This is a genomic window from Paenibacillus contaminans (genome assembly GCF_003285015.1).
GTDB lineage: Bacteria > Bacillota > Bacilli > Paenibacillales > NBRC-103111 > Paenibacillus_V > Paenibacillus_V contaminans.
This window is the reverse complement of sequence record NZ_QMFB01000034.1, coordinates 1-57,671: the sequence shown is the minus strand read 5'-3', so window position 1 is coordinate 57,671 and position 57,671 is coordinate 1. Positions and strand designations below refer to the sequence as shown.

Sequence of the window (57,671 nt, the reverse complement as noted above, 5' to 3'; positions counted from 1 at the left end):
GGTCGTCGGGGTGCTGGGCGTGTTCGCTAAACTGAAGGCCAACCAGATCGTAATCGGCGACAGCGGGGAAAAGATCGGCGACGGGCTCATCCAATCATCGGCGAACTGGAACAACAAGGTAAGCCAAGGCACCGTGTATAACGGCGTGAAGATTGACGCCGCTTCGGGGTTAGTCGTGACGCGGGACGATAACGCGGTCAAAAGCACGTTTAACGCATCGCAGGGCATCCGCATCCAAAAAAACGTCGCCGGCACCTGGACGGACAAGTTTTTCTATAATGCCAATACCGGGAACTTGTCCTTGAACGGCGACATAAGCGTAGAAGGCTCGTTTAAGGTAAACGGCGAAGAAGTGCTCACCGGCGATAAAAAAAAGCTGCTTGGGGCGTTTATTGATAAGATCACGACAAATCAATTAGTAGCAGGAACTGCGAAAATAAACTCGGCTCTAATCGATAATATTCAAGCCAATCAAATTGTAATTGGATCGCAAGGACAGACGCTCGGCGATAACTTGATTGGATCTGCTGCAACCTGGCACAGTAAAGAGACGCCTTCGGGTGCACAATCAAAAGCTGACAGTGCGTATAGTAGTGCTGTAGGTGTGGTCAATTCAAGAGACTCAACATTAAGGAGTGATTTAAGACTTGGTTCTTCATTGCCAAATACGATAACACTTGATAGTAATGGAATTACATCGAGGGTAACAAACAATCCAGATAAATTTGCTAGACTTGATGGCAATGGCTTATATGTTAAAAATGGCGGAATACTGATTGAAGCGCCAAATGGAGAGACATTCATAAGCGGAAATCAAATTGTAGGCTCTACTATTAAAACAAACATGTCAGGAGCAAGATTACAAATTGATACTGGCGGTGTTAGAGCATATGACGAAAATGAACGATTACATGGAGTCAACATTACTCAAGGGAATTTTTCCTATATTGATTTTTACTATCTTGGTGTTGATAGGGGCGGACTAAGACAAACGGCTAATTTTATGTATCTTGAAACAAGGAATACGGCGGATTTAGTGATTCAGTCAACACATGACAATGGAAAAATAACTATTAGAGCTGGCTCAAGTCAAAGAACATTTGCTGAAGGTGCTTGGGATTTCAGTAGGGCAACAGTTTATGGTTTGACAGCTAAATTTGGATAAAAAAGTGCCACCTCAATAAAAGGTGGCTACTGTAAAAATTTAATTACTCCATATCAACATCTTGTGTTCCATTATCTATTCCTAAATCTTGAAACTCTAGTACAGTTCTACCTTTATATGAGAATGAAAATGTTGCATTATCGCCAACACCTTTTCCCATTTCTTGATCATGGTTAGATATTCCCTGTGATCTTTGTTTTATAGCGACAATAAACTTATCATCATAGCTATCAAGTTTTCTGTATGAATTATAAAATTCATCTGTAACTTCCATTCTAACGTGATTTTTGGATTTATCGTAAAAAGTTTTATTATTCATATACATGGTCATATCTTGAACAGTTAGTAAGTTTCCTGAATCATTCTTTATTTGATCATCTTTAACTAATTTTCCTGCACTTTGTAATTCAACCGTTTCTGTTCCCTCATTCCAATTAACGCCCAGACCTGTGATTGCGGCAACATCACGTAATTTTAAATACGTACTGCCATCGTACATGACTGGAGGACTTTCAAGTTTAAATTCCTTGCCGTCAAGTGTAATAGGCAGTCCAGGCCGTAAGTAAGCTTCAATTTTTTCTATTCCATCATCAGCGAAGACCGAAATCCCAGTTGCCAAGATTGCCCCTGAGAGCAGACCTAGGGTATAGTGCTTAAATTTTTTCATCAAGTTCACCTCGACATATTTTTATATAAGACTATACCATGTTTATCCAATGGGGATAAGTGAAGATTCGAAAGTAATGCTTAATAATTTTCAAGAGCCATATAACATACGAATGGGATGTGATGCTGTGAAAGCAATATTGATAACTACCATTTCACTTGTAACATCGCCGGTGCTGGTTCTTAGTATTCGGAATATGAAAGGTGTGTCCTTATAGTCCAGCAAGCAATCGAGCGATTGATGGCTAAATTGTAGCGGGTGATGCCAAAAATTGCGGTGCTCAATAATAGATTTTCGAAGTTGTAACGATGTCTGTATGTGAAATTACAGGAGAATAAATTATGACAATACGTTTTGGAGCCTCATCAAATTCGTCATCAATCACCTTTAGAACATACTCAGATTCAGGAGAAGTTCACTTTTCGAAATTTTTTTATAAGGTTACAACTGCTTCTAATTACTTTCCCGGGCCAACTGGAAATACAGGGACTGAATCAACAGCAACTCTAAATGGGCTTCCTCCAAACACTGAATTTGATATAAAGGCAGAGATTTATCGGAATGGATCGTTTTCTGGAGTAGCAACAAATTCGATAAAGACTGATCCAGTATCATCTACCCCATCACCGCCCTCTAATTACAATATTACTGTAAGCGGATTGAATGTTAAGGTAAATTTCACGAAAGGCTCGGGCGCGGATACAACGGAGATTGACTATTGGTGGAACGGTCAAGGGAATGTAGATTCTTCAACAAGTGAAGCTTCTCTCTCATTCTCTGTTCCAAGTTATAACACAACCTATCAATTTGATATGAGAAGCCGTAATAGTTCAGGAACTAGCGGATGGGTTATCGGTTCATTCACAACCGGTTCGGCACCTTCTGCTACATTAAATATTGCATCGGTTGGTGATCGAGGATTTGAATGGCAAATATCAAACTTGCAGTATCCTTGGAACAGTCAATATTATAAAAAAGTTGCTATTGCTTCAAACCCTGTGTCAAACGGCCAAACACAAGACCCAAATGTTTGGAGTACACAATGGCCTTCGACCGGTGGGTCTGCCAATCAAACACCCTGGGATTCTACAATTTGGGGTTACGGTGATGCCAATACTGTTTATGGAATAGCAAAAGTTGAAGATGGCTCAGGCGGAGCCTGGTATAATGCGGGAACTGCTTTTGTAAGGCTGAAGCCTGCTCCATTATCGGGTCTAAGCGTGTCCAAAACAGGGGACGGATTTGTAAGATTAAGTTGGAATGGGGCAAATGGCGCTGCATCTTATTTTATTAGTTGGTCGCCTTCCCATAATGGCGGTTCCGCCACTGTTTATTCTAATAGTGCTGACATTACAGGTTTGCAGAATGGCACAACGTATACGTTCACAGTAACTCCTAGAAATGCTACAGGTGATGGAGTATCAAGTAGTCGTAATGGTATGCCGCTAAATAGGCCTTTAGATTTCCAATGGGATTCTCCTAAAGTCTCCGGTCAGCCGTTTCATATAACAGCAAGTGAATGGAACAGACTGACGAACAAAATAAATGAATTCAGACGGTATAAACAGGTAACAAACCCCGATTACCCGTTTACTTCTGCAACAAGCGGAAATGTATTCGAGGTTTATTATTATAGACAGGCAGTAGAGGCGATATCGGCAATGTCTTCGAATGTTCCGCCCTTAAGAAACTCAGGAGATATTATTTATGCTTCAGACATAGACCGATTAAGAACAGCAATAAATGATATCCAATAAAAAATTTCCGAGAAGTCAACGGACTTCTCTTTTTTATTCCCTAAAAGGAGGTAGATCGGTATGACCGCGTTCGATTATTTATCATCGACGATAACCAAATATCGCGCAGGAACACTCGAAGATCCTTATGTTCCGATAAGTGAATCGAAGAAGATCATCAACAATCAAGCTCAGCTATCTGAAATTCCTGTGAAAATGAGCAAAGTCCAAGCGGCAGGTTTTATCGAAGTGGTTGAGCTGCCGGAAGAAGGGCTTTTGCCGGATAGATATATTGTCGACTATAACGAAGGAATCGTGCAGTTTCATCCATCCAAAGAAGGACAGACCGTTACTTTTGTCTACCAAGGCCGAGGCAATCATTTTGTTAGTGCCGCTAGGGTATGGGTGGAACATAATAATGGCGAGGTAACGAAAACGCTCTCTGATGTCATAAGGACAATTTCCTCTTTTGATCATATGGGTATATATAATCCTGCCGTTACCTATCAAAAGTTCAACCTTGTCAACTTCCAAAGCGGAACTTATATGGCAATTCAGATGACAATAGGAAACATCCCCACTAATACGACATTCTGGAGGAAGATAGCGGGGTTCCAATGGAAAGGACTGTTTTCATCTGCAGTCACTTATGTTGCAGGGGATTTCGTATCCGATACTTCCAACCAGAACATTTATACCTGCATTTCTGAATCGAGCACGAATGTTCCGCTAACAAATTCATCCAACTGGGGCAAAGTCATTAGCATTGACACTTTAGTTTCGAATGTGAATACAGCAATTACTAACGCTAACAATGCAACAAGTGCTGCAAATACCGCCAAAGATAATGCGAATACGGCAGCGACGAATGCCAACAATGCCGCATCAGCGGCAAATACGGCAGCGGGACAAGCGAATGCTACAAATACGAATATTAAGAACGCCGAGACATTGCGGGTAGCAGCGGAAGAGGGAAGAGTCAACAATGAAATAGCCAGAACGGAAGCGGAAGAGGAACGGGTAAGTCATGAATCCACCCGAGTTGCTGCAGAGACAGCAAGAGCGAATGCTGAAACGGCTAGATCCACCGCTGAAACCGCCAGAAAAAATGCAGAGATAAGCCGAGCAAACGCTGAAACCGCTCGCAGTAGTGCAGAAACTGCCAGGGCATCGGCGGAGACAGGGCGTGTTAATGCGGAATCCTCGCGCGTGACAGCTGAAAACATAAGAGAAGGCAATGAAGCTTCCAGAAAATCCGCTGAAACCTCAAGGAGTAATGCCGAAACCGGCAGAGCGACAGCAGAAAATAATCGCGTCAATACGGAAAACTCTAGGGTTACAGCTGAAAACAACCGAGCTCTGGTAGAAACGACCAGGGTGTCGGATGAAAATGCTCGTAAAACTAACGAAGCGAATCGAGTCAGTGCCGAATCATCAAGAGTGAATGCAGAATCCGCTCGTGTAACGGCAGAAAACAATAGGGCTGCGGCGGAAGGTGGAAGAGCAAGCGCTGAAACGGCAAGGAACACTGCGGAGAATACACGCGAGGCCCAAGAAACGGGCAGAAAAAACCAAGAAGTGACAAGGCAAACAAACGAGGGAACAAGACAATCCCAGGAGACAGCCAGGCAAACGAACACGACTAATGCAATCAATACGCTGAATACTGTCACGGGCAACACGAAACATCTAGGTCAATATAACAATGCTACTGCGTACAAACCTAATAATATGGTTACCTATAGCGGTTCAACATATATGAACATTGTGGCATGTACGAACGTAGCACCGACTGATCCAGCTAAATGGGTTCTAGCTGCCAGGAAAGGCGAGGACGGAACGGGAACCGGAACATTAAAGGAAGACCAATTTATTTTATCGCCGTACGAACCTCACGTAGATAATCCTATGTTTTGGTATAAAGAACTGTCCAGCGAAGAATTATCTACAATAGGAATGATCATTGCTAACGCTTCTACCACTGAAGGCGATGCTCCGGTTTATTTCGCACCATCACCATAATTCATAATTAACGGAGGTATGACACAATGGCTTCTAATAAAAACATTCAAATAAAGTACAATAACGGCGTTGATTGGGACAGCCTGTTCCCAAAGACCAAAGCGATATTAGTGGAGTCAGGCAGCGGAGAAACAGTCGAACAGCATGTTACGGACACAGTAAAGCATATTACAAGTGCGGAGCGGACAGCCTGGAATGCCAAAGCTACGCAAACCGACATCAATAATGCCATCCAAGCATTGGTCGGTACCGCTCCTTCGACTCTGGATACTTTGCAGGAAATTGTTGCAGCATTAGGAAACGATCCGAATTTTGCAAATACGATTCTTACGAAACTAGCCGGGAAAGTGGATATTGTAGCCGGTAAAACACTGACAACGAATGATTTTACTGCCCCGCTAAAAACGAAGCTCGACGGAATTGCCGATGGAGCAACCAAAGTGCAAGCTGCTACGAACGGCAAAATAAAAATAAACGGCGTCGATGTAGATGTTTATATTCATCCGACCGGTACAAATCCGCACGGAACGACCAAAGCTGATGTTGGACTAGGAAATGTGGAAAATAAAAGCTCTGCAACCATTCGTGCTGAAATTAGTGCCGCTGATATTAACGCTGCGCTAGGGTTTACTCCTGCCAAAATTTTAAATGGCAGCGACGCATCTAAACCTGCGGCTACAGGGGGCAAGTCTCTATACATTGCTACGGACAGCGGAAAAATTTATTTGGATAATATTTCAGGAACGTGGCTACTAGTCGGGGGCGGCGGAACAGTAAACTGGTCAAATATTACGGGGCTGCCTACGACTCTTTCAGGCTACGGTATTACGGATGCAGCTCCTTCCAGTCATATTGGAATCGGCGGCACGGCTCATGCAACAGCAACTCCTTCTGTAGCCGGTTTTCTTTCGGCTGCGGATAAGACGAAGCTGGACGGGATCGCGGCTAATGCGAATAATTACGTTCATCCCTCAACCGAAGGTAATTTGCACGTTCCTGCAACCGGGACAAGCAATAACGGGAAAGTTCTGAAAGCCGGTTCAACGGCTGGAAGCATGTCCTGGGCAAGTGTCGATTATTCGGAAATAACAGGGAAGCCAAGCTCATTTACTCCATCAACGCATACTCACGCAGCGACAGATATTACAGAGAGTGTAACAAAAAGGTTCACTTCTGATACTGAAAAATCAACATGGAACGGCAAAACAAAGATTGTTCTTTCAACTACTGCACCAACAGGAGCAGATATTTGGTTTGAAGAAATCACTTAAAATGGAAGGGAAGATGATCGAATTATGGCAGAAAAGAATATTCTAATCAAACGACATAACGGAACTGATTGGGATAATATTTATCCTGTAACTAAGAGTAAAAATGTAATTTTTCCCGATAGTAAGAACATTGAAGATAAGCTTATATTAAAGCAAGATAGTCTTGGGTTTACTCCAGAGAATGTTTCTAAAAAAGGTGTGGTCAATGGCTACGCTGGATTGGATGCAAGCGGCAAAGTTCCGCTTGCGCAGCTTCCACCTATTGCTTCCGATTGGGCAAGTCTTACTGGTAAGCCAACATCGGCTGTAGCTACTATTGATGATGCAGTGACTAAAAGGCATACACACGCGAACCAAGCTGTTTTAGATGCTACTACAGCAAGTTACACAACGGCATTGAATACTAAATTAAATGGTATTGCAACAAGTGCTTCTGCGGTAGTGAATCATGCTAACAATGGTAGTATCTCTATCAATGGAACAGAAGCAATTGTTTATACACATCCTACAGGAGACGGAAACTTACATGTTCCAGCTACAGGGACTACAAATAATGGAAAGGTATTAAAAGCTGGAGCAACAGCAGGGAGTATTAGCTGGAGTAACGTAGCTTGGGGAGAAATTACGGGTGTTCCAAGTACATTCACTCCAGCCACACATACTCATAATGCTACAGATATTACTGAAAGCACAACAAAACGCTTTGTTACTGATACTGAGAAAATAACATGGAATGCAAAGGCTAGTACTGCTGTTGCCACTAATACTGTAACAGGCCTTATGTCAAGTAATGACAAGATTAAATTAGATAGTATCGTTAGTTATGCTAGTACTGGTAACAATTCTTTTGCTGAGAATTCATCTTCGGAGGCGGCGGGAGAGTATTCTCATGCTGAAGGGTATGCAACGAGAGCTTATGGCTACCAAACACATGCTGAAGGTACGGAAACTATTGCAATTGATTCTGATGGTGGTGCAAAAATAATCGCATTCGATGCTGTTAATAAAAAAGTAACTTTAGGAACTTTTACAGGCTTTATTTCTGGGGAGAATGTTTTTATTATTACAAAAACCGGAGTACTCCTTGATAAAGTGGCATCTGCTTCAAATACTACTACAGGTTATTTAGTAACCTTAACTAATAACACACCAAATGCTGACTATACTCATTTAGTCAAACTTTATACGAATACAACAGCTATGTCAGCTCATTCTGAGGGATTTAAAACTAGGGCTATGGGTAAGGCAGCCCATGCTGAAGGAAATAACTCTATCGCAATTGGGGCACACGCTCATGCCGAGGGTAGGGAGTGCATAGCAAATGATGGGAGTCACGCAGAAGGTTTTGGTACTTTTGCGCACGGATGGGGCGCTCACGCTGAAGGTTTTTATACAACGGCGATACGTTCCGAATCTTGGATTGTTAAAAGTACAGGTGTTGGAGGGGATAAAAGAATAGATATAGGTTCTAACAATCTCTCTGTCGGGGATACTATGTTAATTGCTTTCCGCTATAATGCTCCCCCTATGATTGATACAATATCATATAAAAACGGGGATTATATAGAATTCACGAATATTTCTGATCCATCTAACTGTTTAGTTATTTTACGAAACTTCAGTAGTAGCTCATCAGCACCACATGCAGAGGGGTTCAATACAGTCTCTTCTAGTTATCATTCCCATGCAGAAGGGTCATCTACTATAGCCAAAGGTGTATCCTCCCATGCAGAAGGGGCGGAAACTATAGCTCTAGGGTCAAGCTCCCATGCAGAAGGAACTAGTTCAGTAGCCGGTGGGACTAATTCACATGCAGCCGGTTACTATACAACCGCAGATATATTTGCTGGTACTGCCATTGGTTCCTACAACAAACCAATGGCAGGTAGTGCAACTATGTTTAACAGTTCAGCAGATGCATTTGTCATTGGAAACGGATCATCTTCTTCTCGTTCTAATGCATTTAGGGTTGCATTCAATGGTAATGTATATGGTCTATCTGCATTTAATTCATCTGGTGCAGACTACGCGGAGTACTTTGAATGGCAAGACGGTAATCCTAACAATGAAGATAGAACAGGGTTATTTGTTACATTAGATGGAGATAAAATAAGAAAAGCTACTAACGAAGATGAATTTATCTTAGGTGTTGTCTCCGTAAATCCATCTGTAGTAGGTGATAGTCATCAGGATGATTGGAACCAAAAATACCTGAAGGACAAATGGGGACGAATTCGTTACCAGTATATAGATGAGCCGGAAAAGAAACAAGTGATAACTCATAATCCAGAGTATGAAATAAAATACTCTGAACCTGAAATTGGTGATCAGGGTGAGATTATTAAAGAAGGGTACTACGAAGAAGTTCTTGTCAAAGAGGGATACGTTGAAGAGATTATCATTAGTCCCGCAGGGCAAGAATATCTACCAGTTCTCAATCCTGAATGGGATTCTAATATGGAATACATTCCTCGTGAACAACGCAAAGAATGGTCTGCCATTGGTATGATGGGTAAACTTCTTGTTCGTGACGACGGGACATGTGTGGTTAATGGTTATTGCACACCTAATGGTAATGGTATTGCTACTAGAGTAACTACTGGTTACCGCGTCATGAAACGTGTAGCTCCTAATATCATACTGATTCTCGTTAAGTAATAAAAATACCTTAATGGCTATCAGAAGCTAGCTATTAGGGTATTTTTTTAAAAAGTCAAATATTAATAAACTAACATTAGGAAGGTGGTACAAAACGGATATGAGTGGAGAAATCAAAGGCACAATAGATAATCCAGCGGTTATCGCTGGAATTTTTGGCGTACTTGGAACTTTCGTAACAGGCTACTTAGGATTTTTGGTCGCAAAAAACCAAAATAAAAAAGAAAAATCAATTACAGACAGAAAACAACTGTCCGATGATGAACAAAAATTTCGTGATGATTTGTACGAAAGAATGGTTGTACTTGAAGAAACTGTTGACAAATATATGAAACTCGTAGACAGGTATCACCAAAGAAGCATTTCTTTAGAAGAAGAAGTTCTGCAATGGAAAAACAAATATGTTGAACTGGACAAAGAATGGAGAGTCAAGTATACGGAACTTGAAATTGAAAACAAACATTTGCAGAATAAAGTCTTTGCGCTGGAAGGTCATCTTAGAAAAATGCAAGAAAAAGAATTTGAGGAGGCTTAATTGCTTCTTTTTTATTTTGCTTGCTTTTGCATTTGGAATAAAGATAGAGAGCATGATGGGATTATGGGGGAGATGACATGGAGATGAACGAACTGCCGGGCGAAGTCCTTACAAGCGAAATTCTTACGTTAGCCGCAATTGTGGCGTCGTTCGTAGGGATTTTGAAAGTTTACGGCGTTCCCAGCAAGCATAATCATTTGTTTGCTTTGATCGTAGCAGCGATCTTTATTCTGGTTCCGGAGCGCGTGCAGCAGACTTTAATTATGATTTCATTGGTCGGCTTAACGGCGAGCGGCGCCTATCATTATTCGAAAACGCCTAAAAGCGGCGACGATAAGCAGCAGTAGCTTGAAAGACTGCTCAATTCCTATAGAACTGGAGTCAATAAGTATGTTCAAAATGAAATATTCCATCATACCCGACTTCATCGAAGGCGTTCCTAAAATTCCTTACCGATTGGGTGCAGGTAAGTATGAAGGCGTTGTGAGCCACGAAACGGCGGGGTATGCATCGGCGGCGAACGAAATTATGTACGAGCGCAGAAATTGGAAAAACGCCTTCGTCCATTACTTCGTCGATTCCAGCGGTATCCGCCAATGCGCGGATCATAACTACATCGCTTACGGAGCGGGTTTTACGGCGAATCAGCGTTATGTCCACGTCGAGCTATGCAGAACGCGAGAGCCGGACGCATTCAAAAAGTCGTATGACATGTACGCCTGGCTGCTCGCGTATATCCTATATCGGGGAGGACATCAGGTCGTCGATAACGTGACTCTGCTTTCTCACGATTGGGTGTCGAGGAATTTTGGCGGGACCGATCATGCCGATCCGATCGCTTATTTGGCGTCATGGGGAATCTCATGGACGGAGCATGTCGAGAACGTAAAGCAGGCCTATTTAGAAAACCAACAAGAGGATGAAGATACAATGAAGCTTGAACAGCAATGGCAGTGGAAAATGCTCGGAGATTCCCTGGACGGGTTGTACCGCAAAGGGGTGATCTCGGACTATACATGGGCTGAAAAAGCGTACAAAATGGAACTTAGCCACTCCGAAATTGCATGGTTAAACATGGTCATTCTGGCGCGGCAGCAGGGTGTCGAGGTTTGAGTGGACGAGTTTAAAACTCGCTCCGAGAGCGCCTCAACACATGGTATTGCGTAGCACGATGGAGAATCCGCCGACCAGATAGTAGGATCGCAGCAGTACCACATTGGCGCCGCGAGAAGGTAGCCAAGCATACAACTTCGCAGCATGTGCAACATCAGTCTGCTGCCGCTCGTCAAATAACAATAAGCCGATAGTACCGGAGAGGGGTGTCATGATCATAGGCAGCGCTTCTTTTCCTTTTCCCAGCGAGTAATACTGGGCAATCCTGACGGCGATTTTAGCCTTCGCGGCGGCCGTTCTTTTTCCGCTTCCTTTTATGGTAAAATGGGGGGAAGTGAAGGAAAGGACCTGCTGAGGACGATGAATAGACATATATTGATTGTCGACGACGACAAGTCGATCGCGAATCTGGTTGAGATTTATTTGCTGAACGAGGGCTATGAAGTGACAAAGGCGCATGACGGGCACCAGGCGCTTCGGCTGCTGGCCGATCGAACGTTCCATCTCGTCATCCTCGACATCATGATGCCGGGCATGGACGGGCTGGAAGTATGCCGGGAGCTGCGCCGCGAGCAGGCGATCCCGATCCTGATGCTGAGCGCGAAGGCGGAGGACGGGGATAAAATTCTCGGGCTCGTAACCGGTGCGGACGATTATTTGGTGAAGCCGTTCAACCCGCTCGAGCTGCTTGCCCGGGTCAAATCGCTGCTGCGTCGAACGTACGGCTTGAATGCACAGCTGTCGGCACAGTCGGGAAACAACGATACGATCGACATTCATACGGTGCAGATTAACAAATCGACGCATACCGTCACCGTAGAGGGGCGACATGTGAATTTAACCTCGCTCGAATTCGGTATTTTGCACCTGCTGGCGAGCAATCCGAACCGGGTGTTCAGCGCGGAGGAGCTGTACGAACGCATTTGGAAAGAAAAGTACTACCAATCCAATAACACGGTTATGGTTCATATCAGCAACCTGCGCGACAAGCTGGAGAAGGAAACGGGCGGCGTAAAACTGATCCATACCGTATGGGGAGTCGGATATAAGCTTGTTCCGTAAACTGTTTTACAGCATAAGATGGAAAATATTGTCGATCGTGCTGATGAGCGCCGTTCTGGCTATAGGCACGACGCTTCTGCTTATCCCGATTTTGCAGATCGCCTCTCAGATCGGGATTTTTCCGTTCACCGATATATTGAGGGCGGTGGCGAGCCGGTATGATTTTTCGGTGTTTTTCATGATGGCGCTGACCGCTTTTTTCTTCTTTATCGTGTACATGCTCATTCTGACCCAGCGTATGATCCGTTATTTGGTCAAAATAACCGAAGCGGTCCAGCAAATCGCGGACGGCCGGTTCGACCGGCGCGTTCCCGTCAACTCGCAGGACGAGCTCGGCACGCTCGCGGAAAATATTAACCGGATGACTACCCAGCTCAAAGTATCGCTCGAGGAGGAGCGGCGCGCGGAGCGGACGAAGGCCGAGCTGATCACGAACGTATCGCATGACCTGCGGACGCCGCTTACTTCCCTGAGCGGATATTTGGGTCTGATCGAGCAGGACCGCTATCGCGACGAGGTGGAGCTTCGCCATTACGTGTCGATCGCTTACGAAAAATCGCAAAGGCTAACCGTACTCGTCAACGATCTGTTCGAGTATACGCGGGCCAGCGGCGGGGGGATTGCGCTTAACCGCTCGGCAATTAATCTCGCCGAAATGCTCGGCCAGCTTGCGGTCCAGTACCGCCACTCCCTGCAGGAAGCGGGGCTTGAGGCTCGGCTCCAGGTACCGGAGGAGGCCAAGGTAATCGTTCCTGCAGACGGCGATAAATTGGTGCGCGTGTTCGAAAATTTACTCGTCAACGCGATCCATTACGGGAGAGAGGGCAAGGTCGTCGATATTCACGTGCGAACGGAAGGCTCCGCCGCAGTCGCCGAGGTTGTCAATTACGGCGAGCCGATACCGGCAAGCGATCTGCCGCATGTGTTCGACCGGTTCTATCGCGTGGAAAAGTCGCGTGCCGAGCATACGGGCGGCTCCGGACTGGGACTTGCGATCGCCAAAACGATCGTCGAGCTGCACGGCGGCGCAATCTCGGTACGGAGCGATCAATGCCGGACAAGCTTCGAGGTGCGGCTACCGCTCGGCGCAAGCAGATAAGGCGGAAGCTTTATTGGCTTTTCATGGATTCGAAGTTATGCAGGTTGACGGTCAGCACGTCGAATACGTCCTCCTGCAAATATTGCTCCAGCAGCTGTCCTTCGCGGGGGTACCAGACCGGTCTCCGGAGCGGCGTGCGATCCGCCCTGCGTTTAACCAAACAATGCTGAAAGCGTTATTATACAGGCTGAAGGTTGTACGGTATAATTTGGGAGGTATCCTATTGTGGTTGACGTTTTCACGGAAATAACGATAAATCGTCCTCGTGATCAAGTGTCCGCTTATGCGGCCAATCCGGACCATGCGCCGGAATGGTACGTCAATATTCAATCCGCAGAATGGCGGACGGCTAAGCTTTTGCAGATCGGATCCGAAATCGCTTTTAAAGCGTATTTCCTGGGGAAAGAACTTTCGTATGTATACCGGATAACGGAATATGTCCCTGGTGAAAAGCTTGTCATGCGGACGGCTGACGGGCCTTTTCCGATGGAAACGACGTACGAGTGGGAATCGGCCGGCGGGAATGCGACCCGAATGACTTTACGCAACAGAGGCAACCCGGCGGGTTTTTCCGCGCTTTTCGCTCCCTTCATGTCGTTGATGATGAAGCGTGCCAACAATAAGGATTTGAAAAGGATCAAAGCTATACTCGAAAACCGTACATAGAATCCGTATCCGAGATCTATCACCGTACTTCAAAGGAGAGGCGACTGACGATGAGCAAAATCGGCATTTGGGAAAACGCGGAGCCTGGCGTTAAACGTTGTATTTTGAACGCGGGCGAGGCCATTATGATGATGGAAGTGCACTTCGAAGCGGGGGCGGAGGGTTATGTGCACAGCCACCCTCACGAACAGATGACCTACTGTCTGAAGGGAAGCTTCGAATTTAACGTCGACGGCGTGGTCCACCCGTTGAAGGCGGGCGAAACGCTGCGCGTTCCGGGCAACGCCAAGCACGGCTGCCGAGCACTGGAGGCGGGCGCGCTGCTGGACGCGTTCACGCCGCTGCGCAAAGATTTGCTGGGCTTGGAGTGAGAACGCATATNCCGCTGCGCAAAGATTTGCTGGGCTTGGAGTGAGAACGCATATATCCACGCAAAATCACCGAAGGGATGCTCCCTGACCGGTGATTTTTTCATTTTGGCGCGATTGCCGGCATAGACAGGAAGCTGCGATTCGATGATCGCTGAAAAAATGATGCGATTGATTCGTTTGGAAAGTAAATTGCTGCTTACATTCATTCCCCGCCGGCTGCTTGTCGATCGATATTCTCAGCTATTGCAAAGAGCGTTTCCTCCGCCAGATTCCGTCCGTTGAGAACGATGCTCCATTTCCCTCTTTTCCAAGCAAGAACGAAATGGCCGTCAGATTTGACGTATGTGGCTTCAGCGCCGTGTAAATCTATTTGCTTTACGTCGGGCGAACGGTTTGTCATCCCGTCTATGACCATTTTCTTAGAAACATTATGGTACAACGAAAGTGTTATATGTTGGTTTCCGGGGATTTGGCCCCATACAGTAATCAAAAACAGCTGTTTCTCTTTATTGACCAGCTCCGCGTGGAGATCTTTAACGATGAGATCCGGATAGGTTAACCTTGGAAAACTAAGGCCAACCATCTGCTCCAGTTCACCGTTATACCCGGAAGCGTTCAGCGACTCGACTGCCGGCTCACTGAACGCGGAGCCGCTATTTTTCCCTGTTTTAAATGAAACGCCTATAAGATTGCCGCCTCCCCCGGAGCTTGTAAAATAGGTGACGATCTTCATAAGATCCTCTTTAGCATACGCCGTGACGGCCGTCAAAAAAATGACCGCACATAAAGCGGCAACGGTGTATTTGCGAAAACTTCCCCTTTTTATAGGCTGGATCTCCGGTAAAGCATCGCGTACATTCATATGAAATTCCGGAACCGGTATCTCGCGAGCGAGCGTATGAAATGATGCTTTGATTCGGCGGTCGAGATTCTTCATAAGTTACGCAGCTCCTTTACTGCAAAGTCGTAGATTCGATGGGCGTCAATCTGTTTCTCCAACAGCTTTCTGGCTTTATGCAAGCGGGATTTGACCGTCCCTTTGCGAATTTTGAGAATATCGGCAATTTCCTCTACTTTGAACTCCTCAAAATAATACAAAACGAGAACGGTGCGATACTCCACCTTCATGCTTCTGACGGCTTGCCGGAGGATTTCGGCTTCCTCGTTTCTGACTATCGTTTCGATTGGCGACGGCATCATGTCGGCGCGCTCCATATACTCCGCAACCGGTTTTGTCTGCCGAAGCATGTTCAAAGAGCGGAAGACGACGATTTTATAAAACCATGACCGGAAGGACGACGATTTACTTTCTTGGAATCGGTCCAGCGTGCGGTATACTTCGATCAATGCATTTTGTACGGCGTCCTGCGCCAAGTGATGGTCGTGAGTAATGAGCGCCGCCGTTCGAAACGCCATCGTCAAATAGGGACGCATTAACGAATCGTAGGCCTGCATATCCCCCGCTTTGCAGCGCCGGATCAAGTCCAGTTCATTCAAAATTCCACCCCCTGTTGCTTTGTCCTGCTATATATTCACATTCTAATGGAAGTTGGTTCGCGATAACGGAAAAAAAGTGGGGTCTAGTACGAGATCAAGTCTAAAACTACGGATGGATGAAGTCCTGGTTACGAGAGTAACCATGGATATCATAACGGTTATTCACGGAACGTGCGTATAGTGGAGAACCTTATTGTTTATGAGGCTACCCTCACTATTGCACCGGTAAAATGCTCGTTCTCGCCCGTTAATGAGGCAAATGCAACTATTCATTTCGTTTGCCTCACTACTAATTGCGTTTGCCTCATTACCTCACCGAAACACGGGTTTTTGGCGAGAAATAGTAAAGTTTACCTCACTGATAATAACCTTTGCCTCACTATGCCTACAGAACATGGTTTTCGGCGAGAGGTAACATATAGAGAGCTGCTGGAGTTGGAATTTGCCCGCTTGAAGAGAAGGGGAAAAGCACGCTATTGTACTGGAGTCCGAATTTGCCCACTTGGCGTAAGGAGAAAAGCACGGCGTAACGCCCGAGTCCGATTTTGCCCGCTTGGAGAGAGGTTTTTCACCCTGAGACGTTAAAAACCGCTCTATAAACGGGTTTTATCGGACTGGAGAGACAAACAAGGTCGAAAGGCCTGCTCCAGTTGGGCAAAATCGAATTGCGGGAGCGGCGCGTTCGAAGGTGGTTTCCGAATTTTCGATAACGTTTCTCGCATGAGAAAGTGGCGTCGGTTAATCGAGGCGCTACAGGAGTACAGGAGCGGATGGAGAGAACGCGGTTGAGATGGCAAAGCGAAACTAGCGGCGACGAAGGGTTATGGAAATGCAGGGGACGGCTAACCTGCCAACATCGGCGTATCCCCCCCTGGTCCCTAGCGCCGCTTACGCCAAGCTGCGATCAAGAGCAGCACGAGCGGCATAACCAAGCCGTGCATGATCGTATAAGGCACCCACGTCAGCTCGTCCCAGGTATGCGCGTACACGATGCTTGGGTAGATATGATGAGTAGCGGCGATCAATACGAGGCCGATCGGCAAAACAAGCGGCCGGAAGTTTAATTTAAACGTCTGGGCGAGACCGTAAACGGACGAGTAAAAGTAGATGCAAGTTTTGTAGAACATACCGGTCAGCCAAATGCCTGCGACGATGGCTTCGAACCGCTGTAGGAAATCGAACACTCTGATTTTTCCCGCCAGCAGAAACGAGACATAGGTCGTCTGAGCCGTAATATCGGCGCCAAGCACCAAAATATCGAGCAAGACGATCAAGGTCATGCTCGCGCCTCCGACGAGCGCTGCGTTCCAGAACGCTTTTTTGGCCTTTCCGGGATCGGCGGCGAGGCTGCTTGGAAATATCATCAGAAATACGATCAGCGGCAAGTTGGAGAAGCTGGTATAGGAAAGAGACGCTTTCAGGTGAGGCTTGATCCCCGTCTCCAGCACGGGCCGTATGTTGTCGAAGTCGATTTGCGGCGAGATGAAGACGACCAGCACGACGAACAGCGCCAAGACGATCGGGAATGCAAGCTCGGCCGAGCGGCCAAGCGTTTCGATGCCGACGCGGACGCCGATGACGACGATCGCGCCGAACAGGAGGTTGACGGCTTTGAGCGGCGTTTCGACCAATAGCTCCGTCGTGACGAAATTGCTGACTCCCCAAATAACGGTGGCGGCGGCGATAAAGCCGAAGCTCGCAAACCATACCGCTGCGATCGTCCCGAGCCTTTTGCCGAGAAGCTCCAGACATATTTCCACAAGCGTCAACCTGGGAAAACGCATGGAAAGCGACATGTACAGAAAAAGCAGCAAGGCTCCTTCCGCCATACCGAGGAGCACGGTTATCCAGGCGTCTTGCTTGGCCTCTGCCGCAAGACCCGAGGGCGTGATAAGGATTGTCGTTCCTACGGTAAACAGCACGACCAATATCATAAATTGCCGCGCGCTTATTTGCTCCATATGATTCATTTGCACCCCGCCTGCTTCACGAGTGACCGGATCTCTTGCGCAGCATGGCCGCGCACAGGAAAACGAGTGGGAAAAACACGCCGTATGTCAGCGTATAAGGCGTCCATATTAAGAAAGCGAACGTATCGAAATACGTTTTGTTGGGTACGAATTTAAGGGCGAGATTATACATCAAAATGCCGAGCGGCAGTGTCAGGATGCGGGACGATTTCAGTCCGAGCAATCCGGAGAGCCCGATGGCGGCTGCATAATAACAAACGGCGATTTTCGTATACACCGTAATGAACCACATAAAAGCCATAATGGCTTCGATGCGCTCGAAAAAGTCGGCGACGCTTATTTTTTGCGTCAGCGCATAGCTCGGATAGCCGTAAAGGGCCGTTAAGCTGTCGCCCAGCACGAGAATGGCCATAAGCGTCAATACGCTCAAAATAAAGATGCCGATCAAAAGGCCGATCGTATACGCTTTAGCCGCTTTCCTGGGCTGATTGACGAAGGGAAACAGCATCAGGAGGATGACGGTCTCCTCCATATTGCCGAAAAACCGCAAATTTCCGCTCACAACGGGCTTGATTCCTTCGCCGAGAACGGGGCGGATTTGATCGATTCGGATCTGGGGCCACAAGAAGAAGATCAGAATGCAAAATAGCAAAATAAACCATGGAAACAACAGCTCCGACGATCGGCTGATCGTTTCCGCCCCTAAGCGTGTCCCGATCACGATGGAAGCGGCAAAAAGAATGAGCACCGATTCGACGGGCGTTTCCGGCAGCACCTGCGTCGTGATGAAATCTCCGATTTCCATCAGGATGAGGGAGGCATCGGTCAGGAAAAACGTGACGTAGAGGATTGCCGCGGCTGTGCCGAGCCATTTGCCGAGAAGCTTTTTGCCGTATTCGGTTATCGTCAATTGAGGAAACCTTTTTGCAAGCGTCATGTACAGCCAAGCCAGCAGCAGACCTTCGACCATGCAAAGAAGTGCCCCAATCCAGGCATCCTGTTTCGCTTCCGTTGCCAGCCAAGACGGAACGTACAGAATGCCGTCTCCGATCGTGAACAGAGCCGTGACGATCATGTATTGCCGCGGGCTTATTTTTTCGTTGACAAGCATTCTGCTCCCCCACTTTAAACGCGCTTGCGGAACATCGACTGCCGCCGCTACTTCAGCGGGTTATAAATCAGGTCGCTAAGCGGCTTGTACAGGAACGAAATCCAATCCAGCATATTCGGAATTTTCGCATTCAGCGCATCGGCGATCGTCAGGCTCGCGCCAAAGGCAAGCAGCGCCGTAAAGACCCATAAATCTTTTTTGAGCTTCTGTCTCCGAAGGGACGGGATTTCGATCGCCGCAATGCCGCCGGTTACGAATAGGATTCCGATAATGGTCCACATGCCGATCGCCTCTCACTCGCTTTTTATTTCCTGGATGAACGATTTTCCGATTTTGCCCGTGCGCCGCAGCTTCACGTCGACATTCGGACGGATGCTTACAGTCGTGAACATTTGCCCCCACTCGTTTTTGATCGCCTTCCAGTGTTTGGGTTGGTCCCGGTGCATCGCTTCGCCGAATCCGAAAATATCGGATTTGAAGCCGGTTTGCACTTTGCGGACAGCGGCTTCCACGTAACCCTGAATGCGCTGTTCGGCCCTTTTCTCCAGCTCGTAAATCGATTTCGTCTTGGATAAGTCGATTTGGCACTCCACTTCGCTAACGTTTCCTTCGGCATCGATTCGGATTTCGAGCTCCGGCTTACCTTCGGCAAATTTCGCTTTTAACTTCGTTTTGGTGCGCATCAGCTCGACGACGAGCTTGCCTCCCTGCGGACAGGAGATATCGCTCACCGATTGGTTTACGTTATCGACAATGAAGTTATAGCCCCTGCTTTCATCCTCGTTCAGCCACCCGATCAATTTATCCTCTTTAAAAACGCCGACCGACGAATATCTCAAGAGGGCTTTGGGACGAATCGCCTTGGTATTCTCCTCTTTATCCGCTTTGCGGACGTCGCCGCTAATTTCAAGTCCCATTAAAACGGGCTGTCTGCCTTCGCTTATTAGAGCCTTGATCAGATCGTCCAGATGAACGCCGACCGACGGCGCCCAATATTTTTCCGATGTCTCGAGTCCTTTGTACAGCTTCTCGGCGGGCACTTTTTCAAGCGTGGTGAAGGTGCTTAAAATATCGACGGCTTTCGTCCCTTTCGCCACTGCGACATAAAAATCCGGGCGAAGCTCGTGATCGCGCAGGAACAGGTCGAGGACGTTGCGAATCCCTTCGCGGGCGATTTCTTCTCCCAGCAAGAATATCCGGATATGCGAAAAATGCAGCTTCCGCGGCGAAACGGCCGTCAGCTTGCGAATGCCCTCATGGATCGTATCCGCCTCGGTGGCGAAGGTTGTAACCGGCGCTCCGCCGCCTTGCCCCTGCTGCTCGGACATTTGGCCGGGATTCAAAATTTGCGCGGAAAGCAGGTATTTGCCGTCCGCTTTGTCAACGGAGAGTCCTGCAACGATGGCGATATCGTTCATTTCTTTGCGGCTCCAGCAGCCGGCGGCCAGCGCACACAGAATGAGTATTACGCAGCTAAGGGCGATTGTACGCATCGTCACACCACCAGATTTTCATCACGTAACTTACTTCTTTTCCTGATCCGGACCGGGAGGAGGCGTTTGCTGCCGTACGGTATTTTGCCCGCTGATCAGTCTGGGGCGGGTACGCAAAGCCCATAACGGCATACGCAATATCGTATCCTTCTGATCGGCGGAAATAAGCGGCGCCATTGGGGCCATATACGGCACCCCGAAGGAGCGCAAGCTGCATAGATGCAGGTTGAGCAGGATCAGCCCGACGAAAACGCCGAACAGTCCGAAGCTCGCAGCGAGGCCCATTAGCAGAAAGCGCAAAATACGAACCGGAATCGACATGGAGAACGTCGGCAAAATGAAGCTGGATATCGCGGTGATCGAAACGACGATGACCATCGCGGAGGACACGAGACCGGCACGCACTGCAGCTTCGCCGAGCACGAGGGCGCCGACGATCGAGATGGCGGGACCGACCGCCCGCGGCATCCGGATACCGGCTTCGCGCAGCAGCTCGAACGTAAATTCCATCAAGAATGCTTCCACGGCGGCGGGAAAAGGCACACGCTCCCTTTGTGCGGCAATGCTCATCATCAAGGTTGTCGGCAGCATTTCCTGATGAAATGTCGTCACGGAAATGTATAACGAAGGCGCAAGAAGCGTGATGAAAAACGCAACGAGGCGCAGCAGGCGGATCAGTCCGAAATCCGAACGCTGGTAATAATCCTCCGACGATTGCAGGAATTGCGTGAAGACGACCGGCGCGACAAGCACGACGGGCGTTCCGTCGACGAGAATGGCGATACGGCCCTCAAGCAGATTGGCGGCGACCGTGTCGGGCCTCTCCGTATTGTATATGGTCGGAAACGGGGTAATCGTCTCGTCCTGGATCAGCTCTTCGATATTGCCGGTCTCGAAAATGCCGTCGATATCGATCCGCTTCAGCCGTGTGCGGATTTCCTCGACGATTTTGTCATTGGCGATGCCTTTGACATACATGACGGCTACCTGGGTTCGGGTCACCCGCCCGATGGACATCGATTCCAGCCATAGATTCGGGTTATTGATTTTGCGCCGGATGAGCGCGGTATTTTTGCGTATATTTTCCGAAAACGATTCCCGGGGGCCGCGGACGACCGTCTGCACGGAGGCCTCCTGTACGCCACGGTCGTCGATTCCCTTCGTGCCGGCTGCGAAGCCGTAATCGTAGCCGTCGACCAGAATGACGGTGTCTCCCGACAAGATGGAGGAGAACGCCGATCGATAATCGCGAATTTCCTGAATATCGCCAAGCGTCAATATAAATTGCTTGAGCACCGTCATCGTATTCCCGTCATCGGTTTCGTTCCGGGGAAGAACGGTTTCTTTCGAATGCAGCATGAGCGCATCCAAGAAACGGTTGATGAGATCCTTGTCGGCCATTCCTTCCGTGTACACAATGCCGGTTTTGACGGTTCCGGCGGCGCCGATCCGAATCTCTCTGACGATAAGGTCCGTGCTGAAGCCGACAGCTTCTTTAATATGCCGCAAGCTTTCGTGCAGAACGGGATTCAGCTTCTCGGCTTCGCCCGGCTGCTTGTCAGTCGGACCTCCGCTTAAGCTTGCCGGTGATGGACGCTGAAACTTTTTTCGTATCATTCGCGCGAGCTTGTCCATCGGGGCCGTCTCCTTAATTCGTTGATTTCCATTGATAGCGTTTGTCTGCAGGTGGAATTTTATACCGTCATCCAGGACCTTTAGATTTATACAGATTAACTTAAGAAATTCTTTACGATTATTTTCCGTTTGCTTAAAGGTTGTGCAGTATAGTGGTTTACGTGAAATGAATCCGGAACGGAGGAAGGACATGTACCGGTCTGAACAAGCTGTCGGTCGGAAGGGTGGTCGGAGCGATCGGGGGCTGGCTCCATCCGATAAATTGAATATTCTTAGAGGTCATGAAGGCTTATGTTATAAAGTCGCGTTTTATTTGCTCGGGGACGAGGCGGAAGCGATCGTTGCCCTACGTAAAGCGCTCATGGAGCTTTTGCGGGATGAAGCTTTTTTCCTGGAGCCGGTGACGGTGCAGAGTCAGAAGGCGAAACGCGCCGCTACCATACAAGCGCTGGCAGTGAAGCAAGGACTGCTGCGGGAGCGGACGGGATATGCGGGGTAGCGCGCTGAAATGCGAGCGTACGAACCCATTTTCGTAATTATATAGAGCGGGAGGATACACAATGATTGAGGTAAATAACATCAGCCATCAGTTTGCAATCGGCAAGAAGGGAAAAGAACGCATTATACCGGTTCTTCATAGCATCGATATGCGCGTGGAGCAGGGGGAAGTCGTGGCGATCGTCGGGCGGAGCGGATCCGGCAAATCGACGCTGCTCAATCTGATTTCCGGATATATCCGGCCGACATCCGGGGAGATTCGAATCGGCGGCCAAACGGTCACCAAGCTGAGCGAAGGGGAATGGGCGGATTTTCGGCTTGCTTTTTTCGGCTTCATGTTCCAAAGCTTTCAGCTGATTCCGAGCATGACGGCGTTCGAGAACGTCGAGCTGCCGCTCGTGCTGAAGGGAGTCGGCTTGGAGCAGCGCAAGAAGCGGGTTATAGAGCTGCTCGATCGCGTAGGCTTGTCCGAATGCGCAGGCCATTATCCCGGCGAGCTGTCGGGCGGCCAGCAGCAGCGCGTCTCGGTGGCGAGGGCGCTCGTGCTCAATCCGCCGATCGTACTGGCTGACGAGCCGACAGGCAGTCTTGACAGCGAAAACGAGCGCCAGCTGCTCGCTTTGATCGGCGAGCTGAACAGGGAACAGGGCACGACTTTCCTGATCATTACGCATGACGATCAGGTCGCCGCGGTAGCCCACCGCACCGTAATGCTTCAGGACGGCAGACTGGTTCAGCCGCAAAGAAACGTCACAGCCGAACCTTTTGCGCCGGGCGCCGGCGGGGTAATCCCGCTGGTGCGCTCATAAGCTCAGAGAAGAAGGAGAAATAAAAGAGATGAAATTTTCGGATCAGGTCCGGTTTGTCCGGCAAAATATGAAAAAAAACAAATCCCGCCTGTTCATGACCGTGTTAGCGACTGCGATGGGCTGCGCATTTCTGATCGTGCTCGCTTCGGTGGGCTTCGGATTGCAGAAAAGCATCGTCGACAAAATGATCGGCGACCGGGTCGTGACGGCGATCGATGTATGGGGAAAAGAAGTAGGAGGCAAGCACGTAAACGAAATGACCGGCGACGACCTCCAATATTTGCGCTCGGTCGAACATGTTAAAGCGGTCACCTACCGGAATTACCTTCGGCAAGGGTTGAACATGTCCGTCGACGGAACGGCGGTGCCGGGCGGCGGAACGATCGCCGTCGACTTCGAGGCCGAGACGAAGGCGGGCTTCGGGCTTAGCGCAGGCCGTCTGCCGCAGGGAGCCGACGAAGTCGTGATCGGTTACAATATCCGGGAGGCCGAGCCTACCGGCGAAGAGCAGAGCGAGGGGAGCGCGACCGCACCGAGCAAGCCGGAATCCGCCCCTGCCAAGGATTTGATCGGCAAGAAGCTGCAGTTCGAGGTGCGTCAGCTGGTGAACGGCGCCGAGCAGAAGACGCCGATGACGGTCACGATCGTGGGCGTTACGAAAGAACCGACGCGCGAATGGAAGAAAGATAAGAGCGTATATATCGGAGAAGAGGTTCTGCAGAAGATCGAGTCGATTACCGGGACGCAGCTCGGGGAAATCCGTCAGCCCGAATCGAAGGACGAGAAAAATCAAGCGCAGCGCGAGCAGCCCAAATCGCCGGCTGAGCCGCGCGAGTATACGCAGGTGCAGGTCATTGCGGACGGCGCTCAGTATGTCAAAGGAATCGGGGAGCAGGTTCGCGACAAGGGGTATTTGAACCATTCGATCGCCAATGAATTGAAGCAGGTCAACATGGTGTTTCTGATTATGAAAATCGGACTTGTCTTCGTCGGCACGATCGCCGTTCTGATCGCTTCGATCGGCATCTTTAATACGATGACGATGGCGGTGACCGAACGGGCGCAGGATATCGGCATCATGAAAGCGATCGGCGCGCATCCGTCGGCGATCCGCCGCATCTTCCTGCTTGAGAGCGGATTAATCGGTTTATTCGGCGCCGTCATCGGCATCATTGTTTCGTACGTGCTGTCGATTGCGGTCAACACGGCTCTGCCGATCCTGATCCAATCGTTCCTGGAGGAGAAAGTGCCTGCGGATTTCCGCTTCTCGCTCATTCCGCCGCTGCTGGTTATTATTGCCGCCGTCATATCGCTTGGCGTCGCAATATTATCCGGCTCCCGTCCGGCGAAACGGGCGACCAAGGTCGATGTGCTTCGCGCGCTGCGAAGAGATGTGTAGGGGATATTTGGGAATATCAAGCTGCGTTAAAGCCAAACCGTCCGGGGAACCGGACGGTTTTCCATGTCGGATGGAAACATGAACGGATTGTCAATTGGCGGCCCCACATAAGTATGCGCAAGCTGTTGTAAAGTAGTATGCTGCGATATTCAGTAAGCCGAAAGTCATGTATAATAAAGGGCATATGGGACAACGGGCATTGAACAATCTGAACGCGGCGGCAGAGTGGCATCGGTTGCGTTGCACGCTTGAAATAAAGGGGAACGTATTGTGGATTTGAGCGTTTACTTAGAAAATTTGACAACCTCTACCTTCCGGAGCTACGAATCGTTACCGATTTTGTTAAAGCTTGCAGGCTTGCGTCATACAAAAATGAGAAAAGCGGAAATGATAGCTGAGTTAAACGCTTATCTGTCCAACGAAGACAACATAATCGCTCTGTGGAGCCGGCTCCACGGCCTGGAAAAGGAGCTTATGGAAGAATACGTGCGGAGTTTTCAGGTCTTGGAGAGCGAAGATATCAATCCTATTTTCGAAAAATATGACCGAAAGCCCCTATGGAGCCACTATTCTCGACATGTTGCCGATCTGTTCGAGCAACACTCGCCGGCAAGGTTGTTTTTTATCGGGAGGAATATTCCAGCTCCGTTATTTGCCATACTGCAACGAATGGTGAAGCCGATCGAAATCCGGTTTTCCCCTGTACAGGAACGGATCGAGGACAGAACGGACCATAGGCTGGCGCCGGGTTCCGGCTTCGAACGGGATTTAATAGCGATCGTCAAGCTCGCTAACAGCTTCAAGCTTAGAACGACCAAGGGAAGCTGAATGCCGACCAAAGCCGCCGTATTGAAAATGGACGAGGTTCTCGAATTAAAGGAGCCTTTGCCAAGTGAAGGGGAACTGGAAAACATCCGGGTAGTCGAGCAAACGACGCGAATCTACGGCATATCCCGGCTGCTGCTGGCTGCATCGGTCTTGCGGGACGATAACGGCGTGCTTGCGCTCGGGTTGGACGCGGAGTCCTTCCTGGCAGGAAGCCATATCGACAAGGGCAGGCTGCTGCTTGAAGCGTACCTTAACGATAGTCACATAGATGAACTTGGACGTATTCGCGAGATCAAGGCGCAGACGGAGAGAGGGGCGCATTTCAAAAGCTGCAGAGCGCTTTTATTATCCTATTTGCGCTTATGTCCGATGAATGAGTGGATAGCTGTAGAGGAACTGCTTTATTATATCAAGAAGAAGGACAGAAACTTTCTTACCTTGGTAACAGGAGAAATTCTTACATATGACTCCTATCACCGATACTATTGCATCCAACATAGCTGGGATGAAATTGAGGGCAGATTCGTCGAGGTAGCATTGCTGGAGTACCTGTCCGCAATCGGGATGGTCGACATCGGGTTTGTGTACTCGGAGAACGAGGTGTACTTCAATTTTGAGAAAGTGCTATATTTCCGCTTGAATGAGTTCGGGGCGTATCTACTAGGCATCAATGATGCATATGAGAGCGGATTGGGCGATTCTTTTGCGCGCAGGCAAACGGGACTGATCATTCATCCGAACGGCGATATCACGGCCTCCCTGGAAGTTCATAAGCTGTTTTTCGACCGGTTTGCGGAGAAAGCTTCCGAAGGTATGGAACCGGTTTACAGGCTATCGTTCGCATCAATGGTCAACGCGCTGAATCAAGGAATCGAAATGAAAGAAATCGCTGATTATCTGGTTGCGAACAGCGAGCATGGGGTGCCTGAGGACGTCAGTCAAATGCTTCAAGATTGGGAAATGAAAAGCGGGAAAATACGAATCCGACAGGCCTTGATCGTGGAGACGGACGATCCCCTTTTGATGGACGAGCTGAAAAATGCCAAGCCGATTCGTAATCATATCGTGAGTGATCTGACTCGCGCTTTTGAAATCGGGGACAAGTCGATCGGCAAAGTGAAAAAGGAAATCGAGAAAAAACAGCTTTTTTGCTCGATCGAGGGGGAGCTTAAACGCACTTAGCGATCAGATCAGGCGACAATTGCCGAATGGCGTGTTGCTCACCATGATTTACAGCCTCCTGGAAAACAGGGGGCTTTCAAACGTTGCTGTCGGCTTGTGTACTGTGTATAATTTGCTCAATCATCAGTTAGGGGAATAGGGAAAGGTTGTGCGGAACATGTCATACGAAGAGGTTAAGCGTATCGTTTCGGCGAGCCGGAATATCGTCTTTTTTGGGGGAGCGGGGACGTCTACGGAGAGCGGCATTCCGGATTTTCGTTCGGAAGCGGGACTTTACCAAACGAAAACGAAGCAAACTTATCCGCCGGAGGTGATGCTGAGCCGCAGCTTTTTTACGGAGCATACGGAACAATTTTACGAGTTTTACCGGTCGAAAATGATCTACAAGGACGCCAAGCCGAACGCGGCCCACGTCGCATTGGCTCAGCTGGAGCGGGATGGCAGGCTTAAAGCGGTCATTACGCAAAATATCGACGGTCTGCATCAACTGGCAGGCAGCGGCAGCGTATTGGAGCTGCACGGCTCCGTGCACCGAAACCGCTGTATGAGCTGCGCGAAGTTTTTTGCGCTGGAGCACATTGTTGCGAGCGAGGATGCCATTCCGGTTTGCGATGAATGCGGCGGGACGGTTAAGCCTGAAGTCGTGCTGTACGAAGAGATGCTCGATGAAGCGGTTCTCGAACAAGCGATTGCCGCGATCTCTGAAGCGGATGTGCTGATCGTCGGCGGAACGTCGCTGACCGTCAATCCCGCTGCGGGACTCGTCGGACTATACCGGGGAGACAATCTGATCCTGATCAACAAATCGTCCACGCCGTATGACAGCCAGGCGCGATTCGTCATCCGCGACAGCATCGGCAAAGTGTTGAATTCGCTATGCTGAGTTGATCGATAGAGAAAAAAACGCACCTCGGCGATGGAACTCTAAGTCCGCCGAGACGCGCATTTCTCTATCAATTTCCCGCCGCATTCGCTTTGCGCAGCACGTTCTCCACCTTCAGCAAATGCTTAAGCATCCGCTCGCCGGCAAGCGAGCCGTCCTGTGCGGATATCGCTTCGAACACGCTGCGGTGCTCGTCCAGCAGCCGTTCGGCCGAAGCACGCTCCGCGTAAAACCAGAGCCGCCGCAAATCCTTCATCGACGCATGCATACGCTGGGAGAGCGACTCCATCATTTGCACGAGCAGCGAATTTCCGGTCGCCTTGGCGATCTGAAGGTGAAAGCGGACGTCCGCTTGCTCGCTGGCGGCTTCATCGTCAAGAAGCGAAGACATTTCCTCCAAAATCTCGCCTAGAAGCCGCAGATCTTCCTCGCTGCGGTTTACTGCGGCAAGCGACGCGCAGCCGCTCTCCAGCAGCTTGCGCACCTCGAGCACCTCCTGCAGCGAATCGGTTTTCTGAAATAACGTTCCGAACGGTTTATCCTCCGTAGTTTCCCCAGGCAGCTCCTTTTTAACAAACGTTCCTCCGCCTTGGCGAATATCGAGCCAGCCCATCGCTTTAAGCGCGCTTAATGCTTCGCGGATCGTAGAACGGCCGACGCCGTAGCTGCCCGCGAGATCGACGACCGAAGAAAGCTTCGTTCCGGGCGGCAGAGCGCCGCTTTCGATTTGTTTTTTGATATGTTCCATAACAAGCTCATAGCCTTTAGGCGGCTTTAGCGGATTTGCGTTCATCGTTTTCCTCCAAAGTCGGCTGATAATGGCGTTATATATTTTCTCCCAGCGTTTTTGATTCTCACTCTATACACTCATTTAAGCATACGATATAATAGAACAAAAGTCATCAGATGACCTGATTTATTTTGAGGATCTCGGTTATATTAGGGGAGGCTGTTTTCATGCTGGAGGAATCGGTTAAACGCGAGCTTCGCGCCATTGTTGGGGATAAATACTATAAAGATGATAACGAGACGCTCGTTACGCATTCCTATGACGGAACGCCGATGCTGCAATCGCTGCCGGACGGCGTTATTTATCCGGGCAGTACGCAGGAAGTATCGGATATCGTCAAGGTGCTGGCGAAGCACCGCATTCCGATCGTAAGCCGCGGGTCGGGCACGAATTTATGCGGGGGGACGGTACCGACGGAGGGCGGCATCGTCATGGTCATGCACCGGATGAACCGTATCCTGGAAGTCGATCTCGAAAATTTGACGGCTATCGTTCAACCGGGACTGAATACGAAGGAGTTCATTACGCATGTTGAAGAACTCGGGTTGTTTTACCCGCCCGATCCGAGCAGCATGGCGATTTCGACGATCGGCGGCAACATCGCCGAGTGCTCCGGCGGACTTCGCGGTCTGAAATACGGCACGACCAAAGATTACGTCATCGGTCTTGAAGCCGTTCTTGCCAGCGGCGAAATTATCCGCACAGGCGGCAAGCTGATGAAGGATGTTGCAGGATATGACCTGACGAAGCTGCTCGTCGGCTCCGAGGGAACGCTCGCGATTATTACCGAAGCGACGCTGAAGCTCATTCCGCCGCCGAAATATAAAAAGACGATGCTGGCGATGTACACGGATATTTATGGAGCCGCACGCACCGTTTCGAAGATTATCGAAAACCGGATCATCCCGGCTACGCTCGAATTTCTCGACAATCCGACGATTCGCGTCGTCGACGATTTTGCCAAGCTTGGTTTGCCGCTCGATATGGCTGCGATCCTGCTGATCGAACAAGACGGCGCCGAGGAATCGGCTGTCGAACGCGACATCGCGCTCATTACGCGCATTTGCGAAGAGGAGAAAGCGGCTCAAGTAAGCGTAGCGCAAAACCAGGACGAGGCGCTTAAGCTGCTGACGGCTCGCCGCAGCGCATTTACGGCTTTGGCCCGCTTGCGTCCGACGACGATTTTGGAGGATGCGACCGTGCCTCGCTCCAAAATCGCCGATATGGTACTTGAAATCAATAGAATCGCGCAAAAATACAACGTGCAAATTTGTACGTTCGGCCACGCCGGCGACGGCAACCTGCATCCGACGGCAACGACCGATGCGCGCGACCCGGAAGAAATTCACCGCGTCGAAGAGGCGTTTGCGGAAATTTTCGAAGCGGCGATCGAGCTAGGCGGCACGATTACGGGAGAGCATGGAGTCGGCCTCGTCAAAGCGCCGTATCTGGAATGGAAAGTCGGCAAAGCAGGCATCGATGTGATGCGCGGCATCAAACAGGCTTTCGACCCGAATAACCTGCTCAATCCGGGCAAAATGTTCGCGCGTGAAACGCGCAAAAGGGTGGTGATCCAACGTGGCTGAGCAAGCACTGAAACAGCATGATGCGCATGGGGGACATGGCGGCGGGACTTCCACTCCTACGCTCGACCCGTTTGCGAACAACCCGCTTGCGCAAAAGCTGAAATTGTCGCTGGATTACGAGCAATTGACCAACTGCATGCGCTGCGGCTTCTGTTTGCCGGCATGCCCGACGTTCAAAGAAACGGGCTTCGAGCCCGAATCGCCGCGCGGCCGTATCGCCTTGATGAAAGCCGTCGCGGACGGCATCATGACACCGGATAAAGCGTTCGAGGATCAAATGAACCATTGTCTAGGCTGCCGCGCCTGCGAGCCGGCATGTCCGGCGGGCGTTCAATACGGGCAGTTGATCGAGCAAGCGCGCGACGCGATCGAGGATCATACCGATTCGCACCGCTGGTGGGTGAAGATCGCCCGGAACGTTGCGTTCAAAAAGGTATTCCCGCATCAGAACCGGATGCGCTGGATTGGCGCGAGCCTGAGCTTCTATCAAAAAAGCGGCGTTCGCCGCCTCGTGCACGGAGCCGGCATCATGAAGCTGTTCCCGTCGCATATGCGCGAGATGGAGACGATCTTGCCGGAGGCTTCGAGCAAGGGCGTCATCGAGAAGATTGGCACGTTCGTACCGGCCAAAGGGACGCCGATCGCCCGCGTAGGCATGTTCCGCGGCTGTATCATGGACGTTCTGTTTACGCAAACAAATGTGAATACCGTGAAGCTTCTATCCGAAGCGGGCTTCGAGGTCGTCATCCCGGAAACGCAAAACTGCTGCGGCGCGCTTCATGCGCACAGCGGCGAGATGGATTTGGCGCGCGGCCTGGCCCGTTCGAACATCCGCGCCTTCAAAGACGCGGGCGTCGATTACATCGCATCGAACGCAGGCGGCTGCGGCGCGCTGCTCGTCGAGTACGATCACCTGCTGCATGACGATCCGGAATGGGCGGACGGCGGAGAATGGTTCGCCAAGCGCGTTAAAGACGTCAGCCAGCTCATCGTCGAGAAAGGCCGCATTCCGCATTTTGCGGATGCCGCCGCGGCTGCGAATGCGCTGCAATCGGGTACGAAGGCGCCTTCCTGCGGCAAGGACGGCTCGTCCTGCGGCACGACGCGTATTACGTATCAGGATTCGTGCCACTTGCGCAATGTCATGAAGTCGAGCACGGCGCCTCGCCAGCTGATGAAGAGCGTCGCCGACATCGAGTTCGTCGAGCTGAAGGAATCCGACCGCTGCTGCGGCTCGGCGGGTATTTACAACCTGACGCAGCCGGAAATGGCGAATCAGATTCTCGACCATAAGATGGAGCATGTCAAGAAAACGGACGCGCACTACCTGCTTACGAGCAATCCGGGCTGTCTGCTGCAGATGAAGCTGGGCGTCGAACGCCACGGTCAATCGGGCAAGATGGAGGCGGTCCACATCGTCGACTTCCTGTACGAGCGGATCTCGGGAGAAGGCAAGGACGGAAGCGTCAAAAAATAATAACGTCATAGCAAAAGAAAAGGGATTTCCGGCAAGCTCGGAGATCCCTTTTTTTCATAAAAGATAAGACTTTATATGTTTCACATGACGATTGCTTATATTTCGAGCCGGTAATCCTATTATTTATAATAGGACGTCGTAATCGGTATGAAGAAAGAGCCGCCATTTTTCACGGAAACGTCGGTCCAAATTTCGGAAATCCCGCCGATATCGACTTCAATCGTGTTCAAGCCGCTGTTTGCCTTGATCGTTGTTTTTGCCTTCAGCGTTTGGAAAGTATCGCTATCCTTGAACTCGATTTCCATGTCCTGGTCGATTGCGGCGATTTGCAGGTACAGCTTTTGATAGTTCTTTTTGGGATAAAACATGATGCTGTCGTTACCCGCGTATGTAATGGCCAATTTATAATCCTTGCCCTTAAAAGTCGTTTGCGCCGGATCTTGGGTAGTATGTATGCTTAATTCCTCTCCGGTATCGATGGAGACGCCGTCCACTTTTTCCCCGAGCAGGACGGTCGACGTCTCGTTATCCCAATCCACCGCAACCTTTAACGAATCGGAAACCGCGCGGACAGGCAGGTAAGTTTTATTGTCGTAAGTAATCGGAATGACCGGATTCCCATCTTCATCTTTAAGCTCGACCGGCTTCCCGTCAACTTTGATTTTGATGCTGTGGTTCAGGTAAGCTGTGATTTCCTGTAAATTCGCACCCGCATATACGCCTGCGCTAGCGCCTAGAAGCAAAGATGCGCCGATTGCGGACGCTACCCACTTTTTCCTCATTTTCTCTACACTCCCTATTAATCTATATTTATTTAAAGTATAAATGGTTTCGGTCGCTTTTGAAATGGACCAAAAGACCTTACAACTGTTGCTTGAGTGCATCCTTCATGAGCCTCGGCGGCTTGCTTCCGTTCATTCAGAGCTATATGTTTTGGTTGCACGATTATTTCACGCCGGCGAATATTTCGATTTCCCCGGTTCCGCGTCAGAATCTTCTCCTATAGTCAAACTCCCCCATGTAACGGACTACAAGGCATGGGATAATCATGATGGAGAGATTACTTGATTCGGATGGGGGGAGTAGGATGACGAAGTTTGTTATTCGGCGAATGCGGCAGCCTGATGATTACGCGGCCGTGGCGCCGATTCTAAATACGATCTGGTCGGAGCCGACGACGGCCGAACGTCTGAAGGAAGAGGAGGATAAAATTCCTCCCGGCAAGCTGCACTATGATGAAGACGGCCGGCTTATGGGATGGGATCGTCCCAAATGGGTCGCGGAAGACGGAGAAGGGCAAGTCGTCGGTTACGCGATCGCTTCCCGGGCGCCATGGACGGAGCCCGGAACCTTGTTTCAAACGGTTGTCGTACAACCGGATAGCCAGGGCAGAGGAATAGGAAGAGCCTTGTATGCGGCGCTCTATGAATGGGCTGGGGAGGTCAAGGCTTCCCGTCTGATCGACTACATAAGAGAGTCGGATGAGTCTTCGATCGCTTTCGCGAAGCGCCGCGATTATGTCCAAGAACGCCATATGTTCGAATCCGTTCTGGATCTGGAAGCGTTCGACGGCGGCGGACTGTATGATTCGATAGCCGAGGCAGAGCGAGCCGGAATCCGCTTCGTCACGTTGGCGGATGAGCCGGGAGCGGCGAGCGAGAGAAAGCTGTATGAGCTTTACAAGGAAACGCATCCCGATATTCCGGGTTATGCCGGCGATTTTCCTTGGTTCGAGGAATGGCGCAAATGGAACATCGATTCGGCCGGCGTACGGCCGGAATGGTTCCATATCGCCAAGGATGGCGAACGCTATATCGGCGCCGTCGCGCTGCAGCAGAACGAGCAGACGCGCGCGATGTATCACGATTACACCTGCATGCTTCGGGAATACCGCGGACGCCGTATTACGCTTGCCCTAAAGATGCTCGCCGTGCGAACCGCCATCTCCTGCGGTGTTCCCTACTTGAAGACGCACAACGATTCGATGAACGGCCCGATGCTGCGAATCAACCGGGACCTGATCGGCTTCCGGGCGGAGCCCGGGAACTATAAGATGGTGCGCGAGCTTGGATGAGTTTGCGGCTCCGGCGCTTTTAACAAGCAACGTGTAAAACCCTTGGTTATTGGGGGGGCTACACGTTGCTTTTTCATTTGCCGACTCCCCAACAATGAAGACTGTTAAACCGGATACTAAGCCAAAGGAGGGAGGAAGAGGAGTTCGTTGGTTTTACATATTAAACTTGTATCATACCTGTTCGATAGTGGAGTAATGTTGTATAATAATAGAAGCCATGCGAGCCAATAAACTTTCCATAACAATATATCATTAAGGAGCAATCATATGAGCAAAATGAACGGAACTTCAGCGCTGCTTTTTCCATTGGATGGCGATATGTTGAATGAGTATGACGGCATTGTACGGGAGGAAAGGTTATACATCCAGGTGCGTTTGGCCGGAGCTGCGGAGAGTAAGTTTACGGTGAACGGGGCTGCGGCGGAACGGTCGGGCGACGGGTTTGCCGCGGAGATCGGCTTGGACGGCTACCGGAATACGATTGCGATCGCGGAAGAGGGAACCGGTAATACCGAAGAGGTTACCGTATACTGGCTGAGAAACGCTACGCAAAAATACCGGGTATCGGTCGACGATAATATTTGGTTTTTGCGGGATATTGCGGCTAACAGCGATAAATACGAATCCATTTTTGAAAATCCATACTTGAGCGTTTATAAAGAGCTGTACGATACGTACGGAACGAAAGTGCATCTGAATCTGTTTTATAGCACGGAAGGCTTCGACCTGTCCCAAATGCCGGACAAGTACAAGGAAGAGTGGAAGGCTAACGCTCACTGGCTGCGGCTGACGTTCCACGCGAATCAGGAGTTTCCCGATAAGCCTTATAAGTCGACGGCGACCGAAATTATTTTGGCGGATTGCGAGAAGGTTACGAGGGAGATTATCCGTTTTGCCGGGGAAGAGTCGCTGAGTCCCGTTACGACCGTCCATTGGGGCGAGGCGACGCGCGAAGGCGCCAGAGCTTTGCGCGGATTCGGCATTGGCACGCTGGCGGGGTATTTCAAGTTCGTTGACGGGGAGCCGATCGTTTCATACTATTTGGACAAAGACCGGATCGCTCATCTGAACAAGCGCGATTTCTGGAAGGACCACAGCGAGGACATCGTATTTGCCAAAATCGACATGGTGCTGGACAAAACGAACCAGGAAGATATCGTTCCGCTGCTGGATCATGTTCGCGCCAATCCGCACGAAGCGGGCTTTATCGAGCTGATGATTCACGAGCAGTATTTCTACTCCGACTATTCGGCTTACCAGCCGGATTTCAGAGAGAAGCTCTTGACGGCTGCAAAATGGGCGACGGAGCATGGCTATCAGCCTGCGTTCTTGAGCGAGTGCGTGGGGGAGTAGAAGGTTAGTTGCGCGGTTTAATAAAAAACATGGATCAAGCGCTAAGCGAAATGGAAAAACTACAGCTGAATTTCGAAAATCCCGCTGATTCATCGATATAAATGGAAAAACTACAGCTACTATTATGGATACTGCTTAAATAAGCGTAAATATCCAAATGTAGCTGTAGTTTTTCCTGTTATATGCCTTTTTCCCGCCTTGTTGCCGAAAATAATCCAACCTACCGCGAATCGAAAGCGTTGCGGAGGCCGTCGCCGACGAAGTTGAAGCTAAGGATCGTCAGGAAGATCATACAGCCGGGAGCGATCGCCACCCATGGCGCCTTCAGCATGACGGTCATGTTGTAAGCGCCTTGCAGCATGTTCCCCCAGCTTGCCGTCGGCGGCTGAATGCCGAGTCCGAGGAAGCTGAGCGAAGACTCCGCCAAAATCATCCCGCCCATTTGCAAGGTCGCGGAGACGATGACGGGCGCAATCGCGTTCGGCAGCACATGCTTAAAGATGATGCGGAAATCCGACATTCCGATCGTGCGCGCGGCGTCTACGAACTCGCGGTTTTTCATGGATAAAATCTGGCCACGCAGCAAGCGGGCTTTGGTCATCCAGCCGAACACGACCAGCACGATGATGATATTCGTCAAGCTCGGCTTCAGCAGCGTAACGACTGTAATGAGTACGAACAGCTGCGGAAACGTGAGCATAATATCGACAAAACGCATCAGCGCGCTATCCACTTTCCCGCCGTAATAACCGGCAATCGCGCCGACGGCGATCCCGATGACCAGATTGAACACGACCGCAAAAATACCTACCGCGAGCGAAATGCGGGCGCCATACATCGTACGGCTGAGCAGGTCGCGCCCGAGCTCGTCGGTGCCGAGCCAGTGCTCGGAGCTTGGCGGCTTCAGCTTCTGCAGCAAATCCTGCTCGGCCGGATCATGCGGCGCGATGACCGGCGCCAGCAGGGCAATCAAGATAAAGACGGTCAGGATGCAAAGACCGACGACCGCGAGCTTGTTCCTCTTGAATCGTTCCCATGCGCGGTTCTTGGGAGCCTTTGCTGCAACCGGACTCGTATTGGAAAGAGCTACGTTCATCGTTCTCACACCTTCACTTCTTTATTGCCGAGGCTGACGCGCGGATCAAGAGCCGCAATCATCACGTCGGCGATAATATTGCCGAAAACAGTCAGGAAAGCAGCGATCGTCGTAATCGCGAAAATGATCGGATAATCCCGCTGGAATGCCGCTTCAGTGAACAGTAGGCCCATGCCGGGAACCGAAAATACCTTTTCGGTAAACAACGCGCCGCCGAAAAACGAAGGAATGGCAAGACCGAACAGAGTAGCAAGCGGAATGAGCGCGTTCCGGAAGCCGTGCAGCACAAGAATCCGGCTGCTTTTGAGCCCCTTGGCTCTTGCCGTCCGCATGTAATCCTGGTTGACGATTTCCATCATGCTGGAGCGGATATACCGCGTCCATACGGCCAGCTCGCCGACGGCCATCGTCAGGATTGGCAGGATCAAGTGTTTGATGCGATCCATTAAGCTGAAATCTCCGTTCAGCGATTTGAGACCGCCGGAAGGAAGCCAGCCAAGTTTAACCGCGAAAAACATGATCAATAGAATACCCAGCCAAAATGTAGGCAAAGATATGCCTGCAAACGTAATGCCGGAAACGATTTGGTCAAACCGCGAATTCGGCTTGAGTGCGCAAATGATCCCTATCGGTATGCCGATCAGCATGGCGACGATAAAGCTTGTTACCGTCAGCAGCAGCGTGTTCGGCAAACGATCCAGAATAATGCTGGAGACCGGTTCGTTCTTGAAGAAAGAAGTGCCGAAGTCCCCCTGCGCCATGCCGCTGATCATTTCCCAGTACTGTGTCGTAAGCGGTTTATCCAGGCCGTAGGCTTTGATCAGGTTCTCCTTGTCCACAGCCTTGATCGTCGGGTCCTCGGCAATTTGCGAAAGCGGTCCGCCGGGAGCCATGTGGACAAAGATGAACGAAATGATCGTGATGCCGATCAATATCGGTATGGCGTTTAATAAACGCCTGAATGCGTAGAGGACCAACGGATTTCACTTCTTTCCTTAAGATAAACGCAGTTTGCGATTGGGAATTTCCCCGCAATGAAGGGTTAACGCCTTATTGAAAAGGTCGGAAAACGTACCCTTCATTGCTTGTATGTCTCGGTAAACGGCAGCGTCGAGAACGCCGGCAGCCTTTTATCCTCGTGGGGAAATACTAGTCTATTACTTCGTGAAGTACCATTTCTCGACTTCTTTCAGGCTGTCGCGCTCCGCATTGAAGCCTTCAAGTTTGGCCGGATATGCCATTGTCGTAGTCGGCGAGTACAGGAACGTGTACGGCTGGTCTTCCGCGATCAGCGCGTCGACTTTGCCGAGAATTTCTTTACGCTTGTTTTTATCGAAGGTGAGCAAGTCTTCGTCGATCAGCTTGTCCACTTCCGGATTTTTGTACGATACGGTGTTCAAGCCTGTTTCGATTTCAGCGGAGTGCCAGATGCCTTTCGGATTCGGGTCTCCGGAGATGCTCCAAGCATAATAGATCGATTCGAAGTTTTTGCCTTGGAAGTTTTTCGAGAAGGCGGAACCTTCGAACAGACGCGTGTTGACCACGACGCCGACTTTTTTCAGCTGTTGCTGAATAACGGTCATCGCTTTTTCACGAACTTTGTTGCCTTGAATGTTTTGCATTTCGAACTCGAATTTTTTGCCGTCTTTGTCGAGAATGCCGTCGCCGTCGGTATCTTTCCAGCCGGCTTCCGCAAACAGCTGCTTCGCTTTCTCAGCGTTGAAATCGAATTTCGGCACGCTGTCCGTGAAGTTCCAGTATGTCGGAGGCGTTTGGCTGTTGACGATTACGCCTTGACCTTCGGCTACGCCGTCGATGATGCCTTGACGATCGATTGCCGTCGACAGCGCTTGACGCACTTTTTTGTCTTGGAACAGCGGGTTGTTCAGGTTCCACGCTACGAACGAGTAGGTGGAAGCTTTGATGCCTTTTTGCAGCTTGAGCTTGTCAGGGCTTGTTTTGGTAAATTGCTCGATTGCCGCAAGCTGGTCCGCAGGTACGGCAACGACGTTGATTTCGCCGGTTTGCAGCTGAGCCATCATGGCGTTGGCGTCGGCTACGATTTTGGCGTTCACTTTCTCGATTGCCGGTTTGCCGCCAAAGTACGAGTCTACACGGCTGAACTTCAGGTATTGTCCTTGCTTCCACTCATCCAGCTTGTAAGGACCGGAGCCGATCGGCTTTTTGAAGAATTCGGATTTGTCCATATCCTTCACCGCTACGTCCTTCAGCAAGTGCTGCGGCAAAATGTTGTAAATCATCATATCGATAAAGCCTGCATGCGGCTCTTTGAACGAGAATTTGATTGTGGAATCGTCGACTTTCTCGACCTTCGTCACTTTCTCGAACGTGCCTTTGCGCGGCCCTTTGTAGTCGGGGTTCAGCGGAATATTGTAAGTAAATACGACGTCGTCGGCGGTTACCGGCTGGCCGTCGGAAAATTTCGCGTCCGTGCGGATTTTGACGGTCATCGCAAGCTTGTCATCCGAGAAAGTCGGCTGGCCTACGGCGAGGTCGGGCACGATGTCTTGCTTTTCGTTGAAATCGTACAGGCTGCTGAAAACAAGATCGATCACTTCTGTGGAAGTAGTCGTCGTCGCCCAGAAGCGGATAAAGCCTTGAGGATCTGCGAGGTATGCCGTCGTAATTTCGCCGCCGTCTACCTTCTCCCCTTTAGGTGCGGTCGAGGCGCTTGGCGATGCGGAAGCATCGGTTTTGTTGTCCGAGCTGTTCGAACCGCAAGCGGACAAGAACAAGCTGGTGGACATGACTGCGGCAAGCGCTACGGTTGTAACTTTGCCGAAAGAAGTTCTAGACATCAGTGTTTCCCCTCTCTTGAAGCTTTTTATATGAAATGGCACGAGGCGAAATGCCCCGGCTCCACTTCGCGGAATGCGGGCTGCTCGATCCGGCAGCGGTCCGTCGCATGCGGACAGCGCGGATGGAAGGCGCAGCCTGACGGCGGGTTGGCCGCGTTCGGCACTTCGCCCTTCAGAACGATGCGTTCGCGCTTCTGATCGACATCCGGCTCAGGCACGGAAGACAACAAAGCTTGTGTGTACGGATGCTTCGGGCTGTCGAACAATTGGTCGCGAGTCGCGGTTTCAACGACGCGGCCTAAGTACATAACAGCCACGCGATCCGAAATATGCCGGACGATGCTTAAGTTATGCGAGATGAACAAGTAGGATACTTTGGTTTGCGCCTGCAGGTCGCCCAGCAGGTTCACGATTTGCGCCTGGATCGATACGTCGAGTGCAGATACCGCCTCATCGGCGATAATGAGCTTCGGCTTCAGCGAAATCGCTCTTGCAATTGCGATACGCTGGCGCTGGCCGCCCGAAAATTCATGCGGATACAGCGCAGCGGCTTGCGCGCTGAGACCTACGGTTTCGAGCAGCTCCTCCGCACGCTTGTTAGCGGCGGCGCGGCTGAGACCGGCTTGCAAATACATCGGCTCGGCAATTGCGCTTCCTACCGACATCCGCGGATTGAGCGAAGCGAACGGATCTTGAAACACGCATTGCAAATCTTTGCGCAGCGGCCGGAGCTCGCGTTGACTCATTCGGCCGAGATCCTTGCCGTTAAAAATAATTTCACCGCTGGTCAAATCGAGCAAGCGCAAAATAAGCCGTCCGACCGTCGACTTTCCGCAGCCGGATTCGCCGACGATTCCGAGCGTTTCGCCCTCGTGTACCGTCAAATTGACGCCGTCGACCGCTTTGACGACGCCGTTCTTGCTTTTGCCTCCGATTGGAAAATGCTTCCGGAGATCCTTCACTTCAAGAAGCGGAGCTTTCACGTTCCCTGTCCCCCTTTATCAACGATTCGAAAAGGCCGGCTGCGGTTAAACCATGATGCAGCGGACCTGATGACCCGAGCCGATGTCGCGTAATTCCGGCATGCGTGCGCTGCATTCCGGCTTCGCCATCGGACAACGCGCTGCAAAACGGCAGCCCTCCGGGAAAGATCCGGCAGGCGGCACGGAGCCTGGAATAGGCGACAGCTTCTCGATGCTTCCGTGCATACGGGGCGTGGAGTTCAGCAGGCCCTTCGTGTACGGATGCAGCGGAGAGGTGAATAGAGTGCGGACATCGGCCGTTTCGACGATTTGCCCGGCATACATGACGATAACCCGAGAGGCCATTTCGGCGACGACCCCAAGATCGTGCGTAATGAACAAAACCGACATTTTCGTTTCCTTCACAAGCTCGCGCATCAGATCGAGGACCTGGGCTTGTATGGTTACGTCCAAAGCGGTCGTCGGCTCGTCCGCGATAAGCAGCTCCGGCTTCAATGTCATGGCCATAGCCAGCATGACCCGTTGACGCATGCCGCCGGACAGGCGATGCGGGTATTCCCTGCGTATCCGGGCCGGATCCGGAAACCCGACGCGGCGCAGCCATTCGTCCGCAACTGAAACCGCTTCCAGTTTTGGAACCTTCGTATGTCGAATGATGGCTTCCGTCATCTGTGTACCGATCGTGAGAACGGGATTGAGCGAGGTCATCGGTTCTTGGAAAATCATAGAAATGTTCTGTCCGCGAATTTTCGACATTTCCCGCTTTTTCAAGTCAAGCAGGTTGCGTCCGCGAAAACGAACTTCGCCGCCGACAATTTCACCGGACCGGGGCAGAAGCTGCATGATCGATAAGGACGTCATACTTTTCCCGCAGCCGGATTCCCCGACTAAAGCGACGACTTCATTCGGTTTTATTTCGAAGTCGATCCCGTCTACAATTGTTTTCTCGCGCTTCTTGTCTTTAAAGACAGTCCGCAGCGCTTTCACTTCCAAAATAGCTTCTTTCAAGCGGCTCACCTTCACTTCGTTTCGGTAAAGTACACAAAGTCAACAGACTTCATTCTACAAATAAATTACCAGTTTGTAAACCCGGTTTTTTTCGCTTTAGCGAATCAACGTTTTAAACCTTTGGTAGAATGAAACGGTAAAGAGTCAATGTTTTCAAGTGTTGATGCGAATGTGCGCTAAAATAAAATAACAATAAATTACAATAATTGTTTCTGGTTTGGAAAATGAAAGAGTTTTCATGATGGTAAATATGTAAATAATAAACATTCATTTCGTGAGATTTAAATATCGTATTTTAATTAAAATATAATATTTATGCAACTAAAAAATGTTGGGATATCAGGTGTGATTTGGTCGCATACGGCAGGTGGCTGAAACAATGGACTAGACCGATTTCGGCCATGGTTTCTGATAGTGGATAACAATAAAAGAAGACGGGGGCAAATGCCAGGAGGGGGACTTCATTACTTCATGCGATCAGGGTCCTAATTTCTGTGAAAATTTGAATAATAAGAGGGATCGGATTCCAAAACCTTGCGAGCAGCGAACCTATCTTTCCAGTTCATTGTTAGAGGCGGCCGACTGCTTCGATTCGGCGGGGCTGTCCCAAAAGGGTACGCTCAAGTGGGCGAATCCCATAAATGATGCAAAAGAACCTTCAAAACCACTATGTAAGTGGAAATGAAGGTTCATTTGTTACACGAATTCACGTGTGAAGTGGGTGCCGAAAACTCCGAAAACGACTTTTGGGACAGCCCCGTTTCATCTAATTAAGGGTATTCGTTGTCGGCGAGCAATGTCAGGAAGAGCCGTTTCGAGAAAGCTTAAGTTTCATAATCGAGCACGATCATTTGATGGCATTCCAGCTTGGGCACTGTGTAACGTACGGTTCCGTCCGTTTGCTCGAACGGAAGCGGGGTCATTTGCGGCGCCAAGTAAACTTGCCGGACAGAGTGCGGCAGACGCAGCTCTACGTTGACATCGTGAACCGGCAGAATGTCCTCGATGACTTCGACTTTGGCTCCGCGCCGCACAGGGGAGGCGTATAGCAGGTGATTCACGTAACGCCGTTCTTCCGGTTGCTCCTGCAGAGTGGCGATGCCTTGAGCCGGCAATGAGGCGCGCATCGTTGCGCTCGGCAGCAGTCGATGCAGCGCGTACAGCACGATTTCCTTCAACGCGAGACTGCCTTTCGTGGCGTAATCCGTAAACATGTCCCATGCGATATAAATTCCGTTCGCCGATTCCGCCATGCCGGGTCCGCCGTTGCGCGCGCTGTTCGGTGTATGCTGATGCGAGCAGAAAGCGAAAGCTTCGCGGTTGAAATACGGGTCTTCGCGGAAGCCCAGTGCCGTTCCGTTCGTCAGCTCTATGCGCTGTCCGCGACCGTACATGATAAATGCGGCGGAGCCGAGCGCCGGAAGCGCTTCGGTTGGCCGGTAGTAGTCCGGCTGGTAAGGATTATCCGATAGCCGCCGCACGCCCAGATCGATCGCGAACGAATCGCCTCCTTTTGCAAGACCGGAGCGCCCTGTAGCCAGTACTTTGCCGCCCTGCTCGAAGAAGCTGTCAAGCTTGCGCTTGAGCGCGTCGTCTACCGGGATGGCGTCGGGCAAAATGACGACCTTGTAGCTGCTGAAGTCGGCATTCATATCGATGACGTCGAACAGGATGTTTCCTTCGAGCAGCATTCTTACCGCGCCTGCATCGGCATCGCCGGTTTTGGCATCTCCGAGCTCCTCGGGGGGAACGACTGCTTCGACTGAAAGCAGAGCTACATCGGCGATGTTCCGCACGTTGACACACCATGCTTCCTTCTCTGCAACTTCCCGGTAAGCTGCGCCGATCAGTTCGTAGGTAGCCGTGTCCATCAGCCCTGCGGGATGAAGCTGGTCGCCTATCGAGCAACGGGCTCCGTTCGCTATGCTGAGGGCTGCCTCGTATCGGAGCGCATTAGGATGCTTGTAGCCGCCAAACTCGCCCCAAGTAGTATGGAATTTACCGGTCATGCCAAGGAAATCCATCCCTAACGTTTGGGCATAACGTGCGGATAATGGAAAGTGATCGTAGCCCCAGCCGCCGGTAGGAAGAGATTCAAGCTCAAGATGGGTGTTCATGTGCGCGAGATCGCGCCGCCCGCGGCGGATATGCCCGCCGTTATGGAAGATTGGCATGCCCGGCTTGATCGCTTCGATTGCCTGCTTGACCCGATTCGTATAGTTCGCATAGGTGCGTTCTCCGAGAGAGCGAACCGTTTCGATGTTGCGCGGATCCCCGCCTTCTTTGCGGATTTGCGCGATGCACGTATGGCAGTAGCACTCCCGTACGCCGACGATATCGAGAAAAATGCCGTCCGCATCATAATTCGCAGCGACTTCCTCCACTTGAGCGATCAAAAGGTCAAGGTAGGGGGAGTTTAAGCAAAACTGATGATAGCCGGGGCTCAAAAAGTCGCCGACCCAGTTGGTGCGGTCCTCTTTGCTGCGAATCAGCCATTCCGGATGCTGAACGGCGGTTTTCTCGTCAAGCCCTGCGGATATGTACACCGGGGTTTTGACGCCGATCTCGTGCGCCGCCTCGATCATGGCCTTCAGCAAGTCGAAGGACAGGCCGGGATGCATGATGTTCGCTTGCGTGGGATGGTATGACCAGCCGTGATGGCACTTGGAGAATACGGTAATCGAATCGACATAGCCGGTCTTCAGCATATCTTGGAATTGCTTTTTATCGAAATGCGAGCCGATACCGGGAATTGCCTCCGATGTATGAAAATCGAGATGAACTTGTCTAAAACGCATCTAATATCGCTCCTTTTGGTCTGAATTTTGCTGCTCCGTTCTTGGTGTCGTCTTTTCTGCGATGTATGGTTGAACGTCAAAACGTCTCCCAGCCGGTCACGCGCGGGGGCTGAAAATGGTGATGAAATAGCCGGGGTGCTTTACAATGTGCGCTCCTCCCGGCGTGTTGCGGTGCTGCATAGCGATGGAAAGACCACTGTCGTCCCTTCGCTCGCTCTCTCGTTTGGATACGTTTGATTGCAAAGCACTCTTCTCCAAGATAACTTTTCGGCAATCAAGCAAACAGGCACAAAAACGATTCGAAATAGCACAATATCGACTTTCTATCATGTACAATGGGGATATGGTAAGCAGACGTCAAGGGAGGTGGCCTGTCATGGAATGTTTGGAGCTGCGCATCCCGCCGCTGCCGCAATTCATTACGGTCGGGCATGCGGAATGGAAGCCGGGGATGCAGCATTTTACGCGTACGTTCGATGTGTACGATGTGCTTTTCGTCAGGAACGGCGCGCTATATATGACGGAGGATGGGCGGGAGTTTGCCGTCGAAGCCGGCCATATGCTCGTCCTTGAGCCGAACCGAACCCATTTCGGGCACCGGCCCTCGATCGAGCCGACAGATGTATATTGGGTGCATTTCATTCACTCAGCGCCTGTCCGAACGCTATCCGGCGATGAAGTGTCTTGGCCGTACGTGCTGCGCAAAGGGGGGGATTTCGACGTAAGTCCATCGGAGCAGTTCATGTATTTGCCCAAAATGGCACGTGTCGATCTGGCCCCGATGACAGCCGTATTGGACAGGCTGATCGAGCTCCATCAGTCTTTCGTGCTGGAGCACGCCCTGCAGGTGCACGCGCTGCTGGCGGAACTGCTGACGCTGATGCAGGACGCCGTAAGGATGCGCCAATCGTCGCGGTCCGCGGCCGTTTGCCGGCTTGCGATGGATTACTTGCAGCAGTTGGGAGCGCAGCCTTTTCGCGGCGAGACGATGGAGGAGGCGCTTCACTTTCAATTCGATTACATCACGCGCTGCCTCAAGAAGCATACAGGGATGACGCCGCTGCAGTACCTCCATCATTTACGGATCGGCAAGGCCAAGTCGCTTCTTGAGAACACCTCGCTGACCGTTCAGGAAATCGCCGAACAAGTCGGCTTCGACAGCGCGAACTATTTAATCCGGCTGTTCCGTAAAATGACCGGCATGCCGCCTGGCCGGTATCGCGAGCTTAAGCACCGGAAATAGCTCCGCGCGGAAAAGGAGGCCGATCGTGCCGCATGTCTGACCACTCTGATAAAAAACACCGTTCGATGCCGACCAAGCATCAAACGGTGTTTTTTTGTGAAGACGTTCTATATAGGTATTTCGGCATGGGAAATGCGGGTCTTTCGTTCTATTTCACCGGGTTAAGTATTTGTTAAGAGGAGTATGGTAGGGTGTTCATGGTTGTTTTTGTCGAATAATGAAGTTCTTAGCGACAAAACCGTGAAGCGAAGCGGAATGTGTCGAGCGCAGCTTAGAAAAACCCGGGATACATGCATTCCGTCAAGCAATCAAACATGCCAGTCACAATGAAAAGGAGGAAGTGAGATGAAGGACAAATCCCGTATTGCCGTAGCGGGAATGAGTATGCTCGTGTTGTTTAACCAATCCGCACAAATGGTAGCGGCTGCCGCCAATTCTCCGTTTACCGATACCAGCAGCGTTCCGTGGGCGCAGAAGTACATAGCCAAGATGGCGCTGCTCGATATTATCGAAGGAAGCGGCAACGGACTTTTCAACCCGGAGAGCAACGTGACGCATCAGGAAGCCGTCGTTATGGCCGTTCGTTTGTTGGGGCTTGAAAGCGACGCAACCGCAGGAGGGAATTCACTGCCGGCCGACGATTGGGCGAAGCCGTACATGCAAGTGGCGGTAGAGCATGGTCTGGTCGACGTTAAGGAACTCGGCGAGAACACGAATGAGCTGTGGGGCCGCCAAGCCGCCAAACGCGAGTGGATCGCCAAGCTTGTCGTTCGTGCGATCGATCGGGAGGGTGATGCCGCTGCGCTTTCTAGCCAAGTCTCGGCTTTTGCCGACGGTAGGATCATAACTCCGGCGTTTCTGGGCTACGTGAACGCAGCCGCGAGGCTGACGATCGTTCAGGGCTTCTCCGATAATACGTTCAAGCCGCAAGAGCTCGTAACCCGCTCGCAGATGGCGGCTTTGCTGAGCAACACGCTGCCCTATGTGATAAAAGCGGACAGCGTGAAGGAAGAACGCGTCGCTTACGGTTTGCTGACGGCAGCCGACGACAAGAGCATAACCGTTGCAGCCGGCGGCAGCAGCAAAACGTTTGCGTGGAATGCCGATACCGTATTTTACGGGAAATTTTCGTCCGAAACGATGGAAGCCTCCGAGCTTAAGGCCGGCCAGCCCGTATCGGTCGTTTATAAGGGACAGCAAGCTTACATGGTCGAGGTAACCGACGTTATCTCACTTAAGCCGACAATAGCCAAGCAAGGCGAAAAAGGTGCGACAGGTCCGCAAGGACCTACAGGCGCTACGGGAGCGACGGGCGCTACGGGAGCGACTGGTCCGACGGGAACTGGATTGAAAGGCGACCAAGGCCCGGGAGGAGCGCCGGGCATAACTGGGGCGACCGGAGGAACGGGTGCAGACGGAGTTACCGGGGAGACAGGAGCAACTGGGACGACAGGTAACACAGGATCGACAGGCGGCACGGGAGCAACTGGCGTCACGGGTGAAACGGGAGCGACTGGTGCGACAGGCGGCACGGGAGCAACCGGAGTCACGGGTGAAACAGGAGCGACTGGTGCGACAGGCGGCACGGGTGCAACCGGAGTCACGGGTGCGACAGGCGAAACGGGAGCAACCGGAACGACGGGTGCAACCGGGGTGACAGGAGCAACCGGAGAAAAGGGAGAGACCGGAGCGCCGGGTGTGACTGGAGCCATAGGTGACACAGGTGAAATGGGAGCCACCGGCCCGACAGGTAAAACGGGAGCCACCGGCCCGACAGGCGAAACGGGAGCAACCGGTGTGACTGGTGCGACCGGAGCAAGTGGCGAAACGGGAGCAACCGGTTCGACCGGAGCAAGCGGTGAAACGGGAGCAACCGGAGCGACAGGAGCAAGCGGTGAAACGGGAGCAACCGGAGCGACAGGAGCAAGCGGTGAAACAGGAGCAACAGGTGCAACCGGAGCAAGTGGTGAAACAGGTGCAACCGGAGCGACAGGATCACAGGGAGTAACGGGAGCAACCGGTGACACGGGAGCAATAGGTGTGACTGGAGCGACAGGAGCAAGCGGTGAAACGGGAGCAACCGGTGTGACAGGGGCGACCGGAGTAACAGGAGCAGACGGAGCAACTGGTGCAACCGGAGCAACCGGTGTGACCGGGGCGACCGGAGTAACGGGAGCAGACGGAGCAACTGGAGCAACCGGAGCAACCGGTGTGACCGGGGCGACTGGAGTAACGGGAGCAGACGGAGCAACTGGTGTGACAGGAGCAACGGGTGTAACGGGCGCAACAGGTCCGACAGGTGACACAGGTGCGACAGGTGACACAGGTGCAACAGGTGTGACAGGAGCAACCGGTGTGACCGGGGCGACAGGCGCTCCAGGTGTAAATGATTACGCATTTAGCAATTTACTAGCCGGCAATATCAATTCTGATCCCATGCCTTCGATACCGATTGGAGACAATATAATTCCAATGGACTCCTCGAGTGTCGTCCAGGGAGGGAACGGCTTCAGCGTTACTCCAGGCAACTATTATATCCAGTATGAAGTAAACACTAGCGGAGGGGATGCCGGTTTTGGAATCTATGTAGGCGGTACCTATTACGCTGTAATTAACCCTGTCTCTAAAACTAGTTATACCTATACGGGAATTGTAAGGATAATGTCATCCGGCTGGGTTAACCTGCAGATCTTTGACAATCCAATGCAGGTTAACGTAACTTCAGGCAAGCTGACGATCATTCGACTGGGTAACTAAAGAAAACGCCGCGGAATCTTTTATCCATGAAATCCCCCTCAGACCGCTTTGCCAATCTGAGGGGTCTCCCATTCCATTCGGCAGCAGGAGGACTACAATGAATACTAGCATTATTGTCCTGGCTCAGCACGCAAGCCTATTCAAGCATTGCCTGGCCAGCATTCGGTTATTTACGGCAGAGCCGTTCGAACTAATCGTCGTGAACGACGGCGGTTCGAAAGACATCGCGACCATCCTGGGGCAGACGAACGCCCCGGTCCGCACGCTGGAGACGCCGCAGAGAGTAGGAGTGGCTGCAGGCTACAATATGGGGGCGGCCGCGGCTTCCGGCGAGCGTCTTGTCTTTATGCGTGACCACAGCATCGTTTCCGAGCAATGGCTCGAATGCTTGTCGGAGTGCATGGATCGGCATCCGGACGCGGCGATGGTGGGGCCTTTAAGCCATAATGTAAGCGGCTGGCAGAACGCTCCTTTTCCAGGCGAAACGATGGAGAAATTCGACCGTTCCGCAAGAAGGCTGCTGCTGGCCAAACAGGGCGATGCGCGGCAGGTGACACGTTTGCTGAGCATGCTGCTGATGGTTAACAAAGAGGCGTTCGATAAGCTGGGCGGGTTCGACGAACGCTTTTTATTGGAGTCGTATGAAGACGACGATTTGTGTTACCGCGCTCTGCAGGCCGGCTATAACCTGTACATCGCTCAGGACTGCTTCGTCCGTTACATGCAGCCGCCCGCATTATTTCCGGAGGATCCCGACTGGTATTGGAAGCAGCTGTCCGCCAATAAACAAGCCGCTTTTGATAAATGGGGCTTCGATTTGCCGAAGGCGCTTTTCAATTGGAAAAGGCAGGTTTCCATCAGCCTATGCATGATCGTCAAGAACGAGGAACAGACGTTGGAGCGCTGCTTGTCGAGCGTTCGCGATGTCGTTGACGAGATCGTCATTGTGGATACGGGCTCGACGGACAGAACCAAAGAAATCGCTGCCAAGTTTGCCGATCGGATAGCCGATTTCGAATGGGTCAACGATTTTGCGAAGGCGCGCAATTTTGCTTTCCGTTTGGCGACGAAGGAGTTTATTTTGTGGCTGGACGCGGACGACGTTCTGCTGCCGGAAGATGCGGAGAAGCTCCGGACGCTGGCAGCCTCGCTGCCTTGGGATACAGAGTCGGTGTCGATGCACTACCATCTGCGCAAGGATGAATACGGCAATGTGGCATCGAGCCTGCGAAGAAACCGTCTTGTCCGCAGAAGCCGCAATTTCCGCTGGGTCGGCGCCGTACACGAGTATTTGGAGGTATACGGGAAAATTCTCTACGCCGACATTGCCGTGACGCATGATAGAAAGCATACCGATTCATCGCGCAATTTAAATATTTATGAGGGCCGCCTGGAAGCGGGCGAGGATTTCTCTCCACGCGACCTGTATTATTTTGCAAACGAGCTTGCCGATCATAAGCAGTGGGAACGTGCTCATGCCAAGTACGAGGAATTTCTCCGGCTCGGCGAAGGCTGGGTGGAGGATAACATTTCCGCTTGCGGACGCGCTTCGGATTGCCTTCAGCAGCTGGGACGCATCCGCGAAGCCAAGCAAATGGCGCTGCAAGCTTTCTCTTACGCCAACCCGCGAGCGGAAGGCTGCTGCAGGCTCGGTTTTCTGCACATGTCGGAGCAGGATTACGCGGGAGCCGTCATTTGGTATAAGCTGGCTACCGAATTAAGCAAGCCGGCGAATACGGGCGCCATCCTGCAGCATGCGTGCTGGACCTGGCTGCCGCATTTACAGCTATGCGTTTGCTACGATCGGCTGGGCGAGCGTGAGCTTGCCAATCGGCACAATGAGCTTGCGGCAGGCTTCATTCCGAACGACGAACGGGTGCTTGCCAACCGGAAGTATTTTGCCGATATGTCGGCTGCGGCTGCCGGATAACACTTTTTCCGACAAATCGTCAACACAAAAAAACCGTCCGATAGGCCGCTTGGTCTGTCGGACGGTTTTTTGTGTTGATGGATGAAAGACGTCGTCATCAGGAATGACATCCAAAAGTGTTTAACCGCGTTATTCAAGGAGTTTCAGCGGCGGGAACCGAATGACAATCCGAAGAACTGGTCACCCCAAGCCGGCCAACCCGCGAGCGGTGGAATCCGGAACGCGCGCAGATAACGTAGCTCCAGTCACAGACAAACCGATCGGCAGCTGTTAATCTTGCCGGCCCGCTTTTTTGAAGTCCCGAAACGTTTGGAAAATCGCTTCGGAGAGCAGATGCGGCTGATACGGCTTAATCAGATAGCCTTGGGCGCCAAGCTCGGCTCCCTTCTCTTTTTCCTCGAAAGCGCTGGAGATGAATATCGGGATGCGGCTGTAGCGCTCGTCCCGTTTCAATTCGCTTACGATCGTCCAACCGTCGATGCTGTTCTTGAGAATAATGTCGACGACCACGATGTCCGGACGGATTTGCTCCATCTGCTGCAGGGCCTCCTCGCCGTTCGCATAGGAGAATACGTGGAAACCCTGTTCCTCCAGCTCGACCTTGAGCAGCTCGGAGAGGTGATAGTCGTCTTCGATGATCAGCACGCGAATATCCCCGGCCCGGCTATCGTCGGATAGCGAATGGGAAGGCTCCTGCATACGGGGAAGCGGAAAACGCAAAGAGAAGGTGCTTCCTCTGCCGTATTCGGATGCAACCGCGATTTCCCCTTGATGCGCCAGCATGATTTCTTTCACGATCGCAAGCCCGAGACCCGTGCCGCCGATTTCTCTGCGGTCCGAATTGTCGATGCGGTAAAACTTGCTGAAAAGCTTGGATAAGGCGTCCTCCGGAATGCCGAGTCCCTCGTCCGATAGCTCGATCACCAGACTGTCTCCGGATTGCTTGTAAACGATTTGGACTAGACCGCCGTTCGGCGAATATTTTACCGCGTTGCCTACCATATTCGTAAATACCTGCCTGATTTTGTCCGGATCGCCCCATACGACGGATTTGTCGGTCTGCCGCACGATTTCGAAGCGATGAAGCGATGCGTTCACGTTCTGGAGCTCGATCACGTTCTCCACGATCGGCAGCAAATCGACCTCTTGAAAAACGTAGTTTTGCTTGCCCGACTCCATTCGCTGCAAATCCAGAAAATCGTTGATCAATCCGGTCAAACGCTGCGCTTCCTGATGGATCGTCGACAAATATTTACGCTGTCTCTCGGGCTTCAGCTCTTTATACAGCAGGAGCTCGGTAAAGCCGAGCACGCTGGCGAGCGGCGTCCGCAGTTCATGGCTTACCGTGCTTACGAACTCCGATTTCATTTGGTCGACTTCGTACTCGCTCGTAATGTCGCGATGGACGAACAACGTGCCGAAGCGTTCCGTTCCCCAGTAAAGCGGCTCGTGATAGACGCGAATAATTCGCGGTGAGGCTCCGCTAATCTCATATATCATGCTTTTGGCGTTCGAGGCGTTCTTCCCGCCGCGTTCGTGAATTCGGTCTTTGATGAAGTGCTGCAGCGCGACGCTGTCCTTGACGCGTTCGGACAGATGGCTCTCAAACGCATCGAAGGAGACGCCGGTCAAGCCGGCATCGTCCGACAATCCCCAAAGGTCGGCCATCATGCGGTTGAATTGCACCGAACCGCCCTCGATATCGATTAGATGGACGCCTTCTTGAATCGTATTGAGGATGTTCTGGGTGAGCAGCCTCTGTTTTTCGGACGCCTCGAACATATCCAGCTTTTCGAAGGACAGCGATATTTGCCGCGCCATGCCGGCCATTTCCGTTTCTTCCTGCTTCGTGATCGGTCTGCCGACACGCGTTAAAATGAGGCAGGCGATCGCGGTATCCTGCCCGTTCAAAATCGGTACGAATAGATCATAAGAGCGATATGATTCCTCGTGATAGCCTTGTTCGGCGGAGTTGCAGCTACGTTCAAGCACGTAGGGAAGACGTGTTTCGATGACCCGGGCGAGCAAGCTGTCCTCGAGACTCGCGACGCCCTGCTTCGCCATCCGTTCGGAAATGCCGAAGGCTGCATAATCGCGTTCATTGTTTAGCAGCACGATCAGCCCTTTGTCCGTTTCCGATACCTCGACGGTCGTTTTGATAATGCTTGTAAGCAGCTCCTGCTTGTCCAAAGTATTGGAAAGGGAGAGGATCAGCCGGTTTCTGCGTTCGAGGTAGCGCTCGTTTTGTTCCATTTTGACGATCGCTTGCTGAAGCTCGTCCTGCTGCATCTGCAGCTCCGCCTGCTGGGCTTGCAGCTCCTCGTTTTGCGCCAGCAGCTCCTCTTCTTTGCTGTTGATTTGCACAACCATATACTGAAACGAGCGGGACAAGCGGCCGATTTCATCGTCTCGGGCAAGCGGCTCGATGTCGATAAATTCGCCTTGGGCGACCTTGTCCGCAGCCTCCGTCAACCGGCTTAACGGGGCTCCCGCGTCTTTGGCCATCCGCTGTATAACGACGAGCGAGACCAGCAGGACGCCTCCGATAAACGCGAAAAAGATGATTGCTTGCGATGAAAGGCTGTTCATCAGTTCCTTATTTTGCGCCTTATTTGCCGCATTGCTTCTATGCTTGTAATCTTCGGCGTATTCCAGCATCCTCTCGACCTCGGTAATAACGCCGTTCGACTGATAGGTGCGAAGCGCGGCATAATCGTTCTTCTCCGCGAGCGCGGCGGCCTTCGGGAACGATTCGCTGAAATAGGTCTTAAAAAAGTTGCCGACCGAATCGGCCAAATCTTTCTCCTCGGGGCTCAGCGAAAGCCGATTGAAGTCTGCGATCGATTGCTCGAGAAGCAGCTTTTCATTGAAAAGCTCGTCGTACTCTTTGGCGTTCAGGAATATGTAGTAGGCGCGCGCCCGGAAAATGATTTGATTGGCATGCTGCGCGATCGCATCAACCAGCTCCTGCTTGTGGTCTGCGATCTCGATGTCCGTCTGGTAGCGGCTGACCGTCCCGTAAAACGACCAGGTCACGAGTCCGCTGCCAATGAATACAAGCGCAAGAAAAACGAGCATCATCGCCGTAATCCGGCGGTATAAGCTCTGTCTTATGCGTTTGAACACGCTAGGCATTCAGCAGCTCCTCCACTCTGCGTACGAGCTCCATGGGGCTGAACGGCTTCGGCATGAAATCGTCCGCGCCGGCGGCCATGACGCGATCCTGCTCGGATTGCTGCGTTTTGGCGGAAAGCATGAGTATTTTGGCGTGCTTGCGGTCAGGCAGGCTTCGTACCTTCGGGATGACCTCCAGACCGGTCATCTTCGGCATCATATAGTCGAGGATGATGAGCCGGTAATCGTTCTTTTCGATCATCGCAAGCGCCTCTTGTCCGTCGCAGGCGACGTCGATTTCGTAGCCTTCGTCCTCCAGCGTGTCGGTGATCAGCATGCGCAGAACGGCTTCATCCTCTGCAAGTAAAATAGCAGCCATATGAGATTCCTCCTTCTTGTTTATCCTTGAACCGATCTCCGGACGAGCCGCTCGATGCGCACTTCAAGCTCGCGGAAGCTGAACGGCTTGGTCACGTAATCGTCTGCTCCGAGCTGCAGCGCTTTGACGATGTTTTGCTCGCCTTTGCGCCCTGTCAGCATAATGATCATATAACGCTCGCCGAGCGGAGCCGCGCGAAGCTGCTGCAGCACATCGATCCCGTCGATTCCCGGCATGATCCCGTCCAAAATGACAAGGACCGGATCGGAGCCGCTATGCCAGTTGTCATCGAGGAACGTTTCGCCGTCGCGGAACGTGCGCAAATCGACGTCGAGCTCGGGCTCGAAGCGGGAAATCAAGTACTCGGCGACCATCTCGCGGATGACGGCATCGTCGTCGACGATGGCGGCCTTCAGTTTCTTCTTGGCGTTTACGAGCGCAGCTTCGCTGGCCAGCTCGATTCGGGAGCGGCCGTTGTTTTTGGCTTGGTAAAGCGCTTGGTCGGCCTTCTTGATCCAAACCTCAAGCGGTTCGCGGCCCTCGAACACTTGGACGACGCCGCCGGAGAACGTGACGGAGAAAGGTCCGAGGTGGCTGTCGAAGCGCAGCCGGGAAAACTGTCCAAGCATGCGCTCCAGCAGAAGCTTCGCTTCCTCGGCTCCGGTGCCCGGCAGCAGCAGGACGAACTCCTCGCCGCCGTAACGGACAAGAACGTCCGAAACGCGTTTGTGCGAGCGGATAAATCCGGCGAAGCCGGCAAGAACCGCATCGCCTACTAGATGTCCGTATGTATCGTTCACATGTTTAAAAAAGTCCAGATCGAGCACGGCGATCGAGAAGGCTTCTCGGCTGCGTCCCAGCTCCGACGATAATCGCGCATACGCGTCCGACATATATTTCCGGTTGTAAGCCCCGGTCAGCTCGTCGATGAAAAGCACGTTGTCGAGCCATTTTTTGCGTTCGAGCTGTCTGCCGATCCGGATGACAAGCTCCTCCAGATCGAGCGGCTTGTTCATGAAATCGTCGGCGCCCATCCGGTATACCGCCAAGCGGGTTTCCCGAGCGGTATCGTCGCTAATAACCGTCGTCGGTATAAGCTGCTTCCTTACTTTTTCCAGCAGCGTTTCGATGACTTGGAATCCGTCCGTTTCCGGAAGATGCAGATCCGTAATGAAACAATCCGGATATTGCTCGTGCATGTAAGTGACCGCTTTCTTGGGATCGACCGTTGCCAGCACGATCCAGCCTTGCTCCTCCAGCTCGTCTTTGAGCGTCATGAGCAGCGCCGGGTCATTGTCCAAAACGACGACCAGCGGCCGATCCGCCGATTCTTCGGCTGCCGTATATATAGGCGCGGCAGCGTCCGCGGCGTCTTCGCTCGAAAGCGGCGCGCTGATGGAAACCGCCATTTCGTAGAAAAGTCCCCGCAGGTCGGACTTGTCCCATTCTTGCCGGAGATCCGTCTCCAGCGTGTCCAGGAGCGAAGCCGCGATCTCATGAAGTACGTTCAGTCCGACTGTAGCCGATGTCCCTTTGATCGAATGGACAAGCCGGTATACTTGCTCGCGAGGGACAGGCGTTGCGCCGTCCAGCCATTCATCCAGCTGATCGCGGACAGATTTAAGCAAATGCTCTTGGTATTTCTGCATCGAATGATCACCTCTATAACTTTAAAAAAACATAAAATGTCGGATAATATCGAGTTTCGCGGTACTGCAATTCAGGGGTCTCCGAAAGCGATTCGTGCTGAGCTTTGGAGAGTATCGCGTCATTTTTTAGGGGGCTTTTAGTAGTATCTCATTCGCCGTGGAAGCTGTCCATATCCATTTGCGGAAATCCGACATGCGGTGTCGAAACGTGTATGAATACCAAAAAAAAGAAGGCCTCCCTGCCGTCAGGCGAAGGAAGCCTTCTTCTGTTAACCGCCGTAAGCGTAGGTCGGCGCGCCTTTCACATCCGTCTTGACGCGGAAGAGTCCGCCTGCCAGCGGCTGTGCGGCAAGCCCTTCCTCGCTGATGCCGGTCCGTGCCGAAGTGATATACAGCACGTCAAGCCCCTCGCCGGCAAAAGCGCAGGACGAGGATTGCTCGGCCGGCACGTCTACTTTAGTAAGCTGCTCGCCTGTCGCGGGATTGTACCGCGAGACGCGCCAGCCGCCCCAGACGGCCACCCAGAGCATGCCATCTTCGTCGGACGTCATGCCGTCGGGAACGCCGTCATCCTCCGAGAGCTGCACGGCTACGCGCGGATTGCTCAAGCTGCCTGTCGCCAGTTCGAAATCGTAAGCGACGACTTGCCTTGTCGGAGAGTCGATGTAGTACATGACGGTGTTGTCCGGATTCCAAGCGATTCCGTTCGAGCACGTTACATTCCCGAATACCTTGCGGATGCTTCCGTCGGTATCGAGACAATACAGCGAGCCGAGCCCGGGCGTGCCGTCCATACTCATCGTTCCCGCCCAGAAACGTCCGGCGGCGTCGCATTTGCCGTCGTTGAAGCGGGTATTCGAAATGCCTTCTTCCGGATCGCCGATCAGGGTCAGCTGTTTCGTTTCGAAATCGTATGTATGGAAGCCGTTTTGCAGCGCCAGAACGACGCCTCCCGATTTACGCGGTACGACGGCGCCGATCATTTGACCGATATCGAACGCCTCGTCGCTATCCGTCTGCGGGTCGTATACGTGGAGCTGCTTTCCTACGATATCCACCCAATACAATCGCTTGCCGTCGGACTCCCAGCTCGGCCCTTCGCCAAGCATAACCTTTGCATCCAAAACCACTTGCACCGGTTCCATCCTTACCTTCCCCTTCCTTTTTCTGCTATACATGGACTCTGCCTGTATTATACAAGAAAAAGGCGGACGGGTATATCCGAATTGCGGCTGTTTTGAGAAAGAATCGGCACTACTTTAATGGAGCCGGATCGGACTTCAAAGGAGCGGGATCAAGCTTCCGGTGCTTGAGCAGCTCGGAAACGGTGACGAATTTATAACCTCGCTTGGATAGTTCCGGCATAATTTTTTCGAGCGCGGCAACCGTCTGGGTCCGGCCCTCGACGAAATCGTGAAAAAGAACGATGTCGCCGTTTCGCGCGTTGTTCAATACTTTATTGACGATTTTGCCGACGCCGGGCCTGTTCCAGTCAACCGTATCTTGATGCCACGACCAGAGTACGACTAGATAACCGAGCTTTTTGGTCACGTGAACCATCGTTTGATTGTAGTAGCCGCCGGGAGGCCGGAACAGATGCGGCGAAGTGCCCGTCGCTTTTTTGATGGATTTGTGGGTGGAATCGATTTCCTGCTGCAGCCGTTCGACCGATACCTTCCCTTGGAAGTAAGGGTGCGTAAACGTGTGATTCGCCAGCTCATGCCCCTCCGCCAGCTCGCGCCGAACGATGTCGGGATAAAGATCGACGCGTTTGCCTACTACGAAAAAGGTCGCTTTAGCGTCATATTGCTTTAAAATATCGAGTATTTTCGGTGTCTGCTTGGGATCCGGCCCGTCATCGAAGGTCAGGGCAATCAGCTTATCCGCCGTGGGGACCTCCCAGACGATATCGCCCCGCGATTCGTAATATTCGCGTCCGTTAGCCGGAGCTTGCGAGAACAGAATGGCGGCCAGACAGCTTATGGCAGCGGTCCATTGAAACAAAGGCAACTGAAACACCCCCAGATATGCATGGATACCGGCTGACGGACAGCCGGCGCTTAGATCAGTTTTCCTTCGGAATACCGAGCAGCTCGGGTACGGTGACGAGATTCAGGCCGTAGGAGCGAAGCTTCTGGATGATTCCGGGCAAAGCCTTGACGGTTCCGGATAAATCTTGGCCGACCCCGCCTCCTGAATGCTGCAAGACGATGGCCCCGGGACCCGCGTGAGTCAAAATATTAGCCGAAACATGGTCCGCATCAAGCTGTTTCCAGTCATTCGAATCCACGTTCCAATTCACGACCATCATATGCCGGGCAGCGGCCCATTCCAGCTGCTCCTGCTTGATCTCTCCGTAGGGAGGGCGGATCAGGCGGGGGCTGTAACCGATCAAAGGTTTTAATATGTTTTGCGTTTGCTCGATCTGCTGCGTAAAGCTCTCCAGCGAAAGCTTGGCGAAATTCGGGTGGTTATACGAATGATTGCCTATCGCATGACCTTCGCGAACCATACGTTTGACAAGCTCCGGATGCAGCGTGGCGCGATGGCCGACAAGGAAAAACGTCGCTTTAACCTTATGCGCCTTCAAGACGTCGAGCACCTGCGGCGTATATTTGGCGTCGGGCGCATCGTCGAACGTGAGCGCGACTTGCCGCTTATTTGTCGGACCATACCGTTTGAACGTGTCCGGATACATCTGCGCGAGCTCGCTAAGCGACAAGCTGCGCGAGGCCGGCTTCGGCGCAGGCTCGGGCGGGGGAGCCGCGCGCTTGACCGAGGCCGCCGGTCCCTTGCCGCGGCCCGCCGGCTGCGGCTCCGCCTTGCGCTGCGCCGTAGGCGCCGGCGGCATGACGGCAGCCGCGCTTGGCGCCGCCGGCACCGGCGTGGCTGCCGGCGCGGGCGTGGGCGCCTGCGGCAAAGGCGCCGGCTGCGGTTCGCCGCCC

Annotated in this window: 49 protein-coding genes (1 of these 49 running past the window's edge); 25 read left to right on the top strand and 24 right to left on the bottom strand. The window is 51.6% G+C overall.

All coding sequences use genetic code 11. The annotated features are described in order from the left end of the window. Window positions 1–1,165, top strand: partial view of a phage tail protein gene (locus DQG23_RS35165; protein WP_113035719.1) — the final stretch only. It extends 1,847 nt beyond the left edge of the window; 1,165 of the gene's 3,012 nt are visible here — the last part of the coding sequence; its start codon lies off the left edge, out of view; its stop codon occupies window positions 1,163–1,165. A 43-nt stretch (window positions 1,166–1,208) separates the two neighbouring features. Here DQG23_RS35165 and DQG23_RS35160 read toward each other — a convergent pair whose 3' ends face one another. Next, entirely contained in the window at window positions 1,209–1,832 is a 624-nt protein-coding gene (locus tag DQG23_RS35160; RefSeq protein ID WP_113035718.1) for a stalk domain-containing protein, read from the bottom strand. A 341-nt stretch (window positions 1,833–2,173) separates the two neighbouring features. Here DQG23_RS35160 and DQG23_RS35155 point away from each other — a divergent pair, with 341 nt between their 5' ends. From DQG23_RS35155 to DQG23_RS35125, 7 genes are all read left to right on the top strand, one after another. Beyond that, complete coding sequence (locus tag DQG23_RS35155) at window positions 2,174–3,589, top strand: fibronectin type III domain-containing protein (protein ID WP_113035717.1); 1,416 nt, start codon at window positions 2,174–2,176, stop codon at window positions 3,587–3,589. A 60-nt stretch (window positions 3,590–3,649) separates the two neighbouring features. Beyond that, window positions 3,650–5,590, top strand: coding sequence for an alanine-zipper protein (locus DQG23_RS35150; protein WP_113035716.1), 1,941 nt, complete (start codon window positions 3,650–3,652; stop codon window positions 5,588–5,590). Between the two features lie 26 nt (window positions 5,591–5,616). Then, window positions 5,617–6,861 carry a hypothetical protein gene (locus DQG23_RS35145; RefSeq protein ID WP_113035715.1) on the top strand — a complete coding sequence of 415 codons (1,245 nt, stop codon included), beginning with the start codon at window positions 5,617–5,619 and terminating at the stop codon, window positions 6,859–6,861. Window positions 6,862–6,885: 24 nt separating this feature from the next. After that, window positions 6,886–9,519: a peptidase G2 autoproteolytic cleavage domain-containing protein gene (locus tag DQG23_RS35140; protein ID WP_113035714.1), complete on the top strand. Its 2,634-nt coding sequence runs from the start codon at window positions 6,886–6,888 to the stop codon at window positions 9,517–9,519. Window positions 9,520–9,619: 100 nt separating this feature from the next. Continuing rightward, entirely contained in the window at window positions 9,620–10,054 is a 435-nt protein-coding gene (locus DQG23_RS35135; RefSeq protein WP_113035713.1) for a hypothetical protein, read from the top strand. Window positions 10,055–10,131: 77 nt separating this feature from the next. Further along, window positions 10,132–10,401, top strand: a complete 270-nt coding sequence (locus tag DQG23_RS35130; RefSeq protein ID WP_238178181.1) for a hypothetical protein — start codon at window positions 10,132–10,134, stop codon at window positions 10,399–10,401. A 43-nt stretch (window positions 10,402–10,444) separates the two neighbouring features. Beyond that, window positions 10,445–11,167, top strand: a complete 723-nt coding sequence (locus DQG23_RS35125) for a peptidoglycan recognition protein family protein (protein WP_113035712.1) — start codon at window positions 10,445–10,447, stop codon at window positions 11,165–11,167. Window positions 11,168–11,200: 33 nt separating this feature from the next. On the opposite strand, the gene DQG23_RS41965 is transcribed toward DQG23_RS35125, so the two are convergent. Next, window positions 11,201–11,539 (bottom strand): hypothetical protein, encoded by a 339-nt coding sequence (locus DQG23_RS41965; protein WP_146762444.1) that lies wholly within the window; start codon window positions 11,537–11,539, stop codon window positions 11,201–11,203. On the opposite strand from DQG23_RS41965, the gene DQG23_RS35115 reads away from it, so the two are divergent. Together DQG23_RS35115 and DQG23_RS35110 are read left to right on the top strand one after the other, a co-directional pair. After that, window positions 11,528–12,229, top strand: a complete 702-nt coding sequence (locus DQG23_RS35115; protein WP_113035760.1) for a response regulator transcription factor — start codon at window positions 11,528–11,530, stop codon at window positions 12,227–12,229. The genes DQG23_RS41965 and DQG23_RS35115 overlap by 12 nt on opposite strands. Further along, entirely contained in the window at window positions 12,219–13,328 is a 1,110-nt protein-coding gene (locus tag DQG23_RS35110) for a sensor histidine kinase (RefSeq protein WP_238178180.1), read from the top strand. The genes DQG23_RS35115 and DQG23_RS35110 overlap by 11 nt, the downstream gene beginning before the upstream one ends. Before the next feature lie 10 nt (window positions 13,329–13,338). On the opposite strand, the gene DQG23_RS42380 is transcribed toward DQG23_RS35110, so the two are convergent. Beyond that, window positions 13,339–13,488: a hypothetical protein gene (locus tag DQG23_RS42380; protein WP_158560865.1), complete on the bottom strand. Its 150-nt coding sequence runs from the start codon at window positions 13,486–13,488 to the stop codon at window positions 13,339–13,341. Window positions 13,489–13,553: 65 nt separating this feature from the next. Between DQG23_RS42380 and DQG23_RS35100 the strand changes: the two genes are divergently transcribed. Both DQG23_RS35100 and DQG23_RS35095 read left to right on the top strand, forming a co-directional pair. Further along, window positions 13,554–13,994, top strand: a complete 441-nt coding sequence (locus tag DQG23_RS35100; protein ID WP_113035709.1) for an SRPBCC family protein — start codon at window positions 13,554–13,556, stop codon at window positions 13,992–13,994. Window positions 13,995–14,044: 50 nt separating this feature from the next. Further along, window positions 14,045–14,365: a cupin domain-containing protein gene (locus tag DQG23_RS35095; RefSeq protein ID WP_113035708.1), complete on the top strand. Its 321-nt coding sequence runs from the start codon at window positions 14,045–14,047 to the stop codon at window positions 14,363–14,365. 202 nt (window positions 14,366–14,567) lie between these two features. Here DQG23_RS35095 and DQG23_RS35090 read toward each other — a convergent pair whose 3' ends face one another. The 7 genes from DQG23_RS35090 to DQG23_RS35060 form a co-directional block, all read right to left on the bottom strand. After that, window positions 14,568–15,302 (bottom strand): DUF4367 domain-containing protein, encoded by a 735-nt coding sequence (locus tag DQG23_RS35090; protein ID WP_113035707.1) that lies wholly within the window; start codon window positions 15,300–15,302, stop codon window positions 14,568–14,570. Next, window positions 15,299–15,862 carry an RNA polymerase sigma factor gene (locus DQG23_RS35085; protein WP_113035706.1) on the bottom strand — a complete coding sequence of 188 codons (564 nt, stop codon included), beginning with the start codon at window positions 15,860–15,862 and terminating at the stop codon, window positions 15,299–15,301. The genes DQG23_RS35090 and DQG23_RS35085 overlap by 4 nt, the downstream gene beginning before the upstream one ends. Window positions 15,863–16,740: 878 nt before the next feature. After that, the gene (locus DQG23_RS35080; protein WP_113035705.1) at window positions 16,741–17,832 is read right to left on the bottom strand and encodes a GerAB/ArcD/ProY family transporter; all 1,092 of its coding nucleotides are present in this window, start codon (window positions 17,830–17,832) and stop codon (window positions 16,741–16,743) included. A gap of 16 nt (window positions 17,833–17,848) precedes the next feature. Beyond that, window positions 17,849–18,943, bottom strand: a complete 1,095-nt coding sequence (locus tag DQG23_RS35075) for a GerAB/ArcD/ProY family transporter (RefSeq protein ID WP_113035704.1) — start codon at window positions 18,941–18,943, stop codon at window positions 17,849–17,851. A 47-nt stretch (window positions 18,944–18,990) separates the two neighbouring features. Next, window positions 18,991–19,224 carry a hypothetical protein gene (locus DQG23_RS35070; protein ID WP_113035703.1) on the bottom strand — a complete coding sequence of 78 codons (234 nt, stop codon included), beginning with the start codon at window positions 19,222–19,224 and terminating at the stop codon, window positions 18,991–18,993. 12 nt (window positions 19,225–19,236) lie between these two features. Then, window positions 19,237–20,436, bottom strand: a complete 1,200-nt coding sequence (locus tag DQG23_RS35065; RefSeq protein ID WP_113035702.1) for a Ger(x)C family spore germination protein — start codon at window positions 20,434–20,436, stop codon at window positions 19,237–19,239. Between the two features lie 30 nt (window positions 20,437–20,466). Then, window positions 20,467–22,071 (bottom strand): spore germination protein, encoded by a 1,605-nt coding sequence (locus DQG23_RS35060; RefSeq protein ID WP_113035701.1) that lies wholly within the window; start codon window positions 22,069–22,071, stop codon window positions 20,467–20,469. A 190-nt stretch (window positions 22,072–22,261) separates the two neighbouring features. On the opposite strand from DQG23_RS35060, the gene DQG23_RS35055 reads away from it, so the two are divergent. The 6 genes from DQG23_RS35055 to DQG23_RS35030 all read left to right on the top strand — a co-directional run bounded on the left by DQG23_RS35055 (window position 22,262) and on the right by DQG23_RS35030 (window position 27,670). Then, window positions 22,262–22,570, top strand: a complete 309-nt coding sequence (locus tag DQG23_RS35055) for a hypothetical protein (protein WP_113035700.1) — start codon at window positions 22,262–22,264, stop codon at window positions 22,568–22,570. Window positions 22,571–22,631: 61 nt separating this feature from the next. Next, window positions 22,632–23,378, top strand: coding sequence for an ABC transporter ATP-binding protein (locus DQG23_RS35050; protein ID WP_113035699.1), 747 nt, complete (start codon window positions 22,632–22,634; stop codon window positions 23,376–23,378). Between the two features lie 28 nt (window positions 23,379–23,406). Next, window positions 23,407–24,777: an ABC transporter permease gene (locus DQG23_RS35045; RefSeq protein ID WP_113035698.1), complete on the top strand. Its 1,371-nt coding sequence runs from the start codon at window positions 23,407–23,409 to the stop codon at window positions 24,775–24,777. A 270-nt stretch (window positions 24,778–25,047) separates the two neighbouring features. Continuing rightward, entirely contained in the window at window positions 25,048–25,605 is a 558-nt protein-coding gene (locus DQG23_RS35040; RefSeq protein ID WP_113035697.1) for a hypothetical protein, read from the top strand. Then, entirely contained in the window at window positions 25,606–26,787 is a 1,182-nt protein-coding gene (locus DQG23_RS35035) for a helicase-associated domain-containing protein (protein WP_113035696.1), read from the top strand. 157 nt (window positions 26,788–26,944) lie between these two features. Beyond that, window positions 26,945–27,670, top strand: coding sequence for an NAD-dependent protein deacylase (locus DQG23_RS35030; RefSeq protein WP_113035695.1), 726 nt, complete (start codon window positions 26,945–26,947; stop codon window positions 27,668–27,670). A 70-nt stretch (window positions 27,671–27,740) separates the two neighbouring features. Here DQG23_RS35030 and DQG23_RS35025 read toward each other — a convergent pair whose 3' ends face one another. After that, window positions 27,741–28,463: a FadR/GntR family transcriptional regulator gene (locus DQG23_RS35025; RefSeq protein ID WP_113035694.1), complete on the bottom strand. Its 723-nt coding sequence runs from the start codon at window positions 28,461–28,463 to the stop codon at window positions 27,741–27,743. A gap of 164 nt (window positions 28,464–28,627) precedes the next feature. Between DQG23_RS35025 and DQG23_RS35020 the strand changes: the two genes are divergently transcribed. Both DQG23_RS35020 and DQG23_RS35015 read left to right on the top strand, forming a co-directional pair. Then, window positions 28,628–30,046, top strand: coding sequence for an FAD-binding oxidoreductase (locus DQG23_RS35020; protein WP_113035693.1), 1,419 nt, complete (start codon window positions 28,628–28,630; stop codon window positions 30,044–30,046). A gap of 136 nt (window positions 30,047–30,182) precedes the next feature. Further along, window positions 30,183–31,523 carry a (Fe-S)-binding protein gene (locus DQG23_RS35015; RefSeq protein WP_113035759.1) on the top strand — a complete coding sequence of 447 codons (1,341 nt, stop codon included), beginning with the start codon at window positions 30,183–30,185 and terminating at the stop codon, window positions 31,521–31,523. A gap of 119 nt (window positions 31,524–31,642) precedes the next feature. On the opposite strand, the gene DQG23_RS35010 is transcribed toward DQG23_RS35015, so the two are convergent. After that, window positions 31,643–32,305 (bottom strand): stalk domain-containing protein, encoded by a 663-nt coding sequence (locus tag DQG23_RS35010; protein ID WP_113035692.1) that lies wholly within the window; start codon window positions 32,303–32,305, stop codon window positions 31,643–31,645. 305 nt (window positions 32,306–32,610) lie between these two features. Between DQG23_RS35010 and DQG23_RS35005 the strand changes: the two genes are divergently transcribed. Continuing rightward, window positions 32,611–33,597: a GNAT family N-acetyltransferase gene (locus tag DQG23_RS35005; RefSeq protein WP_158560864.1), complete on the top strand. Its 987-nt coding sequence runs from the start codon at window positions 32,611–32,613 to the stop codon at window positions 33,595–33,597. Between the two features lie 267 nt (window positions 33,598–33,864). Next, window positions 33,865–34,950 carry a hypothetical protein gene (locus DQG23_RS35000; protein WP_202865993.1) on the top strand — a complete coding sequence of 362 codons (1,086 nt, stop codon included), beginning with the start codon at window positions 33,865–33,867 and terminating at the stop codon, window positions 34,948–34,950. Between the two features lie 220 nt (window positions 34,951–35,170). On the opposite strand, the gene opp4C is transcribed toward DQG23_RS35000, so the two are convergent. From opp4C to DQG23_RS34970, 6 genes are all read right to left on the bottom strand, one after another. Further along, window positions 35,171–36,046, bottom strand: coding sequence for an oligopeptide ABC transporter permease (gene opp4C, locus DQG23_RS34995; protein ID WP_113035757.1), 876 nt, complete (start codon window positions 36,044–36,046; stop codon window positions 35,171–35,173). Window positions 36,047–36,051: 5 nt separating this feature from the next. After that, on the bottom strand, window positions 36,052–37,023 hold the full coding sequence (locus tag DQG23_RS34990; RefSeq protein ID WP_238178179.1) for an ABC transporter permease: 972 nt from the start codon (window positions 37,021–37,023) through the stop codon (window positions 36,052–36,054). A 180-nt stretch (window positions 37,024–37,203) separates the two neighbouring features. Continuing rightward, the gene (locus tag DQG23_RS34985; RefSeq protein ID WP_113035690.1) at window positions 37,204–38,865 is read right to left on the bottom strand and encodes a peptide-binding protein; all 1,662 of its coding nucleotides are present in this window, start codon (window positions 38,863–38,865) and stop codon (window positions 37,204–37,206) included. Between the two features lie 26 nt (window positions 38,866–38,891). Continuing rightward, window positions 38,892–39,848, bottom strand: coding sequence for an ABC transporter ATP-binding protein (locus DQG23_RS34980; protein WP_113035689.1), 957 nt, complete (start codon window positions 39,846–39,848; stop codon window positions 38,892–38,894). A gap of 45 nt (window positions 39,849–39,893) precedes the next feature. Continuing rightward, complete coding sequence (locus DQG23_RS34975) at window positions 39,894–40,856, bottom strand: ABC transporter ATP-binding protein (protein WP_113035688.1); 963 nt, start codon at window positions 40,854–40,856, stop codon at window positions 39,894–39,896. 824 nt (window positions 40,857–41,680) lie between these two features. Then, window positions 41,681–43,654, bottom strand: coding sequence for a beta-galactosidase trimerization domain-containing protein (locus tag DQG23_RS34970; protein ID WP_113035687.1), 1,974 nt, complete (start codon window positions 43,652–43,654; stop codon window positions 41,681–41,683). Window positions 43,655–44,030: 376 nt separating this feature from the next. Here DQG23_RS34970 and DQG23_RS34965 point away from each other — a divergent pair, with 376 nt between their 5' ends. The 3 genes from DQG23_RS34965 to DQG23_RS43620 all read left to right on the top strand — a co-directional run bounded on the left by DQG23_RS34965 (window position 44,031) and on the right by DQG23_RS43620 (window position 49,584). Next, window positions 44,031–44,897, top strand: a complete 867-nt coding sequence (locus tag DQG23_RS34965; RefSeq protein WP_113035686.1) for a helix-turn-helix transcriptional regulator — start codon at window positions 44,031–44,033, stop codon at window positions 44,895–44,897. Between the two features lie 345 nt (window positions 44,898–45,242). Further along, entirely contained in the window at window positions 45,243–47,654 is a 2,412-nt protein-coding gene (locus DQG23_RS43535; protein WP_113035685.1) for an S-layer homology domain-containing protein, read from the top strand. A gap of 97 nt (window positions 47,655–47,751) precedes the next feature. Beyond that, window positions 47,752–49,584, top strand: a complete 1,833-nt coding sequence (locus tag DQG23_RS43620) for a glycosyltransferase family 2 protein (protein ID WP_113035684.1) — start codon at window positions 47,752–47,754, stop codon at window positions 49,582–49,584. Window positions 49,585–49,854: 270 nt separating this feature from the next. Here the strand turns inward: DQG23_RS43620 and DQG23_RS34950 are convergent, their stop codons facing one another. The 6 genes from DQG23_RS34950 to DQG23_RS34925 all read right to left on the bottom strand — a co-directional run. Beyond that, window positions 49,855–52,719, bottom strand: coding sequence for an ATP-binding protein (locus DQG23_RS34950; protein WP_113035683.1), 2,865 nt, complete (start codon window positions 52,717–52,719; stop codon window positions 49,855–49,857). Then, the gene (locus DQG23_RS34945) at window positions 52,712–53,077 is read right to left on the bottom strand and encodes a response regulator transcription factor (RefSeq protein WP_113035682.1); all 366 of its coding nucleotides are present in this window, start codon (window positions 53,075–53,077) and stop codon (window positions 52,712–52,714) included. Before DQG23_RS34945 ends, DQG23_RS34950 begins: the two co-directional genes overlap by 8 nt. A gap of 20 nt (window positions 53,078–53,097) precedes the next feature. After that, window positions 53,098–54,726, bottom strand: a complete 1,629-nt coding sequence (locus tag DQG23_RS34940) for a diguanylate cyclase (protein ID WP_113035681.1) — start codon at window positions 54,724–54,726, stop codon at window positions 53,098–53,100. A 269-nt stretch (window positions 54,727–54,995) separates the two neighbouring features. Further along, window positions 54,996–55,871, bottom strand: a complete 876-nt coding sequence (locus DQG23_RS34935; RefSeq protein ID WP_113035680.1) for an SMP-30/gluconolactonase/LRE family protein — start codon at window positions 55,869–55,871, stop codon at window positions 54,996–54,998. 109 nt (window positions 55,872–55,980) lie between these two features. Then, window positions 55,981–56,730, bottom strand: coding sequence for a polysaccharide deacetylase family protein (locus DQG23_RS34930; protein ID WP_420330269.1), 750 nt, complete (start codon window positions 56,728–56,730; stop codon window positions 55,981–55,983). Between the two features lie 61 nt (window positions 56,731–56,791). Continuing rightward, window positions 56,792–57,671: polysaccharide deacetylase family protein (locus DQG23_RS34925; protein WP_420330268.1), on the bottom strand; the 880-nt coding region annotated here is incomplete at its 5' end.

Coding starts and splice junctions, on each gene's coding strand:
- DQG23_RS35080 (WP_113035705.1), bottom strand. CDS start 17,832: ATGAATCATATGGAGCAAATAAGCGCGCGGCAATTTATGATATTGGTC.
- DQG23_RS35140 (WP_113035714.1), top strand. CDS start 6,886: ATGGCAGAAAAGAATATTCTAATCAAACGACATAACGGAACTGATTGG.
- DQG23_RS35060 (WP_113035701.1), bottom strand. CDS start 22,071: ATGGACAAGCTCGCGCGAATGATACGAAAAAAGTTTCAGCGTCCATCA.
- DQG23_RS34985 (WP_113035690.1), bottom strand. CDS start 38,865: ATGTCTAGAACTTCTTTCGGCAAAGTTACAACCGTAGCGCTTGCCGCA.
- DQG23_RS35130 (WP_238178181.1), top strand. CDS start 10,132: ATGGAGATGAACGAACTGCCGGGCGAAGTCCTTACAAGCGAAATTCTT.
- DQG23_RS35030 (WP_113035695.1), top strand. CDS start 26,945: ATGTCATACGAAGAGGTTAAGCGTATCGTTTCGGCGAGCCGGAATATC.
- DQG23_RS35045 (WP_113035698.1), top strand. CDS start 23,407: ATGAAATTTTCGGATCAGGTCCGGTTTGTCCGGCAAAATATGAAAAAA.
- DQG23_RS35095 (WP_113035708.1), top strand. CDS start 14,045: ATGAGCAAAATCGGCATTTGGGAAAACGCGGAGCCTGGCGTTAAACGT.
- DQG23_RS34935 (WP_113035680.1), bottom strand. CDS start 55,871: ATGGAACCGGTGCAAGTGGTTTTGGATGCAAAGGTTATGCTTGGCGAA.
- DQG23_RS34940 (WP_113035681.1), bottom strand. CDS start 54,726: ATGCAGAAATACCAAGAGCATTTGCTTAAATCTGTCCGCGATCAGCTG.
- DQG23_RS41965 (WP_146762444.1), bottom strand. CDS start 11,539: ATGTCTATTCATCGTCCTCAGCAGGTCCTTTCCTTCACTTCCCCCCAT.
- DQG23_RS35025 (WP_113035694.1), bottom strand. CDS start 28,463: ATGAACGCAAATCCGCTAAAGCCGCCTAAAGGCTATGAGCTTGTTATG.
- DQG23_RS35005 (WP_158560864.1), top strand. CDS start 32,611: ATGACGAAGTTTGTTATTCGGCGAATGCGGCAGCCTGATGATTACGCG.
- DQG23_RS43620 (WP_113035684.1), top strand. CDS start 47,752: ATGAATACTAGCATTATTGTCCTGGCTCAGCACGCAAGCCTATTCAAG.
- DQG23_RS35135 (WP_113035713.1), top strand. CDS start 9,620: ATGAGTGGAGAAATCAAAGGCACAATAGATAATCCAGCGGTTATCGCT.
- DQG23_RS35015 (WP_113035759.1), top strand. CDS start 30,183: ATGCGCTGCGGCTTCTGTTTGCCGGCATGCCCGACGTTCAAAGAAACG.
- DQG23_RS43535 (WP_113035685.1), top strand. CDS start 45,243: ATGAAGGACAAATCCCGTATTGCCGTAGCGGGAATGAGTATGCTCGTG.
- DQG23_RS35115 (WP_113035760.1), top strand. CDS start 11,528: ATGAATAGACATATATTGATTGTCGACGACGACAAGTCGATCGCGAAT.
- DQG23_RS35035 (WP_113035696.1), top strand. CDS start 25,606: ATGCCGACCAAAGCCGCCGTATTGAAAATGGACGAGGTTCTCGAATTA.
- DQG23_RS35020 (WP_113035693.1), top strand. CDS start 28,628: ATGCTGGAGGAATCGGTTAAACGCGAGCTTCGCGCCATTGTTGGGGAT.
- opp4C (WP_113035757.1), bottom strand. CDS start 36,046: ATGAACGTAGCTCTTTCCAATACGAGTCCGGTTGCAGCAAAGGCTCCC.
- DQG23_RS34945 (WP_113035682.1), bottom strand. CDS start 53,077: ATGGCTGCTATTTTACTTGCAGAGGATGAAGCCGTTCTGCGCATGCTG.
- DQG23_RS34950 (WP_113035683.1), bottom strand. CDS start 52,719: ATGCCTAGCGTGTTCAAACGCATAAGACAGAGCTTATACCGCCGGATT.
- DQG23_RS34970 (WP_113035687.1), bottom strand. CDS start 43,654: ATGCGTTTTAGACAAGTTCATCTCGATTTTCATACATCGGAGGCAATT.
- DQG23_RS35050 (WP_113035699.1), top strand. CDS start 22,632: ATGATTGAGGTAAATAACATCAGCCATCAGTTTGCAATCGGCAAGAAG.
- DQG23_RS35000 (WP_202865993.1), top strand. CDS start 33,865: ATGAGCAAAATGAACGGAACTTCAGCGCTGCTTTTTCCATTGGATGGC.
- DQG23_RS35055 (WP_113035700.1), top strand. CDS start 22,262: ATGTACCGGTCTGAACAAGCTGTCGGTCGGAAGGGTGGTCGGAGCGAT.
- DQG23_RS35145 (WP_113035715.1), top strand. CDS start 5,617: ATGGCTTCTAATAAAAACATTCAAATAAAGTACAATAACGGCGTTGAT.
- DQG23_RS35070 (WP_113035703.1), bottom strand. CDS start 19,224: ATGTGGACCATTATCGGAATCCTATTCGTAACCGGCGGCATTGCGGCG.
- DQG23_RS35160 (WP_113035718.1), bottom strand. CDS start 1,832: ATGAAAAAATTTAAGCACTATACCCTAGGTCTGCTCTCAGGGGCAATC.
- DQG23_RS35065 (WP_113035702.1), bottom strand. CDS start 20,436: ATGCGTACAATCGCCCTTAGCTGCGTAATACTCATTCTGTGTGCGCTG.
- DQG23_RS35090 (WP_113035707.1), bottom strand. CDS start 15,302: ATGAAGAATCTCGACCGCCGAATCAAAGCATCATTTCATACGCTCGCT.
- DQG23_RS35150 (WP_113035716.1), top strand. CDS start 3,650: ATGACCGCGTTCGATTATTTATCATCGACGATAACCAAATATCGCGCA.
- DQG23_RS35075 (WP_113035704.1), bottom strand. CDS start 18,943: ATGCTTGTCAACGAAAAAATAAGCCCGCGGCAATACATGATCGTCACG.
- DQG23_RS34965 (WP_113035686.1), top strand. CDS start 44,031: ATGGAATGTTTGGAGCTGCGCATCCCGCCGCTGCCGCAATTCATTACG.
- DQG23_RS35010 (WP_113035692.1), bottom strand. CDS start 32,305: ATGAGGAAAAAGTGGGTAGCGTCCGCAATCGGCGCATCTTTGCTTCTA.
- DQG23_RS35125 (WP_113035712.1), top strand. CDS start 10,445: ATGTTCAAAATGAAATATTCCATCATACCCGACTTCATCGAAGGCGTT.
- DQG23_RS35155 (WP_113035717.1), top strand. CDS start 2,174: ATGACAATACGTTTTGGAGCCTCATCAAATTCGTCATCAATCACCTTT.